Origin of the sequence: Streptomyces cavernicola (assembly GCF_029968035.1) — a bacterium.
Lineage (GTDB): Bacteria > Actinomycetota > Actinomycetes > Streptomycetales > Streptomycetaceae > Streptomyces > Streptomyces cavernicola.
The window spans coordinates 172,125-229,449 of the sequence record NZ_JASCIQ010000007.1; the positions used below are offsets into that span (position 1 = coordinate 172,125).

At 71.0% G+C, this 57,325-nt stretch carries 49 protein-coding genes, 3 pseudogenes and 1 riboswitch (2 of these 53 only partly in view); of the genes and pseudogenes, 15 read left to right on the plus strand and 37 right to left on the minus strand.

All coding sequences use genetic code 11. The features are described from left to right. The 3 genes from QIS96_RS09215 to QIS96_RS09225 all read right to left on the minus strand — a co-directional run. A protein-coding gene (locus QIS96_RS09215) for an ABC transporter ATP-binding protein (protein ID WP_282541947.1) crosses the window boundary here: on the minus strand, positions 1-635 show its 5' portion. Its footprint begins 181 nt before the window's first position; the window shows 635 of its 816 coding nt (coding positions 1-635); the start codon lies at positions 633-635; the stop codon falls past the left edge of the window. A 20-nt stretch (positions 636-655) separates the two neighbouring features. Next, complete coding sequence (locus QIS96_RS09220; protein ID WP_282541948.1) at positions 656-1,693, minus strand: ABC transporter substrate-binding protein; 1,038 nt, start codon at positions 1,691-1,693, stop codon at positions 656-658. 86 nt (positions 1,694-1,779) lie between these two features. Then, positions 1,780-2,643, minus strand: a complete 864-nt coding sequence (locus tag QIS96_RS09225; protein WP_282541949.1) for an ABC transporter permease — start codon at positions 2,641-2,643, stop codon at positions 1,780-1,782. A 339-nt stretch (positions 2,644-2,982) separates the two neighbouring features. Between QIS96_RS09225 and QIS96_RS09230 the strand changes: the two genes are divergently transcribed. Both QIS96_RS09230 and QIS96_RS09235 read left to right on the plus strand, forming a co-directional pair. Continuing rightward, the gene (locus QIS96_RS09230; protein WP_282542004.1) at positions 2,983-3,999 is read left to right on the plus strand and encodes a LacI family DNA-binding transcriptional regulator; all 1,017 of its coding nucleotides are present in this window, start codon (positions 2,983-2,985) and stop codon (positions 3,997-3,999) included. A 557-nt stretch (positions 4,000-4,556) separates the two neighbouring features. Next, entirely contained in the window at positions 4,557-5,801 is a 1,245-nt protein-coding gene (locus QIS96_RS09235) for an acyl-CoA dehydrogenase family protein (protein WP_282541950.1), read from the plus strand. A 43-nt stretch (positions 5,802-5,844) separates the two neighbouring features. Here the strand turns inward: QIS96_RS09235 and QIS96_RS09240 are convergent, their stop codons facing one another. The 6 genes and pseudogenes from QIS96_RS09240 to QIS96_RS09265 form a co-directional block, all read right to left on the minus strand. Next, positions 5,845-6,414: a GAF domain-containing protein gene (locus QIS96_RS09240; protein ID WP_282541951.1), complete on the minus strand. Its 570-nt coding sequence runs from the start codon at positions 6,412-6,414 to the stop codon at positions 5,845-5,847. Further along, positions 6,411-7,052 (minus strand): GTP-binding protein, encoded by a 642-nt coding sequence (locus QIS96_RS09245; RefSeq protein ID WP_282541952.1) that lies wholly within the window; start codon positions 7,050-7,052, stop codon positions 6,411-6,413. Before QIS96_RS09245 ends, QIS96_RS09240 begins: the two co-directional genes overlap by 4 nt. After that, positions 7,030-7,404 carry a DUF742 domain-containing protein gene (locus tag QIS96_RS09250; RefSeq protein ID WP_282541953.1) on the minus strand — a complete coding sequence of 125 codons (375 nt, stop codon included), beginning with the start codon at positions 7,402-7,404 and terminating at the stop codon, positions 7,030-7,032. The genes QIS96_RS09245 and QIS96_RS09250 overlap by 23 nt, the downstream gene beginning before the upstream one ends. Before the next feature lie 2 nt (positions 7,405-7,406). Further along, positions 7,407-7,838, minus strand: a complete 432-nt coding sequence (locus QIS96_RS09255; protein ID WP_282541954.1) for a roadblock/LC7 domain-containing protein — start codon at positions 7,836-7,838, stop codon at positions 7,407-7,409. 74 nt (positions 7,839-7,912) lie between these two features. Further along, on the minus strand, positions 7,913-9,880 hold the full coding sequence (locus QIS96_RS09260) for an ATP-binding protein (RefSeq protein WP_282541955.1): 1,968 nt from the start codon (positions 9,878-9,880) through the stop codon (positions 7,913-7,915). Between the two features lie 497 nt (positions 9,881-10,377). Continuing rightward, a pseudogene (locus QIS96_RS09265) lies at positions 10,378-10,725 on the minus strand (MBL fold metallo-hydrolase); the annotation flags it as partial. Between the two features lie 56 nt (positions 10,726-10,781). Between QIS96_RS09265 and QIS96_RS37820 the strand changes: the two are divergent. From QIS96_RS37820 to QIS96_RS09280, 4 genes and pseudogenes are all read left to right on the plus strand, one after another. After that, positions 10,782-10,973 (plus strand): annotated as a pseudogene (locus QIS96_RS37820) (BTAD domain-containing putative transcriptional regulator); the annotation flags it as partial. A 389-nt stretch (positions 10,974-11,362) separates the two neighbouring features. Continuing rightward, complete coding sequence (locus tag QIS96_RS09270; RefSeq protein ID WP_282541956.1) at positions 11,363-15,934, plus strand: AAA domain-containing protein; 4,572 nt, start codon at positions 11,363-11,365, stop codon at positions 15,932-15,934. Beyond that, on the plus strand, positions 15,931-16,794 hold the full coding sequence (locus tag QIS96_RS09275) for a hypothetical protein (protein WP_282541957.1): 864 nt from the start codon (positions 15,931-15,933) through the stop codon (positions 16,792-16,794). Before QIS96_RS09270 ends, QIS96_RS09275 begins: the two co-directional genes overlap by 4 nt. After that, complete coding sequence (locus tag QIS96_RS09280) at positions 16,791-18,131, plus strand: hypothetical protein (protein ID WP_282541958.1); 1,341 nt, start codon at positions 16,791-16,793, stop codon at positions 18,129-18,131. The genes QIS96_RS09275 and QIS96_RS09280 overlap by 4 nt, the downstream gene beginning before the upstream one ends. Before the next feature lie 447 nt (positions 18,132-18,578). Here QIS96_RS09280 and QIS96_RS09285 read toward each other — a convergent pair whose 3' ends face one another. Further along, a complete protein-coding gene (locus QIS96_RS09285; RefSeq protein WP_282541959.1) occupies positions 18,579-19,814 on the minus strand; it encodes an MBL fold metallo-hydrolase in 1,236 nt (411 codons plus the stop codon). Between the two features lie 176 nt (positions 19,815-19,990). Continuing rightward, the gene (locus QIS96_RS09290; RefSeq protein ID WP_282541960.1) at positions 19,991-20,431 is read right to left on the minus strand and encodes a PPOX class F420-dependent oxidoreductase; all 441 of its coding nucleotides are present in this window, start codon (positions 20,429-20,431) and stop codon (positions 19,991-19,993) included. Between the two features lie 185 nt (positions 20,432-20,616). On the opposite strand from QIS96_RS09290, the gene QIS96_RS09295 reads away from it, so the two are divergent. Then, positions 20,617-21,180, plus strand: a complete 564-nt coding sequence (locus QIS96_RS09295) for a carboxymuconolactone decarboxylase family protein (protein WP_282541961.1) — start codon at positions 20,617-20,619, stop codon at positions 21,178-21,180. Between the two features lie 48 nt (positions 21,181-21,228). Here QIS96_RS09295 and QIS96_RS09300 read toward each other — a convergent pair whose 3' ends face one another. The 3 genes from QIS96_RS09300 to QIS96_RS09310 all read right to left on the minus strand — a co-directional run bounded on the left by QIS96_RS09300 (position 21,229) and on the right by QIS96_RS09310 (position 23,637). After that, positions 21,229-22,050 carry an SGNH/GDSL hydrolase family protein gene (locus QIS96_RS09300; RefSeq protein WP_282541962.1) on the minus strand — a complete coding sequence of 274 codons (822 nt, stop codon included), beginning with the start codon at positions 22,048-22,050 and terminating at the stop codon, positions 21,229-21,231. A gap of 192 nt (positions 22,051-22,242) precedes the next feature. Continuing rightward, positions 22,243-22,905: an isochorismatase family protein gene (locus QIS96_RS09305; RefSeq protein ID WP_282541963.1), complete on the minus strand. Its 663-nt coding sequence runs from the start codon at positions 22,903-22,905 to the stop codon at positions 22,243-22,245. Positions 22,906-22,983: 78 nt separating this feature from the next. Then, a complete protein-coding gene (locus tag QIS96_RS09310) occupies positions 22,984-23,637 on the minus strand; it encodes a TetR/AcrR family transcriptional regulator (protein ID WP_282541964.1) in 654 nt (217 codons plus the stop codon). 215 nt (positions 23,638-23,852) lie between these two features. Between QIS96_RS09310 and QIS96_RS09315 the strand changes: the two genes are divergently transcribed. After that, a complete protein-coding gene (locus tag QIS96_RS09315; RefSeq protein ID WP_282542005.1) occupies positions 23,853-24,596 on the plus strand; it encodes a class II aldolase/adducin family protein in 744 nt (247 codons plus the stop codon). Positions 24,597-24,686: 90 nt separating this feature from the next. Here QIS96_RS09315 and QIS96_RS09320 read toward each other — a convergent pair whose 3' ends face one another. Next, positions 24,687-25,580, minus strand: coding sequence for a LysM peptidoglycan-binding domain-containing M23 family metallopeptidase (locus QIS96_RS09320; protein WP_282541965.1), 894 nt, complete (start codon positions 25,578-25,580; stop codon positions 24,687-24,689). Positions 25,581-25,584: 4 nt separating this feature from the next. Then, positions 25,585-25,743: riboswitch (cyclic di-AMP (ydaO/yuaA leader) on the minus strand. Between the two features lie 510 nt (positions 25,744-26,253). Between QIS96_RS09320 and QIS96_RS09325 the strand changes: the two genes are divergently transcribed. Further along, positions 26,254-27,051, plus strand: coding sequence for a tyrosine-protein phosphatase (locus QIS96_RS09325; RefSeq protein WP_282541966.1), 798 nt, complete (start codon positions 26,254-26,256; stop codon positions 27,049-27,051). 39 nt (positions 27,052-27,090) lie between these two features. Here QIS96_RS09325 and QIS96_RS09330 read toward each other — a convergent pair whose 3' ends face one another. The 18 genes and pseudogenes from QIS96_RS09330 to QIS96_RS09415 form a co-directional block, all read right to left on the minus strand. Continuing rightward, positions 27,091-27,207, minus strand: coding sequence for a DUF6126 family protein (locus QIS96_RS09330; RefSeq protein WP_282542006.1), 117 nt, complete (start codon positions 27,205-27,207; stop codon positions 27,091-27,093). A gap of 68 nt (positions 27,208-27,275) precedes the next feature. Further along, on the minus strand, positions 27,276-27,893 hold the full coding sequence (locus QIS96_RS09335) for a helix-turn-helix domain-containing protein (RefSeq protein ID WP_282541967.1): 618 nt from the start codon (positions 27,891-27,893) through the stop codon (positions 27,276-27,278). A gap of 90 nt (positions 27,894-27,983) precedes the next feature. Continuing rightward, positions 27,984-29,396 carry an aspartate aminotransferase family protein gene (locus QIS96_RS09340; RefSeq protein WP_282541968.1) on the minus strand — a complete coding sequence of 471 codons (1,413 nt, stop codon included), beginning with the start codon at positions 29,394-29,396 and terminating at the stop codon, positions 27,984-27,986. 131 nt (positions 29,397-29,527) lie between these two features. Further along, positions 29,528-29,809 (minus strand): annotated as a pseudogene (locus QIS96_RS09345) (1-deoxy-D-xylulose-5-phosphate synthase N-terminal domain-containing protein); the annotation flags it as partial. Positions 29,810-29,882: 73 nt separating this feature from the next. Beyond that, complete coding sequence (gene hpnH, locus QIS96_RS09350; protein WP_282541969.1) at positions 29,883-30,905, minus strand: adenosyl-hopene transferase HpnH; 1,023 nt, start codon at positions 30,903-30,905, stop codon at positions 29,883-29,885. A gap of 29 nt (positions 30,906-30,934) precedes the next feature. Next, a complete protein-coding gene (locus tag QIS96_RS09355; protein ID WP_282541970.1) occupies positions 30,935-31,582 on the minus strand; it encodes a phosphorylase family protein in 648 nt (215 codons plus the stop codon). Beyond that, a complete protein-coding gene (gene shc / locus QIS96_RS09360) occupies positions 31,582-33,573 on the minus strand; it encodes a squalene--hopene cyclase (protein WP_282541971.1) in 1,992 nt (663 codons plus the stop codon). Before shc ends, QIS96_RS09355 begins: the two co-directional genes overlap by 1 nt. Positions 33,574-33,734: 161 nt before the next feature. Then, positions 33,735-34,865, minus strand: a complete 1,131-nt coding sequence (locus QIS96_RS09365; protein WP_282541972.1) for a polyprenyl synthetase family protein — start codon at positions 34,863-34,865, stop codon at positions 33,735-33,737. After that, positions 34,862-36,232, minus strand: a complete 1,371-nt coding sequence (hpnE, locus tag QIS96_RS09370; protein WP_282541973.1) for a hydroxysqualene dehydroxylase HpnE — start codon at positions 36,230-36,232, stop codon at positions 34,862-34,864. The genes QIS96_RS09365 and hpnE overlap by 4 nt, the downstream gene beginning before the upstream one ends. Next, complete coding sequence (gene hpnD, locus QIS96_RS09375; RefSeq protein ID WP_282541974.1) at positions 36,229-37,185, minus strand: presqualene diphosphate synthase HpnD; 957 nt, start codon at positions 37,183-37,185, stop codon at positions 36,229-36,231. The genes hpnE and hpnD overlap by 4 nt, the downstream gene beginning before the upstream one ends. An 8-nt stretch (positions 37,186-37,193) precedes the next feature. After that, positions 37,194-38,096 (minus strand): squalene synthase HpnC, encoded by a 903-nt coding sequence (gene hpnC / locus QIS96_RS09380; protein ID WP_282541975.1) that lies wholly within the window; start codon positions 38,094-38,096, stop codon positions 37,194-37,196. Between the two features lie 281 nt (positions 38,097-38,377). Continuing rightward, positions 38,378-39,172, minus strand: coding sequence for an ABC transporter ATP-binding protein (locus tag QIS96_RS09385; RefSeq protein ID WP_282541976.1), 795 nt, complete (start codon positions 39,170-39,172; stop codon positions 38,378-38,380). Further along, complete coding sequence (locus QIS96_RS09390; protein ID WP_282541977.1) at positions 39,165-40,109, minus strand: ABC transporter permease; 945 nt, start codon at positions 40,107-40,109, stop codon at positions 39,165-39,167. Before QIS96_RS09390 ends, QIS96_RS09385 begins: the two co-directional genes overlap by 8 nt. 94 nt (positions 40,110-40,203) lie before the next feature. Continuing rightward, positions 40,204-41,049 (minus strand): glycosyltransferase family 2 protein, encoded by an 846-nt coding sequence (locus QIS96_RS09395; RefSeq protein WP_282542007.1) that lies wholly within the window; start codon positions 41,047-41,049, stop codon positions 40,204-40,206. A 44-nt stretch (positions 41,050-41,093) separates the two neighbouring features. Next, positions 41,094-41,873 carry a CDP-alcohol phosphatidyltransferase family protein gene (locus tag QIS96_RS09400; RefSeq protein WP_282541978.1) on the minus strand — a complete coding sequence of 260 codons (780 nt, stop codon included), beginning with the start codon at positions 41,871-41,873 and terminating at the stop codon, positions 41,094-41,096. Further along, entirely contained in the window at positions 41,851-42,918 is a 1,068-nt protein-coding gene (locus tag QIS96_RS09405) for an iron-containing alcohol dehydrogenase family protein (RefSeq protein WP_282541979.1), read from the minus strand. The genes QIS96_RS09400 and QIS96_RS09405 overlap by 23 nt, the downstream gene beginning before the upstream one ends. Continuing rightward, positions 42,906-43,658, minus strand: a complete 753-nt coding sequence (locus QIS96_RS09410) for a phosphocholine cytidylyltransferase family protein (RefSeq protein WP_282541980.1) — start codon at positions 43,656-43,658, stop codon at positions 42,906-42,908. Before QIS96_RS09410 ends, QIS96_RS09405 begins: the two co-directional genes overlap by 13 nt. Continuing rightward, positions 43,655-45,472 (minus strand): DUF5941 domain-containing protein, encoded by a 1,818-nt coding sequence (locus QIS96_RS09415; RefSeq protein WP_282542008.1) that lies wholly within the window; start codon positions 45,470-45,472, stop codon positions 43,655-43,657. The genes QIS96_RS09410 and QIS96_RS09415 overlap by 4 nt, the downstream gene beginning before the upstream one ends. 492 nt (positions 45,473-45,964) lie before the next feature. On the opposite strand from QIS96_RS09415, the gene QIS96_RS09420 reads away from it, so the two are divergent. The 3 genes from QIS96_RS09420 (at position 45,965) to idi (ending at position 49,206) form a co-directional block, all read left to right on the plus strand. After that, positions 45,965-46,906, plus strand: a complete 942-nt coding sequence (locus QIS96_RS09420) for a cation diffusion facilitator family transporter (RefSeq protein WP_282541981.1) — start codon at positions 45,965-45,967, stop codon at positions 46,904-46,906. Between the two features lie 277 nt (positions 46,907-47,183). After that, positions 47,184-48,446 carry a bifunctional class I SAM-dependent methyltransferase/N-acetyltransferase gene (locus QIS96_RS09425; RefSeq protein WP_282542009.1) on the plus strand — a complete coding sequence of 421 codons (1,263 nt, stop codon included), beginning with the start codon at positions 47,184-47,186 and terminating at the stop codon, positions 48,444-48,446. Positions 48,447-48,615: 169 nt separating this feature from the next. After that, positions 48,616-49,206: an isopentenyl-diphosphate Delta-isomerase gene (gene idi, locus QIS96_RS09430; protein WP_282541982.1), complete on the plus strand. Its 591-nt coding sequence runs from the start codon at positions 48,616-48,618 to the stop codon at positions 49,204-49,206. Between the two features lie 206 nt (positions 49,207-49,412). Here idi and QIS96_RS09435 read toward each other — a convergent pair whose 3' ends face one another. Continuing rightward, positions 49,413-49,934 (minus strand): ATP-binding protein, encoded by a 522-nt coding sequence (locus QIS96_RS09435; RefSeq protein ID WP_408907146.1) that lies wholly within the window; start codon positions 49,932-49,934, stop codon positions 49,413-49,415. A gap of 92 nt (positions 49,935-50,026) precedes the next feature. Then, a complete protein-coding gene (locus QIS96_RS09440) occupies positions 50,027-50,716 on the minus strand; it encodes an HdeD family acid-resistance protein (RefSeq protein ID WP_282542011.1) in 690 nt (229 codons plus the stop codon). Positions 50,717-50,881: 165 nt separating this feature from the next. Between QIS96_RS09440 and QIS96_RS09445 the strand changes: the two genes are divergently transcribed. After that, a complete protein-coding gene (locus tag QIS96_RS09445) occupies positions 50,882-51,661 on the plus strand; it encodes an enoyl-CoA hydratase/isomerase family protein (protein ID WP_282541983.1) in 780 nt (259 codons plus the stop codon). Here the strand turns inward: QIS96_RS09445 and QIS96_RS09450 are convergent. Both QIS96_RS09450 and QIS96_RS09455 read right to left on the minus strand, forming a co-directional pair. Further along, positions 51,652-52,305, minus strand: a complete 654-nt coding sequence (locus QIS96_RS09450; RefSeq protein WP_282541984.1) for a DJ-1/PfpI family protein — start codon at positions 52,303-52,305, stop codon at positions 51,652-51,654. The genes QIS96_RS09445 and QIS96_RS09450 overlap by 10 nt on opposite strands. 1,015 nt (positions 52,306-53,320) lie before the next feature. Further along, positions 53,321-54,331 (minus strand): GlxA family transcriptional regulator, encoded by a 1,011-nt coding sequence (locus tag QIS96_RS09455; RefSeq protein ID WP_282542012.1) that lies wholly within the window; start codon positions 54,329-54,331, stop codon positions 53,321-53,323. 153 nt (positions 54,332-54,484) lie between these two features. Between QIS96_RS09455 and QIS96_RS09460 the strand changes: the two genes are divergently transcribed. Together QIS96_RS09460 and QIS96_RS09465 are read left to right on the plus strand one after the other, a co-directional pair. Continuing rightward, complete coding sequence (locus QIS96_RS09460) at positions 54,485-55,348, plus strand: SCO6745 family protein (protein ID WP_282541985.1); 864 nt, start codon at positions 54,485-54,487, stop codon at positions 55,346-55,348. 124 nt (positions 55,349-55,472) lie between these two features. After that, positions 55,473-57,325: the 5' portion of a Tex family protein gene (locus QIS96_RS09465; protein ID WP_282541986.1), read on the plus strand. The gene runs 646 nt beyond the window's last position; only the first 1,853 of its 2,499 coding nucleotides appear in the window; it begins with the start codon at positions 55,473-55,475; its stop codon lies off the right edge, out of view.

Consider the following 57,325-nt stretch of genomic DNA (forward strand, 5'->3'; position numbering starts at 1 on the left):
TCGGCGATGGAGTGCGTGACCAGGAGCACCGTCGTGCCGGTCTCGCGCCAGATCCGGTGCAGCTCGACGTTCATCTGCTCGCGGGTCAGCGCGTCGAGAGCGCCGAACGGCTCGTCCATGAGCAGCACCGGCGGCTCGTGCAGCAGCGCACGGCACAGTGCGACGCGCTGCTGCATGCCGCCGGACAGCTCGTGCGGGTAGGCGTCCTCGAAGCCCTGCAGGCCGGTCATGGCGATGAGTTCGTCCGCTCGGGCCCGCGCCGCCTCCGCCGGCATCCTGCGCATCTCGGCCTGCAGCAGAATGTTGCGGCGGGCCGAGCGCCACTCCAGGAGGGCGGCGCGCTGGAACACGTACCCGATGTCGTGGCGCGGCCCGCGCACCCGCTCGCCCTGCAGCCGCACCTCGCCCGCGGACGGGGCGAGCAACCCGGCGACCAGCTTGAGCAGCGTCGACTTGCCGCAGCCCGAAGGCCCGACGAGCGCGACGAACTCGCCCATCCGCACATCGAGGGAGACCTCGCTGAGGGCGGTGACGTCGCGCTTCTTCGTACGGAAGCGGACGTCGACGGCGTCGATCGCGACAGCGGGAACTCCCTTGGTCGGCACAGGAGTTGAAGACGTCTTTCGCAGCGTCATGTCGTTCGACGGCATGGCAGTCAGCCCTTCACGGCCGTGTCCGAGGCCCAGTAGTCGGTGACGGGCCCCGCGTCCTTCACCATGCCCGCCTCCTTGAACACGTCGATGGTCTGCTGCCAGTCGGCCTCGTCGTTCACGCCGGGCGCCCGGCCCTCCGTGGCCTCGGTGTGCAGCAGGGTCAGCGTGGTCTTGAACTGCTCCGCCAGGACCTTCTCGGGCGGGAGCTGGTCGGACGCGCCCTCCATCGCGGCGACCGCGGGCCCCGGCGACTTCTCGGCTGCGGTCCAGGACTCACTGACCGCCTTGGCCATACGCGCGGCCAGGTCCTTGTCGGACTTCAGGGTGCGCTCGCCGACGATCAGGCCGTTGGAGTAGAAGTTGAGGCCGTGCTCGGAGAAGCGCAGATACGAGACGTCCTTCTTGGCCTTGTCCTGCATGATCGGGCCCTGGTCGCTCGCGTACCCGAGAAGCGCGTCCGTCTTGCCGGAGATCACCGCGGCGATCTTGCCGGCCGGGTCGGTGTTCTGGACCTTGACGTCGGACTCGCCGAGCCCGTTCGCCTTGAGGAACGCGGGGAACGTACGGGACAGCGCGTCGCCCGTGGTGCCCGCGACCGTTCTGCCCTTGAGGTCGGCGGGGTCGTCGATGCCCTGGTCGGCGAAGAACTGCACGGACGCGGGCGTGGTCTGCAGGAACACCCCGAGGCTTTTGACCTGCACACCCGAGTCGACGCCCGCGAGCACCGCCGGGGTGTCGGCCCAGCCGAAGTCGGTCTGCCCCGCGCCGGTCGCCTGCACGGTCTTCTGCGAGCCCTGGCCGGCCTGGATCTGCAGGTCGATGCCGTGCTTCTCGAAGATCTTCCGCTGCTTGCCGTAGTAGAACGGCGCGTGTTCGCCGTACGGGTACCAGTTGAGCGTCAGCGTCACCTTGTCGAGCGTCTTGCCGTCGGCGCTGGTGCTCGTGGCCGGGCCGTCCGCGCCGCACGCGGTGGCGGCGACGAGCAGCAGCGGGACGAGTCCGGCCAGGCTGCGGCCGGTCGGGGTTCTGCGCGGGGTCATCGGGGCGGCCCTTTCGCGAGGAGGCGGGCGGTGCGTGCGTAGGACGAAGGCGTGGCTCAACTGCTCGTAGGGGCCGGTGAGTCGGGTCAGTACGACGTGGTGACCGAGGCGTCCCGGCGGCTCGCGTGCCACGGGAGCAGCAGCTTCTCGGCGATCTCCACGAGGACGAAGAGGACGACGCCGATCAGCGACATCACGAGCAGCCCGGCGAACAGCATCGGGGTGTCGAGGTTGCCGTTGGCCTGCAGGATCACATAGCCGAGGCCCTCGTTGGCGCCGACGAACTCACCGACCACAGCGCCGGTCACGGCGAGCGTGACGGCGACCTTCAGGCCGGAGAAGAGGTGCGGGAGCGAGGCGGGGAGGCGGATCTTCACGAAGGTCTGCCAGGGGCGCGCGCCCATCGTCGAGGAGAGCTGCAGCATCTCCGGGTCCACCGCCTTGAGGCCGGTGACCATGGAGATGACGACCGGGAAGAACGCGATCAGAACGGCGATCAGGATCTTCGGCGCGATCCCGAAACCGAGCCAGACGACGAACAGCGGGGCGATCGCGATCTTCGGCACGACCTGCGCGAACAGCAGGATCGGATAGAGGGTCTTCTCGACGGTGGTCGAGTAGACCATCACCACCGCGGCGAGCACGCCGACGACCACGGCGATGACGAAGCCGAGCAGCGTCTCGTACGTGGTGATCCAGCTGTGCTGCCACAGGTAGTCGGACTTCTCGACGAGTACGTCGAGCGTGGCGCCCGGCGACGGCACCAGATACGGCTCGACCAGCTCGGCGGCGGCGATCGCCCACCAGAGGGCGAAACAGGCCAGGAGCAGGGCGACCGGACGCCAGCTGTGCTCGGCGGCCTCGGCCACCCGGCGGCCGAGGCCCGGTTGCTCTCGCACGGCGACTCCCGCGGGCTGCGCGGGCGGTGCGGACAGTGCGCTCTGGCTCACGGATAACTCCCCGGTGTAGGGCGGCGGTTGGTGAGTCGGCGGGAGCTGGGAGGGACGTCTCGAAACCGCTTTCAGAAAGCGCTTTCTGCTAGCATGTCGGCCACGCTAATGACCCCTCGACAACACGGTCAATAGGTCGTCCCGAAGTTTCCTTCGGGCCCTGGGTCTTGCCGTCGGACTCCCGTCGAACTCCCGCCCTCCGGGCGGACGACGGGAGTTCGACGGGAGTCCGACGGCAGGACCCCAACCACGACGCCCGAAGGGGGCGCAGTGAGTGAACGGGAACGCACACGTCAGGAACGCCGGCACACCCCTCACACCGCACCGCACCCGGTCACGCTGCACTCCGTGGCCCACGCGGCGGGCGTCTCCCCCGCCACCGCATCGCGCGCCCTGAACGGCACCGCACGGGTCCGCGAGGAGCTGCGCGACCGGGTGCTCGCGGCGGCGGCGGAGCTCGGCTACATCCCCAACGCCCATGCGCAGGCGCTCGCTTCGGCCTCCAACAACACGGTCGGCGTGATCTGCCACGACGTCAGCGACCCGTACTTCGCGGCCATCGCGAGCGGCGTGATGCGCGCGGCCGCCGACCGGGACCTGCTCGTGATGCTGGCCTCGACCTTCCGGGACCAGGCGCGGGAGATCGCCTACGTGTCGATGCTGCGGGCGCAGCGCGCGCGGGCGATCCTGCTGATCGGCTCGGGGATAGAGGACCGCGGGTGGGAACGCGCCCTGGACGCCGAACTCGCCCCCTACACCAGGGCGGGCGGCCGGGTCGCCGTGGTCAGCCGGCACCGCAGCCTGCGCGTCGACACGGTCCTTCCGGAGAACCGGGAGGGCGCGGCGGCCCTCGCCCGCTCTCTACTCGCCCTGGGGCACCGGGAGTTCGCGGTCCTGGCCGGGCCGCCGGAGCTGACCACCGTCGCCGACCGGCTCGCCGGATTCCGTGAGGCGCTCGCCGCGGCGGGGGTCGCGCTGCCCGCGGACCGGGTGGTGCGGGGCGCGTTCACGCGCGACGGAGGGCATGCGGCGGCCCTCGCGCTGCTCGCCCGCGGCGTGCGCCCCACCTGCGTGTTCGCGGTGACGGACGTGATGGCGGTCGGCGCGCTCGCCGCACTCCGCGAGCGGGGCCTGCGGGTCCCGGAGGACGTGTCGCTCGCGGGCTTCGACGACATCCCTCTCGTACGGGAGTTGACGCCGCCGCTCACGACGGTGGCGCTCCCCCTGGCCCGCATGGGTCAGGCCGCCATCAGGCTCGCCCTGCTGGACCCCCTCGGCACCCGTTCGCGCGTGGAGCACATTCCGGGGAAGGTCGTGCTGCGAGCGAGCACCGGAACCCTGACGCCCGTCGAGTGAGCGAGCCCGGAGAGCAGCACGCCGCCCGCCCGTAACGCGCCCGGAGCGGGACAGGACGCGGCGACGACGACGCAGGGCCCTCGCACGGCGGCCCCCCGTTGCGCTGTACGCGTAACCGGGGGAAGGCCGCGACATTCGCCCAATTCCCGTCATTCCGCCTGTAGTTGAGGATCCCCCGGGGGCACGCGGGAGGGCTTTTGTCCGCTTCGTGACGTGACCCTGTCCGAAACTTTTCCCTTCGTGAGGGCGCTCCGGGCCTTTGACGTCGCCCGCTACGCCTCTCACGCCATATGCCCACGAAATTTTCGTCGTTGGCATGTGACAAGCGGGCGCGCCAGGGGAATGCCACCGTGGTGGTGAACGGGGGGTTCCGCAAATGACACAGCGTCTGCTTGAGGTCAACGGACAGTGTTTGAGCCAAAGTTCAGAGGTGATCTTGCTCCGTGGCCGATCTTCAACAAGCGTGTCGCCGTGGCCTGCTCGAGACGGGACCACTGCTGATGCTCGAGCTGCTCGACGCCCCCGCGAGCAGGCGATTCGCACAGGAGGGACCTGCGATGGGCAACTACTTCACCACCCGATTCCACCATCGGCTGCGCGACGATGTACGTGGTTTCGCCGAACGGCACATCAAGCCACGGATACCCGCTATGGAGGCCGCGCGCAGCGTCCAGCACGAGCTCTCACGCCTGATCGCGCGGCAGGGCTGGATCGGCGCGACCATCGCCAGGGAGCACGGCGGGATGGGCGCCGGCCACCTGGCCAAAACCATCATCATCGAGGAACTCTCCCGGGTGAGCGGAGCCATGGGCGCCATGGCGCAGGCCTCGCAGCTGGGCGTGGCCAAAATCGTCCACTTCGGCAGCGACGCGCAGAAGAAGACCTGGCTCCCCGCCATCTCGTCCGGTGACTGCCTGCCCACCATCGCCGTCACAGAGCCCGAGTCCGGCGGCCATGTCCTCGGCATGACGGCCTCCGCCGTACGCGACGGCGACGACTACATCCTCAACGGCCGAAAGGTGTACGTCGGAAACAGCCACGTCGGCGACCTCCACGGCGTGGTCGTCCGCACCGGCCCCGGCAGCAAGGGCCTCACCGCCTTCCTGGTGGAGTCCGACCGCCCCGGCTTCTCCCTCGGCAAGCAGCGCGAGACCATGGGCCTGCACGGCTTCAGCTTCGGCGAGCTGAGGTTCGACAACTGCCGTGTCCCGGCGGCCAATCGGCTCGGCGAGGAGGGAGACGGCCTCTCGGTCGCCTACTCGTCCAGCGTCCTCTACGGCCGCGCCAACCTCACCGCGGTCTCCCTCGGCATCCACCAGGCGATCCTGGAGGAGACCGCCCGCTTCTGCGCCGAACGCGAGCGCTACGGCAAGCCGCTGTCCGAACTGCCCAATATCAAGCTGAAGTTGGGACAGATTCAGTCCCGCCTGATGACGGCCCGCCTTGCCGCCTACCACGCGGTGCACCTGCTCGACCAAGGCGAGTCCTGCGACGCCGAGTTGATGAACGCCAAGCTGGTGAACGTGGAGTCGGCCCTGGACTCCGCGCGCAACGCCATGGAGATCCACGCGGCGGCCGGCCTGTTCACGGACCGCCCCATCGAGCGCTACCTGCGCGACGCCCACCACATCTTCGCCCCCGCGGGCACCTCGGACGTCCAGCTCCTCCGCCTCGCCGAAGTCGCCCTCGGCTCGGCGAAGGGCAGCTGGTCCGAACGGCTCTCCTCATTGGTCCGCACCGAGGAGGAGCCGCAGCTGGCGGACCACCTGACACAGAAGCACCGCACGGCCGTGTACCACTGAACGGCCGTGCGGTGCCCGGGAGTTCACCCGGTCGGAGCGTGCGTCAGATGCGCCCGTCCTCGTTGCGGTGAATCTTCTCGATCAGCTCGGCAGCCATCGACTTGATCGTTTCGAGCCCCGCCCGCCCCCAAGGGCGAGGCTCGGTGTCGACCACGCAGATCGTGCCGAGGGTGACGCCCGTACGGTCGATGAGCGGCGCTCCCAGGTAGGAGCGGATGCCGATCTCGTCCACCACCGGGTTGCCCGCGAAGCGCGGGTAGTCGCAGACGTCCTCCAGGACGAGTGCCTTGCGGCGCACCACCACATGCGGGCAGTAGCCGTGGTCGCGGGGCATGAACCGGTTGACGGCGCCGGCCGCGGCCGCACCGCCCGGCTCCGTACCGGCGTGGGACCCCTGCGGGGTGTGCAGACCGGCGAAGAACTGGCGGTTCTCGTCGATGAAGTTGACCATCGAGAACGGCGCCCCGGTGATCTCCGCGAGCCGGTCCGCGAACGCGTCGAAGGCCGGGTCGGGCTGATCGCCCAGGCCCAGCTCGCGCAGGCGCTGGACTCGGCTCGGCGCCTCCTTGTCCACGGGGGTCAGCAGCAGGTGCCCTGTCGGGTCGTATGTCATGTGTGTGCTCCGTAGCTCGGTGCCGGGGTGGTGGTGAGCAGGTACTGGACGAGGGTCACCAGGGTCTGGATGCCGGAGCTGGAGATCCGGGCGTCGCACAGCAGCACAGGAACCTCCGGCTTGAGGCCTATCGCCGCGCGCACCTCCTCCGGCTCGTACCGGAAAGAACCGTCGAACTCGTTGACGGCGACGACGAATCCGATGCCGCGCCGCTCGAAGAAGTCCACGGCGGAGAAGCAGTCCTCGAGCCGTCGGGTGTCGGCGAGCACCACGGCGCCGAGAGCGCCGTCGGACAGCTCGTCCCACATGAACCAGAAGCGTTCCTGACCCGGCGTGCCGAAGAGATACAGCACATGACGCTCGTCCAGGCTGATACGGCCGAAGTCCATCGCAACGGTCGTGGTGGTCTTGCTCTCGACGCCTTCGAGGCTGTCGGTGGCGGAGCTGACCGTGGTGAGCAGCTCTTCCGTGCTCAGCGGCTCGATCTCGCTGACCGAGCCCACGAAGGTGGTCTTGCCCACGCCGAAGCCGCCCGCCACGAGGATCTTCAGCGCGTCCGGGAAGGCGTCCTCGGACAGTACGGCTTGATCGGCGGCGGGTTGCGTCGCATGCGTCTCAGAGCCGTCGTCGTAGACCATCGAGCACTGCCTCCAGTAGGGACCGGTCTGTCGGGTTGTGTCGGAAAGAAGGTTCTCTGGCGGTGATCGCGCCGCAGTCGACCAGGTCGGACAGAAGCACCTTGGTCACCACCGCGGGTAAGCGGAGCTGCGCCGCGATCTCGGCCACGGACGTGGGTCCCGCGCCGCACAGGCCGAGGGCCTGTGAGTGCTCGGGACCCATGTGGCCCACGGGGCTGGTCCCCGTGGGCATCACCATCGACAGCAGGTCGAGCGCGGTGGTCGGCCGTGTCCTGCCGTTGCTCACGGTGTAGGGGCGGACGAGCCGGCCTGCGGCGTCGTCCAGCCACGGCCCGTCCTGCGGGGCCGCCATGCTCAATGCCTCATCGCCGACGGCACCGCTGTCTGGCGTGCTGGTGTGACGAGGTACGGCCGGACGCTCTTCACCAGCATCGCCATCTCGTAACCGAGCACGGCCGCGTCGGCCTCGCGTCCGGCGAGCACGGCGAGGCAGGTGCCGGAACCGGCCGTCGACACGAACAGCAGGGTCTGCGCCAACTCCACGACGACCTGGCGCACTTCACCCCCGTCGCCGAAGCGCGCACCCGCGCTGCGGCCCAGGGAGTAGAGGCCGGAGGCGAGCGCCGCCATGTGGTCGGCGCTGTCCGGGTCGAGTCCGTGGACCGATTTGACCAGTCCGTCGGAGGAGAGCAGGACCGCGCTTCGGGTGTGCGGCACCCTCTGCACCAGGCCGCTCAGCAGCCAGTCGAGGTCGGAGACCTGGCCGGTCGGCACATCGCTCGCCATTAGGGATCGACTCCTTGGGGGTACGGGCGTCAACTTGCTGGTGGTGTCGGGGAGTTCGGTGACCGGGCCGGCAATCACTCGGTCAGCTCCGCTCCCCCGCGCCGGGCGCCATCCTGACGCACGAGCGGCTCTTCGGAATGCGGGGGCAGGGGGGCGGCGGCGTGCGGTACGGGAGCGGATTGCGGCGCGGGGGCCGTCGGCGACTCGTCGTGCGCCTCGGCGAGGCCGATGCCGCGCTGGAAGGCGGCCATCAGGCCGGGGTCGTGGCCCACCGTCGCGTCGTCCTCCTGCGGCGCGGGCGGCGGCACCGGCTCGTTGCGCAGCTGCGGTACGAGGTGCTCCTGCGCACGGCGCTTGGGCAGCTGGGGTCGGCCCGTGGTGCCGCGGCCGTTACCGGCCGCGGGCGGCGGCGCGCTCTCCGCCGAGTGCCGCTCGCCGGTCGTCTCGGCGGGCGCCGGTGCGGCCGCGTGCCGGGCCTCGGGGCGCAGGCCCTGAGCGGCATCGGCCGGGTTGAGGCGGGGTTCGTGGGCACCGCGCACCGGGAGCGGTCCGTTCTGGGCGGCTGCTGCGGTGACGGGGCTCTCCGCCCGCTGCTGCTGGGGCAGTTGGGCCGCCTGGACATGGGGGGCCATGTGCAGTTGCAGGGCGGGCGTCTCGACCGCGCGCGAGTCACGGGCGGACGCCGGCGCCGACGCCACCGGCACCGGCAGCTGCTCGCGCTCGGGTACGGCAGCGGGCTGGGGGGCGTCCTGGATCAGCTGCGCCTCGTGCGCCTGTCGGGCCTTCGCCGCCTGGGCCTGCTGGGTCTGCTGCGCCTGGCCGTTGGCGGCCTGCGAGTCGGCGCCGAGGAGGGCCTGCGGCAGCAGGATGACGGCCTGGACGCCGCCGTAGATGTTGCTCTGCAGGCGCACCGCGATGCCGTGGCGGCGGGCGAGCGCGGAGACCACGAAGAGGCCGATGCGCCCGTCGGACAGCAGGCTCGCGACGTTCACCTGATCGGGGTCGGAGAGCAGGGCGTTCATCTTGTTCTGCTCGGTGACGGGCATGCCGAGTCCGCGGTCCTCGACCTCCACGGCCAGACCCGCCGTCACATGGCTGGCACGGAGCAGGACTTGGGTGTTGGGCGAGGAGAACACCGAGGCGTTCTCGACGAGTTCGGCGAGCAGGTGGATCACGTCGGCGACGGCGTGGCCGCGCAGGGTGCCGTCGATCGGGGGCACCAGCTTGACGCGGGAGTACTGCTCGACCTCGGCGATGGCGGAGCGCAGCACCTCGGTCATGGTGACCGGGTTGGACCACTGGCGACGGGAGATGGCGCCGCCGAGCACGGCGAGGTTCTCGGCGTGCCGCCGGATGCGCGTGGCCAGGTGGTCGACGTGGAACAGGCCCTTGAGGAGCTCGGGGTCCTCGACCTCGTTCTCCAGCTCGTCGAGCAGCTGGATCTCTCGGTGGACGAGGGACTGGAGCCTGCGGGCGAGGTTGACGAACACCTCGACCTTCTGCTCGCTGCTCGCGTGGCTGGACATCTGCGCGGCCTGCACGATGGAGGCGACGGCGGTTTCGTGTGTGCGGTTCAACTCGTGGGCGAGCTGGTCGAGTTCGTCGCCGCCGCCGACCTGCGACGGGGGCACCGGGCGCTGCGGGGCGCCCTCTCCGCTGCGGAGGCGCTCGACGAGGCCGCTCAGTTCGGCCTGGCTCCGCGCGGTGGTGCGGCGCAGCGCGATGAGGCGGTCGCGGATGGCGCGCGCGCTCCGGTTGGCGGCGACGACGGCCGCGGCGATCCCGGCGGCGGCGCCCACGGCCGCGGTGATCAGGACGGCCCAGAGCCAGCCGGAGGGTTCGGCCCCGGTGGACCGGAGGGTGAACAGCACGGCGGCCGCTCCGCACAGGGCGACCGCCACTGCGGGCAGGACCGAGGCACGCAGGAATTGACGGCGTATCTGGAGCTCGGGGAGCTGCTGGCCAGACCGGGGTCCCGGCCTGCCGTGGCGTCCGCCCTCACGGCGTTCTGCACGTGCGGCCGGTTCGCGAAGGTGAGACATCGGCGTCCTCGGTGGACTCGTGGTGTGCGGGCATCAGGGGCTCGTGGCGTGCGGGCATGTGGGATCACTGCGCCGATCACCGTCGAGCAAGGATGTGCCGCGCGTTGGTCGACGGGCACACACCGTAGTCGCCGGACCGACATGTGCGATGGGCTGTTGACAAACTTCGCCGAACCGGGTGCCGGTCTGGCACCATGCCCCGCGCGCAAGGTCAACTCGCACTGGTAGGACGCTTGTTCCCGCCCGTCACTCTAGGGGGGGACGCGGCCGTCGGGGGACACGGAAGCACGGCTTCAGCCCCCTGGTGAAGAGCCGGGACGGGCCACCCGCGAGGCGCGCGCGAGCACGGAGCGCACGCGGAATCGGCGATTCAGCGGCAAACCCACCGGCGGGAGAGCCCCGATGCGGAAGAAAACCGATGCGGGGAACCGTCAAAGCGGCACGCCAGAATTGGCCGGGAACATATGCCAGGTGGCGTGAATGCTTCGCAGCGGCGACTACCCCCTGCCGACCTCCGCCGCCCGGGGCTCGACCGTCAACTGCCCCTCCACAGCGCTGGGTTCGGACGCACCCGTCGGTACGAAGCCGTGGGCCACCGCACGCCACCACGCCTGTGCGGGCAGCTCCCCCGTCGGCTCGAAAGGCTCGCCCGGGTGCGGGGAGGCCACCGCCTGGCCGGCCTGCTCGGCCGCGCGCCTGGTCCACTCGCCGGGCTCGGCCCACGGGTGCGGGGCGAGGTTGAACGTGCCCCAGTGAATGGGCAGGAGCACGCCGTGCGGCCGGCCTCCCTGCAGGTCGAGGTGGGCCTGGACGCCCTCGTCGGGGGTCATGTGGATGTCCGGAAACATGACGTTCTGGCAGGCTTCAGCACCTCGGCCTCTCGCCGAGCGATCACTTCTACCAGCAGCTAATGCTCGCACTGCACGACGGCGGCAGGGCCGGCGAGGTCCTGCACATCCATCGCTCGGCGCGGGAATCTCTGCGAAACGAACTGGGACTGAAGTCCGGACGGGTGCTCCAGGACCTCCAACAGCGCATCTTGCGTGTCGACGAGAGTCTCCGGCCAAGGTTGGCCGCGTCGCACAGCAACTGAGATTCCGTACAGCCGGGCACAGCGCAGTTCGCCAAAACTTCGGATACCGAACACTTTGCGCCACGATGCATCACTGAACATCGCGGACCGTAACCGTCGTTCAGTGTGCCCGTGGCAGGAACAGCACACGATTCATGACTCGGGAATCCCCGTGGTGGGCCTTCGCCAGACGGACTGACCGCGTCGCATCTCACCTGCGAAGAGTGGGCAGAGGCCCGCTGGCGCCGATGATTCACGAAGCCTCTTGGAACCGGAAGTGCCCCGCCGATCCGATGGAGTGCGCGGAGGCGGGGCTGTGGAGCGGATCTGGTCATCCCGCCCGGAGTGCGTTGCTACGGCCTCATACCGCCCTCATCCTGGAGCGTTCGCCAGCGGCAGAGAGGGGAACGGTGAACGTTCAGCAAGTCCATGCGAATGATCCCGACGTCATCGGACAGACGGTGGGGCTGGTCAACTTCCTGCGTGACATGGTCCACAGCAGCCACCAACGACAGCGCGACGACCGGGGCCGCGACCGGGTGTGGCTGGCCCGGCTGCCGGAGTCGGTCCGCCGGCCCGCGCCGGGCGAGGGCGGCGTGCTACTGATGCTCGATCACGTCCCGCACAGCGCACCGCCCGACCTGCCGGCCGTGCTTGAGGGTTGGGTGGATCCGGCGCGCTGCGTGGACCCTGACGGCGGTGATCCACCGCTCCCGGAGGCGGGGCCGGGTCGTGAACTCATACGCGTTGAGGACAGCGAGGAGCAGCGGGAAGAGGACGGCCCCCTGCGTCGCGAAGAGGCCGGCGACGTGCTGCGGGCTTACGGCACGTGGCTGGATCGCTGGCGCAGGTGGGCGGAGAGGGAGCGGGCAGAGCGCCCTCTGCGCGAGCTCTACGACCGGATCTACGCGTGGCACCAGAAGCTGGCACAGGAGGATGACCAGACGGAACTCGTCCTGGGCGTCGGGCTGTTGACCTGGACCAGTCCGAACGAGGACACGGTGCATCGCCACTTGCTCACGCATCGGGTGGAGACGTCGGTGGACCGCCGCACCGCGAGGCTGACCGTGCGGCTCTCGTCGGAGAGTGCCCTGCGCCTTGAGGATCAGGACTTCCTGGACAGTGATGACGGGTGGGTACGCGAGCGGGGAGCTGCCCTCTCCGAGGAGATGGCGGCTCGGGCGCTCGATCCGCTTGGACCCGAGGCTCTGGAACAGCTGGCGCAGTGGCAGGAACGCGCGACGACGCGTCCCATGGGTTTCAGCGCGGAATGGGAGCCGCCCCGCGCACCCGAGCCGGGCGCGCGGCTCACCTACGCCCCGGCCCTGGTGATGCGCCCCCGCAACCTGAACTCGTTGCTCCGCTGCTACGACCAGATCGCGGAGACGATGGTCTCGGAGGGGCGGGCGCCGCTCGGCCTGGCCCAGATGGTCCTGCCGCTCGAAGCCAAGGACCGGTCTGCCTGGGACGGAGTCCAGCGGGCACCGCTGTTCGGTGACGACCCTCTCTTCCCCGGCAAGACAAACGCACAACAGCGCAGCGTGCTCAGCCGCTTGGAGGACGACACCGGTGTAGTGGTCCAGGGACCGCCGGGCACGGGCAAGACGCACACGATCGCCAATCTGATCTCCGCGTTGCTCGCGCAAGGGCAGCGGGTGCTCGTCACCAGCGCCCGTGACCAGGCGCTGACCGTACTGCGGGAGAAACTTCCGCCTGAGGTACGGGACTTGTGCGTGCTGCTGCTCAGCTCCACGCGGCATGACGGCGCGGGCGAGCTGGAGCGCACCATCAACGCGCTCACCGATCAGGTGGCCGCCAGCGACCCGGACGAACTGCGCGCCGACATCCGCCGCCTCGCCGGCGAACGGGACGACGTGCGGGGCAGGATCGAGACGCTTACGGAGCGGGTCATCTCGCTCCGCGAGGCCGAGTACCGGCATCGGAGCGTGGCGCCGGGATACTCCGGCACACTCGCCGAAATCGTGGAGCACGTGCACGCCGGTACCGAAGCGTGCGGCTGGGTCGGCCGGCTTCCTGACGGCGCCGAGGACGTTCCGCCGCTGTCCTCCGAGCAAGCTCAGGAACTCCTCCGCTTGCTGCGCGACGGCGCGGGCGAGTCACGCGCAGGCGACGCGCTTCCTCTTCCTGAAGAGTTGCCGTCGCCTCAGCATGTCGCGGGCGTCTTCGAGGCCAGCCGCCTCGGTGACGGAGGTCTGTCCGCCGAAACGGTCGAGGTCCGAAACCTGCTCGCGAGTCTCGACCCGTCCGTGACCGGTGAACTGACCTCTCTGCTCGACGCCTCCACGACAGCCCTCCACAACCTTGGCACGCCCGCTGATGCCACGCGCTGGGACCCTGATTCCTGGATCACCCTGGCGCTGGCGAGCCAGCTGTCCCGGTCCGACATCAGGCTGTGGCAGCGGGTGGCAGCCATGACCGATGACATCCGCGAAGTCGCGCAGGACGTGGACTCGTTGGGCCTGCGCATAGTGTCCGTGCCCGAAGACCTGAGCGCTCAGACGGCGGGACAGTGGAGGGCGGTCGGCACCGCGCTCCGCGCGCACCTGGCCGCGGGGAAGGGGCTGCGGTCCCGGTTTGCGAGCAAGGCGCAGAAGGATGCCCGGGAACTCCTGGACTCCTGCCCCGTCGACGGCCGGGCCCCACAGAGGGTCGAGGACCTGGATGCCGTATTGATTCACCTGCGGGCGCACGCCACGCTCGTCGGCGCGGCCACGCGCTGGCAGCAGGTGCGTGCGGCGCTCGCCCCGGGGGCCGTGGAGGTACGGCTGGCCGAACTGACCGCGCGCGCAGGGCGACTTGAGCACATCGAGGCATTCGGTGCGGCTCGCGAACGCATCGACGAAATCCTGATCCGACACGGCGTACACCTGGCCCTCACCTCTCGCCGAGCATGGCAGGACTTCACCACGGCCGTCACTGCGCTGAAGGGCCGACGCGCCGCCGACGAGGCTCTCGCGCAGCTGGCCTCGTGGGACGAGCTTCTTCGTACGCCCGTCCAGGGCACGCAGCTGTCCGAGGAGTCCGCCGCTCTCGCGCAAGCCCTGAGAGACCAGGACGTGGACGCCTACGCCGAGGCCATGGACGCACTGGCCGCCGCGCACCGACGGAATCACCGCGCGCGGCAGTGCACCGAGTTGCTGGACACCCTGCGCGCCGCGCACCCGGTGCTCGCGGGACGTCTGTTCGACAGCATCGCCGATCCCAAGTGGGAGGAACGGCTGGAGTCCCTGGATCGGGCCTGGGCGTGGGGCAGGGCCTCGCAGTTCATCGACGAACAGCGCACTCCCGGCCTGGAGCGCAAGCTGCAGGGCGACCTGAGCGAGCACGAAGCGCGGCTGGAGCAGGTGACGGGGGAACTCGCCGCAGCCTGGGGCCGGTTGCGCTGCCTGGAACGCATGACGCAGGAGCAACGCTCAGCCCTGCAGGCGTACCGGACGCACATGGCTTCGTACGGCAAGGGGAAGGGGCGGCACGCGGGACGTTTCCGGGCCGCGGCCCGCGACGCGATGTCCGTGGCGCAGGGCGCGGTCCCTGCGTGGGTCATGCCCATCCCCCAGGTCGCGGAGATGGTGCAGACGCAGCGCGACGCCTTCGACGTCGTCATCGTCGATGAGGCCAGCCAGGCCGGCATGGACGCACTGTTCCTGATGTGGCTGGCACCACGCGTGATCGTCGTCGGTGACGACAAGCAGTGCGCCCCCGCCGTCACCGGCAAGGGCCGTCTGCAGGCCATTCAGGACAAGCTTGCCGCCCACCTGCCGGACATGCCCTCCAGACTCCGCGAGCTCTACACGCCGCACACCAACCTGTACCAGCTGCTGTCCACCTTCTTCCCGAAGGTGATCCGCCTCGAAGAGCACTTCCGCTGCGTGCCCGAGATCATCAACTGGTCCTCCAGCACGTTCTACGACAACAAGCTTCTACCCCTGCGCCAGTACGGCGCCGAACGGCTCGACCCGTTGCGTACTCACTTCGTCGAAGGCGCCGTGGCCACGGGGCGCGACAGCCGCATCCACAACGCCAAGGAGGCCGAGGCGATCGTCGAGTGCCTGGCCCGCATGGTCGAGGACCCGGCCTACCAGGACAAGACGATGGGCGTGATCGTCCTGCAGGGCTTCGGTCAGACCAGGCTTCTGGAGACACTCATCGAACAGCGGCTGCCCGCCACCGTACGAGAGCAGCACCAGATACGCGTCGGCAACGCGGCCTCGTTCCAGGGCGACGAACGCCACGTCATCCTGCTGTCCATGGTCGTGACGAACCCGTCGCGCGCCGCGGGCGGGGCCAAGAGCGAGCAACAGGCTTACAACGTGGCCGCCAGCCGGGCCCAGGACCAGATCTGGCTCTTCTACTCGGTCCCGCCGGACCGCCTCAAGCCGCACGACCTGCGCCTCAACCTCCTGACGTACATGGAGAACCCGCCGGCCGCGCTGGAAGCCGCCGACGACATCGGACCGGTGCTCCCTGATGTCCGAAGGGCTCCCTTCGACTCACTCTTCGAGCAGCAGGTGTACTTGAGGATCAAGGGACGTGGCTACCACGTGGTCCCGCAGTTCCCTGTCGGCAGCAAGCGCATCGACCTGGTCGTCGTCGGTGCCCGTGGCCGCCTCGCCGTCGAGTGCGACGGCGACCCCTTCCATCACGCCACACGCGAGCAGATCGAGAAGGACGAACGACGGGACCGTGAACTGCAGCGCGTGGGCTGGCAGTTCTGGCGCGTCCGGGACAGCGACTTCCGCTTCGATCCCGAGGCGGCGCTCACCGGACTGTGGGATGAGCTCGACCGCCAGGGGATCAAGCCGGCGAACCACACGCGGTCCGCAACGACAGCAGAGGCTGGGCCGCCCGCCGGCACGAACGCCGAGTGGAAGCCTCTCGACCTCTCCTCGGACGACGAGTTCACCGACGACACGAACACCCAGGACGAGCAGGCCGACGACACCACGAAGGACGCCGCATGACACAGGAATCCGTTGTCGGCACGCTCGACGGCAACACCCTCAAGGAGCTGGCCCGCGTCATCTGCGGTGACGACCACCTCTACTACCGCAGGGGCTTCGAGATCGCGCAGTTCCTGGAGAACTCCGGGTGGCGCAACGTGCCCGCGTACGACGGCGAGTACCGCGGCGAGTGGGCGCTCCAACTGCTCCTGGAACGTCGCGACGAGCCCACCGAGTTGGAGAAGGTACTCCTCAGGCTCGCAGACGCACGGGAGTACCTCGAAGAACCTGACATTCTCCCGACCATCGTCAACGCGGTGAACACCTTCCTCGTTCACGAAGGTATCCGTCTGGAAAACCCTGGCGGCCGCCCCAGGATCGTCGCCTGCGACCCGGCTATGGCTCACCCCGGCCAGCAGGCACCAGTCGAGCTCAGGGCCACCCTCACCGAAATCATCCGTGACCCGAAGATGGCTGCGCTGCTCCAGCGCCGTCTCGACGAAGCGCGCACCTGCTACGCCAACGGAGCTCACGTCGCAGCCATCATCATGCTTGGCAGCCTCCTCGAAGGCGTCCTGCTCACGGTGGTCGAGGAGCACGACTCCTCCCTCATGGGCAAAGAGAGCCCTGGTTCCATCAGCCTCTACAAACTCATCGGCATCTGCCACAGGGCGGGCTGGATCGACGCCGACGTAGAGCGCTTCAGCCAAACCCTCCGCGAATACCGCAACTTCGTTCACCCGCGCCGTGAGTTCGTTGAGGCCCACACTCCCGACCGCGACACGCTCACCGTGTCCTGGTACGTCGTCAACGGCGCCCTCAACGACCTCGCGGCCAGCCAGAAGACCAGGAACAACGAAGCACGAGGGGAAGCAGGTTGAAGCCCACGGCAGTAATACTCAAGGACCTCGCCGAGCCGTCGAACATCGCAGTCCACTCGAACTCGGAGCTGGCCGGGAACGTGAGCGCCGCCGCGGCGGACGACGACAAACAGAGAAAGGGCAAGGACGTCGATCCGCTCCGCCGCAAGCCGGAACTGCAGCCCATACCGGCGAAGGACCTCGCTCGCAGCGCAGAACTCACACCTTGGGACGTGCTGCACACACTGGGACGGGCAATCACCTTGGCCCGACGCGGAGCGGGACGCGGCCTCGCCGAGCACTGGGGCTGCCTGAAGTACAACCAGGCCCTGACCGGGGACGCAGCCTCCTTCATGGCGCTCTCGGCCGAGGGCCGGGAAACCGCTGACTACTACAAGGCACTCCAGTCGGGAGAACTAGGCACCGGTTTCGCACTGGCGCTCGCCACACGGCTCCTGAACATGCGCTACCCGGATCGCTTCGTCTCGATCGTGCCGGCCGACACGGCCCTGCGCGCAGGATGGGCCCTGACCAGCAGAGACTCGGGCCCGAGGTCGGGGTATCGGTATCGCCCGCAGTTCTTCGCCGAAGTGTGGAAACCCGGCGAGCCGTCGCGCGTCATCCCCATCGCCTGCAAAGGCAACCACAGCGGTCTGTCCAGCTCCTACACTCAGCTCGCGTCAGCTTCCGCCCACGTCGAGGCGGTGCACATCGGAGCATGGGACGAGACACCGTGCCTGGTGTTCAGCACCGAGCTGCCGCTCGACGGACCGCTCACGGTGCACACCCTGGAGGCCGAAGGAAGCGGAGGCTGGCTCGATGCCCCGGCCCGCGTGCTCGATCACCCGTTGGAAGACGACAACGTCTTTCCGGGCATCCAGCCACCCACACAGAGCAAGACGCCTCCGGAGCCGGTACCGGGCTACCACGTGAAGCCGGACCTCTACGCCTGGTTCCAACATGCCCTCGCCCGAACCACCGCGGCCGGGCTCACCGCCTTCGCCGGAGACGGAAAGGCTACCGCCCCATACCTGACGAAACGGCAAGGACAGCGGCACTTCACCGGCCTGAGCCACGCGGCCACCAACAGCGTCCAGGACGCACGCCACCGGTTCCTCGACATCGACTTCGTCGGCACCGACCATGTCTTCCGCCTCAACCGGAAGCGGGTCGAGGTGTTCTCCGGCGTCGCGAAGAACGTCTTCCGCCACCTCGAGAAGGGACAAGTGGACCAGTACCGCCGTGAGATCTACGCGCGCCGGTCCACATGGCCTCGCGACACCTGGGACCCACGATGGAACGGGCCCATCTCCGTGCACTCCGACGGCTCCGTACTGGCCATGCGTCTACTGCGTTGACCCACGGGCATGCTCGGGTGCGGGTCGCCGCGCGCTCGCAGGCCATGGTCCTGCTCCACCATCGGATCAGTGCCATGGCCTGCGGGGGGGGGATCTCCCTGCGCTCCACATGCCCCGGTTTGGTGCTGGCTCAGCCTTCGGTGGACAGGCCGACCACCACAGCGACACCGCTCAGATGTTTCCGTCACCAAGCGCCGACGTTGCGTGGTCCAGGCGCAGCCAAGACGATCGACAGCTCCGCGCCCGGTGCCTCAGCTGCCCACAATGCGTGTTCGGACGACAACTGGGAGGGCCCCGCCAGCATCGGCAACGGCCTGAACTGCTGGCCACCAGGCGAACGCTCCCGGCGAGCCGCGCCGTCCAGCGCACACAGCAAGCGGTCGCGCTCCTCGCCCGGAAGACGAGCCAGCAGGCGCATCACCCCACCGAGGTCATCCTCGCTCGCCGTCACCGATCCCCCGCAGGGTCAAGATCACGCCTGGAGACCTCGGCAGGAGCTTCGACCGACTGGGGCCTGCGCCACGGGTGAGCCATCGGATGGGACACCGGCCGCCACCACGGCTCCTCCGGCAGCAGCTTCCCCACCGGCTCGAACGGCTCGCCCGGACGGGGGAACGCCACAGTCTGGCCGGCCTCCTCGGCCTCGTACTTCGTCCACTCCCCCGGCTCCGCCCAGGCATGCGGAGCCAGATTGAACGTGCCCCAGTGGATCGGCAACATCACCCCACCCGGACCACCCCCCTGCAGGTCAAAGTGCGCCTGAACCCCCTCCGCAGGCGTCATGTGAATGTCCGGCCACCCACCAGGCAGCGGCATATAATCCGTGTGGTTCTTGGGCCAGTACTCGCTGTAGGCGCCGATCTGGATCATCGTCGCGTCGAACGGGCCGTGCTCGGCGCCGATGTCGCGGAAGCCCGGGAAGTAGCCGGTGTCCCCGGAGTGGAAGATGCGGTGCTCCTCGCCCGCCACGGCCCAGGACGCCCAGAGCGTGTGCTGCTCGTTGCGCAGTCCGCGCCCGCAGAAGTGCCGGGCCGGGGTGGCGGTGAAGCCGAGGCCGGCGATCTCCGTCCGCTCGTGCCAGTCCAGCTCGCGCAGCCGGTCCGGGGACACGCCCCAGTGCTCCAGGTGCGCGCCCACGCCGAGCGGCACCGCGAAGACCGTGTCCGTGTCGGCCAGCGCCTTGATGGTGGGCAGGTCCAGGTGGTCGTAGTGGTCGTGCGAGATGACGATCGCGTCCACAGGGCCGAGCGCGGTGAGCGGCACCGGCACCGGGTGCAGCCGCTTCGGACCGGCGAATGCGAAGGGCGAGCAGCGCTCTCCCCAGACCGGGTCGAAGAGCACCCGCCTGCCGTCGATCTCCGCGAGGACGCTGGAGTGCCCCATCCACGTCAGGCGCAGGCCGCTCGCGGGCGGGCGGGCCAGGTCGGCCAGGGTCGTCGGGTGCACGGGCACGGTCCCGGAGGGGGCCCGGCGCAGCCGCTCCTCCTTGCGGAAGTACGTCTTCGCGAACTCGACCTTGGAGCCGAGCGGGCCGACGCGCGCGCCCACGGGGTTGACGAACCGGCCGTCCGCGAAGTTCGGCGATCTCCGGATCCGCGCCAGGCGCTCACCGGTCGCGTCGGCGCCGAAGGAGGCGGGCCGAAGCAGGCGGAGCTGGGAGCGTAGGGAGCGGATGCCGGTCACGGGTCCTCCAGCGGAGCGATTCGGTCAGGTTTTCATTATGGGCGGCCGGTATGACAACGCCTCGTGGACGCCTCCCGTGCCCGGCGGCCCCGGCGGGCCTGGGCCGGTCCGTACGCCTCTCGTCGCGCGGCCCTAGGCCGGTCCCCGTACGCCTCTCGTCGCGCGGCCCGCCCCCGTCACCCGGCGGGCTGCCCGTAGGCGCGCTCGACCGGGATGCTGAGCACGAGCCGCCGCTCGCGCACCATCGCGGCGCGGTAGTCGTCCCAGTCCGGATGCTCGCCGCGGACGTCGCGGTAGAGCCGGATCAGCTCCTCCACGGTCTGGTCGTACGGGTCCTCGGCCACTGGGGTGAGTTCGGCGGTCCCCTCGACGACGGTCCAGGCCCAGCGGTCGGCGCTCGTGACGTGGTACGAGGCCCGGGGGTCGCGGCGAAGGTTGCGGGTCTTGGCCCGGTCGTCGGTGACGGAGATCCGCAGCACGCGCGCCTGCGGGTCGTAGTGGTGGTTGACGTTGGACAGTTGAGGGCGGCCGTCGCGCCGCAGCGTGACCAGCACCCCTCCGGCGTACTCCGTGAGCAGCTTCAGCAGGGCGTCCTGGTGCTCGTCTCCTGTCGTCATGCCTCGTCAACGCGCCGGAGCCGCGAAGGATTCCGCCCACGGGACGGCTCCGCGACGCCCGCCGCGGCGGGCGATGTCACGTTCCGCCCACCGTGATCCGTCACAGAGGCGAAAGCCGCACGGGCCCGTACGACCGACCCGTACGGCAGCTCCGTACGACCCGTTCCGCATCTGGAGGCGACCCCATGGCCCGCATTTCCCTGACCCCGCCCGAGACCGTCCTCAACCGTTTCGTGCAGTGGTACTGCACGCGCGCGTACGGCAGGGTCATGGACCCGGTGAAGGCGTCCGGGCACCACCCGAGGCTGCTGTGGGCGCAGTTGCGGTTCGAGCAGGCCGTGGCCCGGTGGGACAAGCTCGACGCGGATCTGAAGGCGCTTGCGGTGATGGCCTCGGCGGCGTCGATCGGCTGCTCGTGGTGCATGGACTTCGGGTACTGGAAGGAGCACGGGCGCGGCATGGACGAGCGCAAGCTCAGGGACGTGCCGACCTGGCGCGACAGCGAGGTCTACTCGGACGTTGAGCGGGACGTCATGGAGTACGCGGAGGCCATGACCGCCAACCCGCCCGAGGTCTCGGACGAGCTGGCCGCGCGGCTCACGGGCCGCCTGGGCGAGCCGGCGTTCGTCGAGCTGACGATGCTGGTCGCGGTGGAGAACCTGCGCTCCCGCTACAACTCGGCGCTCGGTCTGACCAGCCAGGGCTTCAAGGACTCCTGCGACCTGCGGGACGCCCGCTCCGGGGCGTGACCGCCGCGCCCCTCCGACCCGCGCGATCGGCGGGATCCGTACGACCTTTCAACTGGCCGATTCCAACTGGGACTTGAGGATGTACGGGTCCACGACGCCCTTGGCCGAGACGTGGTCGCCGGAGGACTCGCCGCGCAGCCTGCGCCCGATCCAGGGCACCAGGTACTCGCGGGCCCACTGGATGTCGTCGCGCCGCTCCTCCAGGGTGCCGCGCGGCGGCAGCGGCGGCCACGGCTGGTCGGGGTCGACCGGGACGTCGAGGCCGAGCACCTGGGCGGCGCGCAGCGCGACGCGGGTGTGGCCCTCGGGCGAGAGGTGCAGCCGGTCGCCGTCCCAGGCGCGGCGGTCCTGCACGGAGCGCAGCGACCAGAGGTCGAGGACGGGGCACCGGTAGCGGTCGGCGACCGCGCGCACATGGGCGTTGTACGTGGCGATCTTGCCGCGCAGGTGCCGCAGGACGGGCACGCCGCGGGTGTCGAAGCCGGTGGTCACCATGACCGTGCCGACGGACTCCTTGAGGTCGATCACGGCGCGCTCGAAGCGCTCGGCGACGTCGTCCGGGTCGGTGCCGGGCCGGATGATGTCGTTGCCGCCGGCGCAGAAGCTCACCAGCTCGGGGGCGAGCTCCTTGGCCCGCGGCACCTGGTCGGCGACTATCTGGTCGAGCAGCTTCCCGCGCACGGCGAGGTTGGTGTACTCGAAGGTGTGCTCGGGGTGCCGGTCGGAGAGGAGCACGGCGAACCGGTCGGCCCAGCCGACGAAACCGCCGTCCGGGCCGGGGTCCCCGACGCCTTCGCTGAAACTGTCGCCTATGGCCGCGTACGAGCTGGGGACCGCGGTGCTGATGAGGGGTGCCGAATCGTCTGCCACGTCGGCATATCTTTCACCTCGCTAAGTGACCTACGCCACCGTAGGTAGGGGTTGACTCCTGGTGATATACGCCATGCGTAAAGAGTCGATCAAGCCGGAATAGGGCCTGACGTCCCAAGTGGACGGATTCATTCCGAGGGCCGTCGCCCCGGCGGCACCCCACCGCGACCCCTCCACGACCAGGCCGTCCCGTCAGCGGTGCGGCCCCGGTGAGGGGCGGGTGCCGAGACCCAGGCGGTCCCGCTCGGGGAAGTACCAGCGCATGACCTCGCGGAGCTTGTCCGAGTCATCGCGGGCCCAGTTGCGCATGAGCTCGGAGCCGAAGGAGATCGCGGTGACCGGGCGGGCCCCCGCGGCGATCATCCGGTCGAAGGCGCGGTCGTGGGCCACGGGCGTGATGCCGCCGACGGCGTCCGCGACCGGGAACACCTCGTACCCCTCGGCGAGCATGTCCAGGGTCGGGAACGTCAGGCAGACCTCGGTCCACAGGCCGCCGATGACGACCTTCCGCCGGCCGGTCGCCACGATCGCCGCGCGGAACTCCGGGTCCTCCCAGGCGTTCACGCCGGTCCGGTCGATCTCGGCGACGCCGGGCAGCTCGTCGAGGATCGCGCGTGCGGTGCCCTCGTTGACGCCCATGTCCACGCCCACGGTGCTCAGGACCACCGGCACCTCGTACGCGGTGGCCAGCTTGGCGACGGCGCGGACGTTGAGGTCGATCTCCTCCGGGCTCGAGGAGGTGACGGTCCCGTACTGGCCCGGCTGGTAGTCGATCAGCGCGAGCACGCAGTTGTCCGGCGTGAGCAGCCGGTCAGCCCTGGGGTCGCGCTGGGGTTCCGGTGCGAGCTTCGGCACGGCTCTTCCTTTCCGGCTTTCCGGTGGGGGCCCTGCCCATGGTGTCCGCTGCGGTGCGGGGGCGCGAGCGCGGGAGGGTCAGGTCTCCCCGCGCGACCCCCGGGCCCGCCGCGTCCGCCGCTTCTCGGACACCGCGTCGAACAGCGGCGGCAGGAACGTGACCGCCAGCTCCTCCGGGGCAAGGCGGTCGGGCTCGACCAGGCTCTGGGCGAGGGAGCCCTCGTGGACGGCCGTGGTGAGGCGGGCCAAGGTGTCCAGGTCCACGGTCGGGCGCCGGCCGAGGCGGTCGAAGAGGCGACCGAGGAGCCCCGCGACCTCCGCGCGCAGCCGCCCGTCGTGCTCGGCGAGCGCGCGCGCCGCCTCCGGGCGTCGGATGGCGTGCAGGGTGAACTCGGTGGAGAGCAGGTACCAGCGGCGCTCCGCCTCGTCGACGGTGCTCACCCGCGTGAGCACCGCGCGTACCGGATCGGCATCCTCGGGCAGCTCCGCGAGCGCGTCGACGGCCTGCGTCAGCCGGTCCACGACGCTCTGTGCGTGCAGGTCGAACAGGGCGAGGAACAGGGCTTCCTTGGTGCGGAAGTTGGAGTAGAACGCGCCGCGCGTGTACCCGGCCCGCTCGCAGATCTCCTCGATCGACGCCCCGTGGAACCCGCGCTCGGCGAAGGTGTCGAGCGCCGCTTCGAGAAGGCGTGCGGTGGTCTGCGGCCGCCGCTTCGTGGGCCCCTTCGGCAACGTGACCCTCCCGGGCATTGACATGCCTACGCGACCGCGCCGACGATACAGCACCGTATCGGATACGGATCTGTATCCGATACGAGTACGCATCCGGCTGCGCCGCGCACCCTTGCGCCCCAGGAGGTCCGCCCATGGACACGTCCACCACCAGCACGCCCGACGCCCCCGCACCCCACCTCGGACTCGGCCCCGTACCGCCGGGGTTCCGGGCCATGGTGCCGCCCGATTTCGACTCGCCGGCCGAGGAGCGGCTGCACCGCAAGCAGGAACTGGCCGCCGCCTTCCGGCTGTTCGGGAAGTTCGGGTTCTCCGAGGGCGTCGCCGGGCACATCACGGCGCGGGACCCGGAGCATCCCGATCGGTTCTGGGTCAACCCGTTCGGCATGAGCTTCAGCCAGATCCGGGTCTCCGACCTCGTCCTCGTCGACCACGACGGCACCGTCGTCGAGGGCGAACACCCGGTCAACCGGGCCGCGTTCTGCATCCACTCCGAGGTGCACAAGGCCCGCCCGGACGCCGTCGCCGCCGCGCACGCCCACTCGCTGCACGGCAAGGCCTTCGCCACGCTGCGCCGGCCGCTCGACCCGCTCACCCAGGACGCCTGCGCCTTCTTCGAGGACCAGGGGCTCTACGAGGACTTCCGCGGCGTGGTCAACGACACCGAGGAAGGCCGCCGGATCGGCGCCGCGCTCGGCCCGCACAAGGCCGTGATCCTCGCCAACCACGGGATTCTGACGGTGGGTCAGAGCGTGGCGGAGGCCGCCTGGTGGTTCATCACCATGGAGCGCTCCTGCCAGGCCCAGCTGCTGGCCATGGCGGCGGGCGACCCGCAGCACATCGACCGCGAGACCGCGCTGCAGGTGCGCGAGCAGATCGGCACCCCACTGGCCGGCTGGTTCCAACTGCGGCCGCTGTGGGACCAGATCACCGCCGAGCAGCCCGACCTCTTCGACTGACGCCGCCCCCGCTCCGGACGCCGCGCCCCGTCCCGTACGCGAACGGGCTCGCCCCCGGAACACCGAGGACGAGCCCGTACCGCCGTGATGTCACACGGAGACGCCGTGCGAGCGCAGGTAGGCAAGCGGGTCGACGTCCGAGCCGTAGTCGGGGCCGGTGCGGACCTCGAAGTGCAGGTGCGGGCCGGTGGAGTTGCCGGTCGAGCCGGACAGGCCGATCTGCTGGCCGCCGCTGACGGTCTGGCCGGCGGACACGTCGAGGGACGTCATGTGGGCGTACTGCGAGTAGTGCCCGTCGGCGTGCTGGATGACGACCTCGTTGCCGTACGAGCCGCTCCAGCCGGCGGAGACGACGGTGCCCTCGCCGATGGCCTTGATGGGCGTGCCGGTCGGGACGACGAAGTCGGTGCCGGTGTGGTAGCCGCTGGACCACATGCCGCCCGCGGTGCGGTACGCGGTGGAGATGCTCGCCTGCACCGGGGCGGTGAAGCCGTCGGACGTGGCGGCGGTCTTCGCCTCGGCCGCGGCGTCGGCGGCGCTCGTGTCGGCCTTGGCGGGCTTCGCGGGCTCGGCCTTCTTCTCGGCCTTGGTCTGGGGCGCGGCCTCGGCCTTCGCGCCGTCGACCGACAGCTTCATGCCGGGCAGGATGAACGCCGGGTCGCCGCCGACGACCTTGCGGTTGTCCTTGTAGAGCTGCTTCCAGCCGCCGTCCACGTCGAGCTGCGCGGCGATCCCGGAGAGCGTGTCACCCGAGACGACGGAGTACGACTTGGCGCCGGCCTTGGCCGCGGCCTGCGGGGCGGCGGACTGGACGCTCTCGGGGGCCAGGTTCTGGGCGGCGGGAGCGGCCTCGGGGGTGGCGGCGTTCGCGCCGGCGGCGCCGAGCAGCGGCAGCGCGAGCGCGGCCGAGCCGGTACCGGCGACGGCGAAACCACGGGTGAGGCGCAGGGACTTGGGACGGCGGTGCTTACCCTTCGCGGGCATGGCGAATTCCTCTCCGGCGCCTGCGAGGTGAGCTGTCGGGTTCGGGCTGGAGATGCCCGGCCGCGGTGAGGCGACTTCACCCCAAGCCGCTCCGGTGGACCGGATACGGCGATTTACCGTGGGTCCCCCGCTCCTGCCGTGCACGGGTGGGTGTGCGGAAATCCGGACGGCGGCAGGATTGGGCGTCCGCCCGGACGTCGGCGACCGTAATCGAGCGAAGAGCGGGGCCACAAGGAATCAATTCCCGGGCCATTGCGGAACGGTGATCCTTTTTCGAAAAGCCGGTCACACTCCGTGGACGGGAGTCCTTCAACGGCGTTCAGCCATAAGGAATTAACCCGGCGGAGATCGCCACGCACCGTCACGAATATGATCCCGCTCACCACGGAATGCGCCACCTCCCTTTACTCCAGGGCCAGTTACCGCGAACCCCCTGAAACGGACATTGAGCGCGAACTATCGAATGTGCCGTTATGAAGGAATTGCAGCCGCCGCGACCGACGTCCCGGCCGACCGCGAGAAGGACCGCGAACCGGACGAGGGTGACGCCGGGCAGGAGACGCCGCCAGGATCACCCCAGGTCGAACAATTGATTGCCCCGGGAACCCGTGTCGTATCGTCGAAGTGCGCCCCGTCGGCGAGCAGCGTCGGCGGCCGAATGGGAGGAGCCCCCGTGACGCAGCAGGTCCCGTCGACAGAGCCCGAACTCGCCGGAGTACGCAACTTCCGTGACCTGGGCGGCCTGCCGACCGTGGACGGGCGGCGGGTCCGGGCCGGACGCCTCTTCCGCAGCGGCCACCTCGCGCACGCCACGGAGGCCGACGCCGGCTTCCTCTCCTCGCTCGGACTGCACACGATCTTCGACTTCCGCAATGCCGCGGACCAGAAGCTGGAGGGCCAGGACGTCGCCCTCCCCGGCGTGCGCAATGTGAACCTGCCGCTGACCGACCCGGCCGACGGCGCCGAGTTCTGGAAGCTGGTCCGCGAGGGCGACATATCCCAGCTGCGCACCCTGCTCTCCGACGGCAAGGCCGCGAACCGGATGATCGCCTCGTACCGCACGATCATCAAGGAGCGCACCGCCGAGCACAGCCGCATCCTGCACGCGATGGCCGAGGACAGCGTGCCGGCCCTGATGCACTGCGCCGCGGGCAAGGACCGCGCGGGCCTGTCCATCGCCGTCACCCTGCTCGCGGTCGGCGTGGAGCGCCCGGCCATCGAGGAGGACTACCTCCAGTCGAACGCCGCCCACCGCCGCTACAAGGTGCACCGCAGCAGCACCTCCGCCGACGCCATGTCGCCCGAGGTGATGGAGCTGCTCAGCCCGCTCTTCGACGCCCGCGCCGAGTACCTGTCGGCGGCGTTCACCACGATCGAGGAGACCTGGGGCACGGTGGACCGGTACCTCGAAGAGGGCCTCAAGATCACGCCCGCGGTACGCGAGCGCCTGCGCGCCAACCTGCTCGACTAGGCGGCCCACCGGAGGGGCGGACGGCCGCCCCTCCGCCCCTCACTGGCTCTGCCCGCCCAGCGTGAACAGCAGATACACGAAGGCCGCGAAGAGGTGGCCCACGGCGACGTAGATGATCAGCCGGACCCACAGTCCCCGGGGGAACTTCTCCTCCATGGAGCTGGGAGCCGGTGAGCTGGGGGCCGGTGAACCGAGGTCGGTCTTCCGGGGTTCGGGTTCAGTGGTCATCGCGCGTCTCCGTGGGTCGGGCCGCCCAGGCACAGCGCGGCGGCCGGGCTCTGCAGCAGGGTGTGGACGAACAGGAGATCGGCGCCGCCCTCGTCGGCGGCCCCGATCCGGTGCGGGGTGAGCGAGTCGAAGTGCGCGCTGTCGCCGGGCTCCAGGGTGTGCACGGTGTCCCCGAGATGCAGCCGCAGCCGGCCCTGCAGGACGTAGAGCCACTCCTCGCCGGGGTGCACCCGGACGATGTCGCCCTGCGCGCCGTGCGGGACGTGCACGCGCAGCGCCTGCATCCCCCGGCCCGCGGCGCCCGCCTGCCAGTACGTCCAGCCGCCCGCGACGGTCGGCTCCATGTCGCCGGAGCGCACCACCGCGTCCCGGTCGGCGACCGTCTCGCCGAGCAGCTCGGACACCGTCGTACCGTAGATACGCGCGAGCGCGAGCAGCACCGGCAGCGAAGGCTGGCGCTGTCCGGTCTCCAGGCGGGACAGATAGGCGGGCGAGAGTCCGGCGTTGCGGGCCGCGGCCTCAAGGGTCAGCGCGGAGCGGCGGCGCAGTTCACGCAGCTGCGGGGCGACGACGGCGGGCAGCGAGGGTTCCGCTTCCGGATCGGCGGGGCTCATGAGTTGATTGAGCCAGGGTCGTGCCTGTGAGGCAAACTTTTTGCCTCACAGGCAAAAAGCTACTGTCCCCGCGGCGCGCGACTGGGCCGATCACCGGTTGGCGACCGCCTGCTTCACCAGTGTCCTCCCGAAGTCCCACATCAGCCCGCCCCCGCTGTGCGCCTCGTCCATCACGTCCGTGAACGCCGCCACGAACCGCTCGACCTCCGGCTCCCCCACGATCAGCGGCGGAATCAGCTTGATCACCTCCAGGCGGTCCCCGGAGACCTGCGTGAGGATGCGGTGCTTCTGCAGCAGCGGCACGACCACCATCTGCGCGAAAAGCCCCTTCCGCGCGACCTGCAGAGCGGCCCAACGGCTGCGCAGCTTCAGCGAGTCGGGCCGCCCGAACTCGATGCCGATCATCAGGCCACGGCCGCGTACGTCGTGCAGCAGCTCGTAGTGGTCGACGAGCGCCGCAAGGCGGGACTTCAACTGCTCACCCGTGGCCCGTGCGTTCGCGACCAGCTGCTCGTCCTCGAGCACCGAGAGGACGGCGAGCCCCGCGGCCATGGCCTGGGCGTTGGAGCCGAAGCTCGCGGAGTGCACCAGAACGCGGTCCATGGACGAGTAGACCTTCTTGAAGATCCAATCCCGGCCGAGCGTCGCACCGACCGGCACATACCCACCCGAGAGCGCCTTCGCCACGCACACCAGGTCCGGCTCGACCCCGTCCTCGTGCTGGTACGCGTAGAAGTCGCCGGTCCTGCCGAGCCCGGTCTGCACCTCGTCCGCGATGAGCAGCGCCTTGTGCCGGTGCAGCAACTCCTGGGCGGCGCGCAGGAATCCGGGCGGCGGCTCGTGCACGCCCTTGCCCTGGATCGGCTCGACGACGAGCCCCGCCACGTCGCCCCGCTTCAACTCCCGTGCCAGCGCGTCGAGATCACCGAGCGGGATCGCGGTGTCGGGGAGCAGCGGCGCGAACCCGTCGCGGAATCCGGACTCGCCGTTGACCGAGAGCGCCCCCGCGGTCAGCCCGTGGAAGGCGTGCGCGCAGTACAGGATCCGCGGCCTCCCCGTGGCGTACCGGGCGAACTTCAGGGCCGTCTCCACCGCCTCCGTACCGCTGTTGCCGAAGAACACCCGGTCCAGGTGCGGGCTGTGCGCGAGCAGCTTCTCGGCGAGCAGTCCGGGCAGCGGCTGGCAGTCGAAGCGGGTGAGGTCGGCGAGCTGGGCGTCGAGCACGTCGTGCAGCGCCTTGCGTACGACGGGGTGGTGGCGGCCGACGCCCATCACGCCGAAGCCGGCCAGCATGTCGAGGTAGTCTTCCCCGTCGGCGTCCCAGAAGTACGCGCCCTCGGCCCGCTCGTAGACCTTGTCGAAGCCGATGGTGTGCAGCATGCGCGGCAGTTGGTGGTTCAGGTGCCGGGCGTGCAGCTCGTAGCGTTCGCCGCCGCGCTCGGCGAGCAGCGCGGCCAGGTCGAACCTCTGCGGAGGCCTGTCAACCGTCGACTCGTCCGTCATGACCGCTTCTCCTTCGCGTTCTCCATACGGGCGAGGCTCGCCCCGATCCGCCCCGCGACGTCGACCGGGGTGAGCCCGAGGTCGGCCAGGACCTCCCCGCGTTTGGCGTGCGCGAGGAACTGCTCGGGGATGCCGAAGGTGCGCAGTTTGGAGAAGTCCTGCCGCCCGGTGAGGAGCTTGTGCTCATAGGCCTGGTGGCCGGTGTCCCAGACCAGGCGGTCCACGGGCGAGTCGAAGACCCGGTGCAGCGCGACGGTCAGCTCGACAACGCCCAGGTTGGGCCCGAGGTGCCCGCCGGTGCGGGTCACCGCGTGCACGAGGAACTGCCGGATCTCTTCGGCGAGTCGGTCGAGTTCCGCTGCGTCGAGTGCCTTCAGGTCCTGCGGTCCCCGGATGCTCTCCAGGATCGTCATACGGTCCCCCTCTCGAATGGCAGTCCGCTCCCGGCGGTCGCGGCCGACCCGTTCGCCGGCCGCGTTCGCGGGGTCAGCCGCGGTTCCCGGAGACGGTCTCCCGCATCGCCCGCAGGGACTCCTTCAGCGAGCCCATCGTGGCGAGCACCGCCGTCGGCTCGTATCCGCAGTGGGCCATGCAGTTGGCGCAGCGCGGGTCCTTTCCGCGGCCGTACGCGTCCCAGTCGGTGTCCTCGATGAGCTCCCGGTACGTCGGCACGTAGCCGTCGCTCATCAGATAGCAGGGCCGCTGCCAGCCGAACAGCGAATAGTTCGGAATGGCCCAGGCCGTGCACGGGAAGTCGACCTTGCCCTCAAGGAAGTCCAGGAAGAGCGGCGAGTGGTTGAGCCGCCAGCGCCGCCGGTTGCCGCCCGCGAAGGTCTTCTTGAAGAGTTCCCTGGTCTGCTCGACGCCGAGGAAATGCTCCTGGTCGGGCGCCTTCTCGTAGGCGTAGGCGGGCGAGAGCATCATCTCGTCGACCTGCAGGTCGTCGTTGAGGAAATTGAGCACCTCGATGATGGTCTGCGGGGTGTCCGTGTTGAAGAACGTCGAGTTGGTGGTGACCCGGAAGCCGCGCTGCTTGGCCTCCTTGATGGCCTCGACCGCCTCGTCGAACACGCCTTCCTTGGCCACGGACTCGTCGTGCCGCTCCCGCATCCCGTCGATGTGCACGGCGAACGCGAAATACGGCGACGGCGTGAACTTCGCCATCTTCTTGCGGAGCAGCATCGCGTTGGTGCACAGGAAGACGTATTTCCTCTTGGCCACCAACTGCCGCACGATCTCGTCGATCTGAGGGTGCATCAGCGGTTCTCCGCCGGCGATGGAGACCATCGGCGCACCCGATTCGAGTACCGCCCCGACGGCCTGCGCGACCGGCATCCGCTGCTTCAGGACGCCCGCCGGGTGCTGGATCTTGCCGCAGCCCTCGCATTTCAGATTGCACGCGAAAAGCGGTTCGAGCTCGACGATCAGCGGAAATTTATCGCGCTTGCGGAGCTTCTGTTCGAAGAGATACGTAGCCACCTTGATGGACTGCCTCAGCGGCATGGCCATGACGCGCTCACCTCCTGGGGAGCAGCCGCTCACCTCCTGGGGAGCGGCAAAGAACGGTGCCATTCATAGAAAGCCGGAAGGATTCCGCGCAGAACACGGAAAGCCGATATTCCACCGCGCACCGTGCCGATCCGGACGAGCTCATGCTCTGGAGCGTCCACGACCACCCGTACGGCCGCAACCGGGCGGGCCCCCGACCGGACCGCCGCCCGCAGCGTCGCCGACGACTCCATGTCGACCGCGATGGCCCCGCGGGCCAGCAGCTCGGCCCGCTCGTGGCCGCGCACCACATGGTCGGATCCGGTCAGGCCCCCGGTGTGCACGGTCCGTCCGGGCAAGGCCTTGACCAGCTCTTTCACCAGGATCTCGGTGCCTACGCAGGCCGTGGCGCCGTGCGCGTCCCCGGCCCGGTCGGCGACCACCAGATCGCCGGGGTGCATGCCGGGGGCGAGCCCGGCGCAGAAGCCGGTGGCGACGACGGCGGCCCCGTCCCGATCCGGCCGATCGAGGGCACGCGTCACCGCGCGCTCGGCGGCCTTCGGCCCCATCCCCGTACGTACGACGGTGACCGGGAGGCCAGCACCGCCGCGCTCCCCGGTCCGCAGCGCGAGGCTCTCGATGCGCAGCGCACAGGCGATGAGCAGCGGCGGCACGTGCTCCGCCGCACCGTCGGCCATCAATCCGCCCCGCCTCCCGGCGCGTGCCCCGGCACGTGCCCCGTGCCGTGGACGTACCGGCCAAGCGCCGTCAGCGGGAAGACCTGCCGGTACAGGTGGTAGTTGATCGAGAAGTCCCAGGGGAACCCGGTGCCCGTGAAGTACGGCTCGTCCCAGGACCCGTCGGCGTTCTGCGTCCCGGCGAGCCAGGCGACGCCGCGCTCGACCGCCTTGGAGCCCCGCTCGTCCGCGGCGAGCAGCGCGAGCAGCGCCCAGGCGGTCTGCGAGGCGGTGGACTCGCCACTCGCCACCCACTCCGGGTCGACGTACGACCGCAGGTCCTCGCCCCAGCCGCCGTCCTCGTTCTGCACCGACTCCAGCCAGCCCACCGCCCGCCGGATCGCCGGGTGGGACGCGGGCAGGCCTGCCGCGGTCAGGGCGGGGACCACCGAGCCCGTGCCGTACAGGTAGTTGACGCCCCAGCGCCCGAACCAGGCGCCGTTCGCCTCCTGTTCGGCGAGCAGCCAGGCGATGCCGCGCCGGGTCCGCGGGTCGTCGGCCTTCCCCTCGTACGCGAGCATCTCGACGACGTGCGCGGTGACGTCGGCGGAGGGCGGGTCGATGACCTCGCCGAAGTCGCAGAACGGCAGCCGGTTGGGGAACTTGCTGGTGTTGTCGACGTCGAAGGCGGCCCAGGCCCCGTTCCTCGACTGCATGCCGAGGGTCCAGTCCATGCCCCTGCGGATGGCCTCGTCGAGGCGGGCGGGGTCGGGGTGGCGCACCCGGCGCAGCGCCAGGGCGACCTCGGCGGTGTCGTCGATGTCCGGGTAGTTGTCGTTGTGGAACTCGAACGCCCAGCCGCCCGGGGCGAGTCGGGGCCTGCGCACCGACCAGTCGCCGGGCCGGGTGATCTGTTCGGCGAGCATCCAGTCGGCGGCCTTGACCAGGCGCGGGTCGTCGTCGGGCAGGCCCGCGTCGGCGAGCGCGATGGCAGCCAGGCAGGTGTCCCAGACGGGCGACTGGCAGGCCTCGATCATCCGCGCCCCGTCCTCGCGCCACACCGCGAACCGGTCGAGCGAGGCTAGGCCCTCGCGGAGCACCGGGTGGTCGAGGTCGTAGCCGAGCAGGTGCAGGGCGATGACCGAGTACACGGCCGGGGGCTGGATGCCGCCCCAGCAGCCGTCGTTCTCCTGCCGCTCGACGATCCACTGTCCGGCGGCGCGCATCGCCATCCGCCGCACGCCGGGCACGGCCACCTTCTGGTACGCGTGCAGCGCCTTGTCGAGCCGCTGGAACACGCCGTCCCAACTCGCCACCGGGGCAAGGGACTTGGGCGGATTCGGTACGCGCGCATCGGCGTGCAGCTCGTCGAGCGGGAACGGCGCGGGCCGCACCGGCCGCTTCGCGGAGACGATCGTGAGCGGCACGATGGTCTGCCGGGCCCAGCAGCCGAAGTCATAGATGTTGAGCGGGAACCACTTCGGGAACCAGATGAGTTCCGGCGGCAGTTCGGGCAGGTCGTCCCACTTCCACCAGCCGAACAGGGCCAGCCAGATGCGGGTGAAGACCCGGGCCGCGGCGATGCCACCCTGGGCGCGGATCCAGGCGGAGGCCCGCGCCATGTGCTCGGCCTCGGGCGCGTCCCCGGCCAGGCGCAGGGCGACGTACGCCTCGACGGTGGTGGAGAGTTCGCCGGGCCCGCCGTGGAAGGTGGCCCAGGTGCCGTCCGCGCGCTGCTCGCCGCGGATGAACAGGGCGGCGGCCTGTGTGGTGCGTTCGTCCCCGATGCCGAGGAACTGGCGCAGGAGGAGGTCCTCCGCGTCCATCGTCACGTTCGTCTCGAGGTCGCCCTTCCACCAGCCGTCCGCGTGCTGCCGGGACAGCAGGTGCTCGATGGCGCGTTCGGCAGCCCGCAGGGCCGCCTCGAACGTGTCGGGGCTCTCGTCGGTCTCCCTGGCCGCGGCCGCCCGGGGCGGAATCGCCCCGGTGCTTCCGTCGGTCGTCGCTGTCATGGCTTCCCCTCCGTGCAGATTCGTGGATTGCGAAATGCTGCTGTGCTGGGGTCCGCCGTCGGCCGGTGGCTGCCGTGGTGCTGTGGCGCTTGTGGCGCCGTGGTCAGCGCACCGGCCGGCGACTGCGATTCATATGAGGGTGCGGGTGACGAAGATGGCGATCATCTCTTCCGTACGACGACGAAGTCGGCCAGGGCGACCAGCTGGCGCCTGACCCGGTCCGGCATCTCCACGCTGTCGAGGGCCTCGACGGCGATCGTGTGCTGGCGGCGCGCCTCCTGCGCGGTCCACTCGCGGCCGCCCGCCTCCTCGATGAGGGCGGCGCGGGCGGCGAACTCCTCCTCGGAGAAGTTCTCGAAGTCGGTCTCCTTGGCGTCCGCGGCGAGCAGTTCGCCGAGCCGCTCGGCGGCCTCGCCCTCTGCGCTCAGGGCGGCGACCACGGGCAGCGACTTCTTGCGCTGGCGCAGGTCGCTCCAGGTCTGCTTGCCGGTGGCCTCCGGGTCGCCCCAGATGCCGAGCAGGTCGTCCACCGCCTGGAAGGCGAGGCCCAGGTGGTAGCCGTAGCGCTCCAGGGCGTCCGCGGTGCGCTCGTCGGCGCCGCCGAGGACCGCGCCGATGGAGACGGCGCAGGCGAGCAGGGCGCCGGTCTTGTTTCCCTCCATCTCCAGGCACTCCTCGACGGTGACCCGCTCGCGGTGCTCGTAGGAGATGTCCTGGGCCTGACCGTCGATCAACTTCCGCGAGGCGACGGTCAGTCGGCGGGTGGCGCGGCCGGCCTCGACGGTGTCGAGTTCGAGCAGGATCTCGTTGGCGAGGGCGAAGAGGGCGTCGCCGACGAGGATGGCCTGCGCCGGTCCGTGCACCTTCCACACCGTGTCGCGGTGCCGGCGCTGCTCGTCGCCGTCCATCAGGTCGTCGTGCAGCAGCGAGAAGTTGTGCACGAGCTCCACGGCGACGGCGCCGGGGATGCCCACCTCGGGCGCGGCTCCCGCGGCCTCCGCGGAGAGCAGCGCGAGCGCGGGGCGCACCGCTTTCCCGCCGTCGGCGTCGGAGGGCCGCCCCTCGGCGTCGATCCAGCCGAAGTGGTACGCGGCCACGGTGTCCATGGGCGACGCGAGGCGGTCCACGGCGGCGCGCAGCACCGGCGTGGCCATCGTCCGTCCACGGTCGAGCATCCCGCTGACGTCGACGTCGTCGGCGCCGTCGAGGCTCTCCACGTTCTCCGCGACGCCGGCAGCCGAAGGCACAGTCGGCACAGTCTCTCCTCTTGATCCGGTACTGCTACTGCTCATGCCGCCTCCTGAAAGAGATGGTCGTGGGGGCGGCTCAGGGCGGAGAGCGCTGCCCGTGCCGCGGTCGTCCCGCTGCGCACGGCGCCCTCCATGGTCGCGGGCCAGCCGGTGGCGGTCCACGCGCCGGCCAGGTACAGGCCGGGTGCCTCGGTAAGGGCGCCGGGCCGCAGGCGGCAGACGCCGGGGGTGGGAGCGAAGGTCGCGGTGCGCTCCCGGGTGACGAAGAAGTCCCGGACCTGGGCGCCGCGTGCCGCGGGCAGCAGCCGCTCCAGTTCGGGCAGATAGCGTGCGCGCAGCTGCGCGACGGGTGCGTCGATCTCGTCCTGCGCGGCCGACTGGGACACGGCGAGGTACTGCCCGCCCGCGTACCCGGAGGAGTCGGTGCGGTCGAAGACCCACTGCACAGGCGAGCCGACCGCGGCGAAGAAGGGCTGCTTGAGCACCTTGCGGTCGTACAGGACATGGACGTTGAGGATCGGCGCGGTGCCGATGGAGAGCAGGGTCTCCGGGTCGTCGAGCGCGCCCTCGGGCAGCAGTTGGTGCGCCTCGCGCTGCGGTACGGCGAGCACGACGGCGTCGGCGTCGATCCGCTCGCCCTCCGCCGTGACGTGCCAACCGCCGCTCGTAGTACGGGAGATGCCTCCGACCTTGGCCCGGGTCTCGACGCGCACTCCGGCCGTGTCGAGGGCCTTGCGGGCGAGGGTGTCGTGGAGTTCGCCGAGCGGGACGTGGGCCCAGCCGATGTCGGCGGCGCCCGGGTCGGAGAGCAGGCCGGTCTTGAAGACCATCGCGGCGAGGGCGAGCGAGGCGTTCCCCGCGGTGGCGTTCAGGGTGGCCACGCCGACCAGGTCCCACAGCGCCTCGACGGCCCGCGCCGACTGCCCGCGCGCGGCGAGCCAGGAGCCGAAGTCCTGTGCGTCCAGGGCGGGGTCGTCGAGGTCGAGCCCCTTCAGGGCGAGCGCGGCGCGGCCCACCTGGGCGCGCTCGGTGAGGGAGAGGTGCGGGTACGTGGACAGGCTGGCGGCGAGGTGCAGCGGCACCGGAAGCGCGGTGCGGCGCAGCCGGCCGAGCCGCATCCGCTCGGCGTCGAGCACGGGGACGTCGAGCCGGTCCTGCAGCGGGGCGAGCGCGGCGCCGCCGATCCGGTCGAGGAACCAGCGGTACGCGGTGCAGCAACGCAGGTACACGTGCTGGCCGTTGTCCACGGTGAGCTCGCCGCGCCGGAACGAGAACGCGAGCCCGCCGAGGCGCGGCCGGCCTTCGAGGAGGGTGACGTTCAGGCCGCCGTCGGCGAGTGCGAGGGCGGCGGTGACCCCGGCGAGGCCGCCGCCGACGACCACGGCGCTCTTCGGCTCGTACCCGCTCATGCGCGCCTCCTCGCGGACTCGCGGGCGATGTGCCGGGCGTCGAGTCCGGAGAGGCCGCGCACCGCCACGTACGCCTTCTCGCGTCCGGGCAGCGAGACGCGGCCGCGCAGGACGGCCTCGGGGTCGCGCTCGATGCGGTCGAGGAGGCGGCGGTAGATGCCGGCCATGGCGGCGACGCAGGCGCCGCTGCGCCGGTCGAGCATCGGTAGCAGTCGGTACCCCTCCACGAACAGGGCGCGGGCGCGGCGCACTTCGAAGTGCACGAGCCCGGCGAAGTCGGCGCCGCGCGGCGGCTCCGGTCCGAGGAAGGCGTCCGCGCAGCCGAACTTGGCGAGGTCGTCCGCGGGCAGGTAGACGCGGCCGCCTTCTGCGTCTTCCCGAACGTCCCTGAGGATATTGGTGAGTTGGAGGGCGAGCCCCAGCGTGTCGGCGTACTCCGGGGCGCGCTCGGCCTGTTGCGCGCCCGGCTCGGTGCCGAAGACGCCGAGCGAGAGCCGCCCGATGGCCCCGGCGACACAGCGGCAGTACGTCTTCAGCTGGTCCCAGGTCTCGTAGGTCTCGCCGCGTACGTCCATGAGGACGCCGTCGATGAGTTCGTCGAGGCCGCCGAGCGGGATCGGGAAGGTGCGCGCGGCGTGGCTGAGGGCGACGGCGACCGGGTCGGTGTCGTCCTCGTCGACGGCGCCCTCGCGCACCCGGTCGAGGAGCCGGCGGGTCTCCTCCAGGCGGCTGTGCTTGACCTCGGGGGCGAGCGTGCCGTCACCGATGTCGTCGACCCGCCGCGAGAAGGCGTAGAGGGCGGACATGGCGCGCCGCTTCGGCGTCGGCAGCAGCCTGATGCCGTACGCGAAGTTGCGGGCCTGTCCGCCGGTGACGGCCTCGCAGTAGCTGTAGGCGGCGAGCACCGGCGCCGATGGCTGTGCGCCCTTGTCCGAGTCGACTGCGGCTTCCATGGTTTCGCTCACCCCTCACCTCGCAGGGTCGCCCCGACCTCGCGCAGCAGCCCGGCCTTGGTGGGCTTGGGGGGTCCGGGAAGGACGTCATGGCGGGCCGCCTCGACGGCGCGCAGTGCGGCGCGGCCGCCGCCGACGAAGCCGGCGAGCAGCAGCCTGAGCCGGCCGCGCACGCTGTGCACCAGGGGCGTGCCCTCGGCGAGCAGGGCGCGGGCGCGCTCCGCCTCGAACGCGACGAGGGCCCGCACGGAGGCGGAGGCGGCGGGTGCGGCGAGGTCGGACTCCTGCACGTCGAAGCGGGTCATGTCCTCGGCGGGCAGATAGATCCGGTCGCGCGCGAGATCCTCGGCCACGTCCTGGAGGTGCTCGACGATCTGCAGCGCAGTGCACACGGCATCGGAGCGGCGGACCCGTTCGGGGCTCGTGGTGCCGGTGACGGCCAGGACGAGGCGGCCGACGGGGTTGGCGGAGAGCTCGCAGTAGGCGAGCAGGTCGCCGTAGCTCGCGTACCGGCTGACCAGCTGGTCCTGGCGGTTGGCCTCGATCAGGCCGAGGAACGGCTCGGGCGTGAGGCGGTGCGCGCGGACGGTGGGCTGGAGTCGGCGGAGCAGCGGGTGGCCGGGGGCGCCGCCGAAGACCTTGCGCAGGTCGGCCTCGAAGGCGTCGAGGAGGGTGAGCCGGTCCTCGGCGGCCGCCGGGTCCAGGCCGAGGAAGCGGGCGTCGGCGCCGCCGGGGGCCAGGTCGCCGTCGCCGATGTCGTCGACGAGGCGGGCGAAGCCGTAGATCGCGAGGAGGTCGGTGCGCCAGGCGCGAGGCAGAAAGAAAGGAGCCACCGGGAAGTTCTCGTCGGCAGCCTTGTCCAGAGTCGCGCGCTCCGGGACGGCGGGGCGCGCCGTCCGGCCTCCCGTCACCGTGTGCTGCCCAGGACGGGACCGGCGGAAGCCTTGGGGAGGGGAGAGCTTTCCGTAACCATGGCCGTCACATCTCCCGTTCTACACTGCCAACCCAATACATCCTATTTCGGACACGCCGCCGACCAATCCAGCTTACGTTCTACGGCGTCAGGCGGTAATCGGGGGTACTCCGAGCGCCACTGCAGCGCATCGTTACGCCCGAACATGCCCGTTTCATACGGGAGTTGAGACCCTGACCCCGGCCGGAAGGCGTCCGGCGGGGCCGTGGCCTGAACCTGCTACTTACCGGTGAACTTCTCGTACTCCTTGAGCACCTCGTCGGTGGGGCCGTCCATGCGGAGCTCGCCGCGCTCCAGCCACAGGACCCGGTCGCAGGTGTCGCGGATCGACTTGTTGTTGTGGCTGACCAGGAAGACCGTGCCGGCCTCCTTGCGCAGCTCGCGGATGCGGGCCTCGGAGCGCTTCTGGAACTTGCGGTCGCCGGTCGCCAGGGCCTCGTCGATCATCAGGACGTCGTGGTCCTTGGCGGCCGCGATGGAGAAGCGCAGGCGGGCCGCCATGCCGGAGGAGTAGGTGCGCATCGGCAGGGTGATGAAGTCGCCCTTCTCGTTGATGCCCGAGAAGTCGACGATGTCCTGGTAGCGCGCCTTGATCTGCTCGCGGGACATGCCCATCGCGAGCCCGCCGAGTATGACGTTCCGCTCGCCCGTCAGGTCGTTCATCAGGGCCGCGTTCACGCCGAGCAAGGACGGCTGGCCGTCGGTGTAGACCTTGCCCTTCTCCGCCGGGAGCAGGCCCGCGATGGCGCGCAGGAGCGTGGACTTGCCGGAGCCGTTGGAGCCGATCAGGCCGACGGCCTCGCCGCGGTACGCGGTGAAGGAGACGCCCTTGACCGCGTGCACCTTGCGCACGCCGCGCTCTTCGCCGCCGCGCTTGACGATCCGGCTCAGGGCGGCGGTGGCGCTGCCCTTGCCCTTGGCGCCGGCGTTGACGCGGTAGACGATGTGCAGCCCGTCGGCGATGACCGTCGGGACGCGGGGCTGCTGTGCTTCTTCGGAGGTCTGCTCAGCCACGGCCGTACTTCTCCTCGGACTTCCAGAAGTAGATGAACCCGCCGACGCCGAGCAGCAGGGCCCAGCCGAGGCCGAGCGCCCAGACGTGCTCGGGCAGCGCGGGCAGCGTCTCGGCGCCGTTGCCGGTGATCAGCGCGTCGCGCATCAGGTCCATGTAGACCGCCGCCGGGTTGGCGAGCAGCGCCTCGGCGATCCAGCCCGGGGCGGTGACCTTGGTCAGCATGTAGTCGAGCGGGAACATCACGCCGGACGCGTACATCCACGTACGCATCACGAACGGCATCAGCTGGGCCAGGTCCGGGGTCTTGCTGCCGGCCCTCGCCATGATCAGCGCGAGGCCGGTGTTGAAGACGAACTGCAGCGCGAGCGCGGGCAGGATCAGGAACCAGGACCAGGACGGGTAGTGCCCGAAGCCGATCAGGATGAGCAGCAGCACGATCATCGAGAAGAGCAGCTGCTGGAGCTGCTGCAGCGAGAACGAGATCGGCAGCGAGGCGCGCGGGAAGTGCAGCGCGCGCACCAGGCCCAGGTTCCCGGAGATCGAGCGGACGCCGGACATCACCGAGCTCTGCGTGAAGGTGAAGACGAAGACGCCGGTCACCAGGAACGGGACGTAGACGTTGTTCTGCATCTCGCCCCGGCCGCCGAGCAGCAGGCCGAAGATCAAGAAGTAGACCAGCGCGTTGAGCAGCGGCGTCGCCACCTGCCACAGCTGGCCCAGCTTGGCCTGGCTGTACTGCGCGGTCAGCTTGGCCTGCGAGAAGGCGAGGATGAAGTGACGGCGGTCCCACAGCTGTCCGACGTACGCGAACAGGCCGGGGCGGGCCCCGGACTGCGCGAGCCCGTACTTGGCCGCGAGTTCGGCCGGGGAGAGGCCGTCGTCGGGCGACGGTGGTGCGCTCACCGCGACTGGACCGTCATGCGTTGTCTCACTCACAAGGGGAAACTTTCGTCTTCAAGATGCGCTGCCGGGATGGATGCAGCGGAAACCGCGGGCCTGGGTCGGCCCGATGCTCTCAGACCAGAGCTTGTCAGATGACAGGAGGTCGGCCCAGTCGGGTCAGCCGCCAGACCGTGCGCCACTTCATGGGGCGGCGCGGGCCGCACGGGCTCGTCCAGCCCTCCTTGAAGCCGCCGAACCACGCCTTGAGCGCGGGCTTCGAGGGCCGCCGCGCGAGCGTGAGCAGCAGCCACACCCCGAGGTACACGGGGACGAGCAGCGCGGGCAGGTTGCGGCGGGCGAGCCAGACCCGGTTGCGGGCGACCATGCGGTGGTAGACCGCGTGCCGGGACGGGGCCGTGGTCGGGTGGTGCAGGACCATGTCGGCCCGGTAGTCGATCATCCAGCCCGCGTCGAGGGCACGCCAGGCGAGGTCGGTCTCCTCGTGCGCGTAGAAGAAGTCGTCCGGCAGGCCGCCGACCTGTCCGAAGACCTTCGTACGTACGGCGTTGGCGCCGCCGAGGAACGTGGTGACGCGGGAGCTGCGCATCGGGTCGGCGGCGCGCAGCCGCGGGACGTGCCGGCGCTGGGTCTCGCCGGTGTCCGGGTCGGCGATGCGGAAGCTGATGATGCCGAGCTCGGGGTCGGCGTCGAACGCCTCCCGGCAGAGCTGGGCGGTGTCGGTGCGCGGCAGCAGGCCGTCGTCGTCCAGGAAGAGGAGCACGTCCACGTCGCGGCCGCCGGGGCCGAAGGCCTCGATGCCGACGTTGCGGCCACCGGGGATGCCGAGGTTCTCCGGGAGTTCGATGGTGCGTACGCCCGCGGGGACGTCCGGGACCGGGGAGCCGTTGCCGACCACGACCGCCTCGACCCGGTCGCCGTCCTGCTTGGCGACGGAGTCGAGGAGGGCGCGCAGCTCCTCGGGGCGGTTGCCCATCGTGATGATGACGGCGCCGACCTTCAGGGGCTTGGTGGACGTACTCACTTGAGCCTGCTCGAGACGAGGATGGACACGAGGTGCAGCAGGGTCTGCAGCAGCGCGATGCCGGCGAGGACCGCGACGCCGAGCCGCGAGAAGAACAGATCGCCCCGGATGTTGTCCACGACCGCGATGGCCAGGATCAGCAGGGAGGCTTCCACACCCAGGATCAGGCGGTGGAACTTCAGCGCGGCGGCGGCCTTGCGGGCCAGGGCCATGCCGGAGGAGCGCGGCTCGGCGGCCGACTCCTGGACGGGGGGCTTGCCGGTCTGGTGGCGGGCCACGCCGACCAGGTCCGTCTCCGCCTTGATCAGGATCGCGCCGAGCGCGGCGAGCGTGCCGAGGAACGCCCAGAGCCAGTCGATGCGCCCGGAGCCCCACAGGTCGGCGGCGCGCAGGCCGAAGCCGACCAGGACCGCGGCGTCGCAGAGGTACGCGGCGACGCGGTCCAGGTAGACGCCCGCCATCGAGTACTGCTTCTTCCAGCGGGCGATCTCGCCGTCGACGCAGTCGAGCAGCAGGTAGAGCTGGACCGCGAGCACGCCGAGCACGGCGCCCGTGATCCCCGGCACCAGCAGCGCCGGGGCCGCGAGCGCGCCCGCGAGGGTCATCACGTAGGTCAGCTGGTTGGGCGTGACCTTGGTGTTCACCAGGTGGCGGTCGATGCGCAGGGAGACCTCACGCATGTAGAGCCGGCCGGCCCAGTGCTCGCCGCTCCGCCGATCCTTCACCCCCGGGGGGTGAACGACCGGCCGGAGCTCAGCTACCGATGGCTTTTGCATAGTCGGCGTATGCGTCCCTGATCTGTGCGGCGTTGAGGTCGAGGTGCTCGAGGATGGTGTAGCGGCCCGGCCGGGTCTGCGGAGCGAACTCCACGACCTGTACGAACTCGTCCACGGTGAAGCCGATCTCCTCGGGCGTGACGGGCAGGCCGTGGCGGCGCAGCACGTCGGCCATGTAGCCGGACTCGTCGCGGGCGCCGCGCAGGTGCATCGCGAAGGCCGCGCCCAGGCCGCACTGCTCGCCGTGGCTGGCGGCGCGCTTGGGGAAGAGGAGGTCGAAGGCGTGGTTGATCTCGTGGCAGGCGCCGGAGGCGGGCCGGGAGTCGCCGGACACCGACATGGCGATGCCGGTGAGGACCAAGCCCTCGGCCAGGACCTGCAGGAAGCCGTCGTCGCCGACGCCGCCGGGGTGGCGGAGCACGGCCTCGCCGGCCTGCCGGGCCATGGCGGCCGCGAGTCCGTCGATGTCCTCGCCGCGCTCGCGGGCGGCGAGCTCCCAGTCCGCGACCGCGGAGATGTTGGACAGCGCGTCGCCGATGCCGGAGCGCACGAAGCGGACCGGCGCCTCCCGGATGATGTCGAGGTCGATGACGACCGCGATCGGGTTCGGCACGCCGTACGAGCCGCGGCCCGCGTCGTTGTCGAGGGTCGCGACCGGCGAGCACAGTCCGTCGTGCGACAGGTTCGTCGCGACGGCGACCAGCGGCACGCCCACCCGGGCGGCCGCGAACTTGGCGCAGTCGATGATCTTGCCGCCGCCGAGCCCGACGACCGCGTCGAAGCGGCCGGCCTTCTTTATGTCGTCGGCGAGCTTGATCGCGTCGTCCAGCGTGCCGCCGCCGACCTCGAACCACTCGGCGCGGGGCAGCGAGGGTTCGAGGCGGGCGCGCAGGACGGCGCCCGAGCCACCGCTGATCGCGATGGCCAGGCGCCCCGTGGACGAGGAGATCCGCTGGTCGGCCAGGACCCCGGCGAGGTCGTTCAGGGCCCCGGCGCGGATGTCGACGACGACCGGCGAGGGGATGAGCCTCGTCAGTACTGGCACGCGATCTCCCTGGCCTTGGCGAGGTCGTCGTGGTTGTCGATCTCGACCCACGGCACGTCGCCGATCGGGGCGACATCGATCTTGAAGCCGCGGTTCACGAGCTCCTGGTAGCCGTCCTCGTAGTAGAGCTGCGGGTCGCGCTCGTACGTGGCCTTCAGGGCGTCGGCGAGCTCGTCGGCGGCCTCGCCCTCGATGAGGGTGACGCCGATGTACTCACCGGTGGCCTCGGACGGGTCCATCAGCTTGGTGATGCGCTGCATGCCCTTGTCGGGGTCGACGACGACCTTCATCTCCTCGTCGCCCAGGTTCTTGACCGTGTCCAGGGCGAGGATGATCTTCTTGCCGTCGCCGCGGGCGGCGAGCAGGGTCTTCTCGACGGAGACCGGGTGCACGGTGTCGCCGTTGGCGAGGATCACCGAGTGCTTGATGGCGTCGCGGCCGCACCACAGGGAGTAGGCGTTGTTCCACTTCTCGGCGACGTCGTTCTCGATGAGCGTCAGCTTCAGGCCGTACTTCGCCTCGAGCGCGGCCTTGCGCTCGTAGACGACCTCCTTGCGGTAGCCGACGATGATGCCGACCTCCTCGAGGCCGATCTCGGCGAAGTTCTTCAGCGTGAGGTCGAGGACGGAGAGCTCGTTCTCGGTTCCCTCGCCCACCACGGGCACGAGCGCCTTGGGGAGCGTCTCGGTGTAGGGGCGAAGCCGACTGCCGGCGCCGGCGGCCAGGACGAGGCCGATCATGCGGGTTCTCCTTCATCGTGTACGGCGGGTGCGCCTTCGTTGTGGGCGGTCACCCAGAAGCGGATGCTCTCGACGAGCACCACGAGCGCCACGACCACGGCGAACACCGTGAGCGCGACAGTGAAACCTTGTGCGGGCAGCAGTGCGGCGGCGAGTACGACCGCAAGGGTTCTGCCTTCCTGCCCCCCGATCGCGCACACCAGCCAGTGCGGCGGCGCGCCGGCGTCACCGCGGATGCGGTACACCGTGTCGTAGTGATGGTAGGCGACCGCGGACACCAGTCCGAAAGCCGCGGGCAAGGCCCCGTTCACGTCCGCCGCGGCCGCGAGCGCGAGCACCGTGAGGTACTCCGCGGCCCGGAAGAACGGCGGGACCAGCCAGTCGAGCGCGCCCTTGAGGGGCCGGGCGAGCGCGAGGCCGGAGGCGATCACGTACACCACCGCGGCGACGATGACCCAAGTGCTGCCGTACGACGTGAGGGCGGCCACAGCCACGACGGCCGCGGCGCCGACGAAGGCGACGACCGGGGCGGGCAGTACGGCGGCCGGCTTGAGCGCGGCGAAGGCGTCGGCGAGCGGGCCGTTGTCGGCGAGGTCGGCGAGGGCCTTGGCGGCGCGGTCGGTGCGGTGCGCCTTGCGGGTCACCGAGCGCAGGACACGGCCCGCGGTGGTGTAGCAGGCGGCGAAGGCGCAGCCGATCAGCAGGAACCAGAAGGTGATGCGCGGGGTGGTCACGGCGGTGAGCAGGGCGATCATCGCCCAGCGCTCGCCGATGGGCAGCACGATCATGCGGCGCACCCAGACCGTCCAGCCGACGCTGTCGAGCTTGCCCGAAAGGGCCGCTGTGGGGCTGGTGTTGGCGGTCGCGGCGATGCTGTCGGCGTTCGCCTCGTTGAACGAGAAGTCGACGACGTGCCGGCAGGTCTGCAGCACCATCGCGCCGAGCGCCAGGGCCCATACGTCGTCGCCGCTGGCGTTGGCGGCGCCGAGGGCGAGGCCCGCGTAGTAGGCGTACTCCTTGGCGCGGTCGAAGGTGGCGTCGAGCCAGGCGCCCATCGTCGAGTACTGCAGCGAGTAGCGGGCCAGCTGGCCGTCGGTGCAGTCGAGGACGAAGGAGAGGATCAGCAGGACGCCTGCGGCGACGAAGCCGAGCCGGGTGCCGGTCGCAGCGCAGCCGGCCGCGATCAGGGCGGTGGCGAGCGAGGCGGTGGTGACCTGGTTCGGGGTGAGACCGCGCCGGGCGCACCAGCGGGCGAGGTACTTGGAGTACGGGCTGATGCAGTGCGTGGTGAAGAAGCCGTCGCGGGACTTCACGGCCGTACGGAGACGGATCTCCTCGTCGTCCACGGCGGCGACGGCCTGGCGGGCCTCGTTGCGGGCCTGCGGGTCGGCGGGGACGGTCGCGACGAGCGCGCCGAGCTCGGGGCGGTGCAGGGGCACGTCGCCGGCGTCGAGCTCTCCGGCTATCCGGTCGGCCAGGACGTCGGTGCGCAGGGCCGTGTCACCGGCGGGGTCCTGCACCGCGGCGCGGGCGGCGCGGGTCAGGGCGGCGCGGGCGGCCGGCTGCACCGTGACGGCACCGGGGACCGCGCTCGCCGGGAAGCGCGGGTCGGTCAGGCCGAGGCGCAGGGCGTGCACATGGCCCACGAAGCCCGCGTCGACGAGCGCGACCCGCTCGTTCGCCGGGGCCTCGGCGAGCAGGGCTTCCGCGTCCGCCGCTCGTGAGGCGACCCGCACGTCGAAGCCGAGGCCCCGGAGGTCGCCCTCGAGCGACGAGCCAGGGACCGGCTGACCGGTGAGGATGGCGGTCGACAGACGAACTCACTCCTTGGGGTCGGCGCGCACGAGCGCCGGGCAGCGTGCAGGGCGCCTCCGGCCGAAGGCGGCCGGGCGGCACGTCGGCAGAGGCTATCGGATGATGGGAAGCGGTAATTCACCGCCCGTTTACGGCCCGATAAGCGCGGTCTGCAAGGGGCTGACCGCATCGGTCATCATCCTCGAACGGGATGCCGACCGACAAACCCGCGACGGATCACGTCCTCGGGCGACCGGACTCGCAGACGATCTTGCCAGCTCTCTGACCTGGAGTCATTTCCGCAGGTCAGAGCAGATGACAACGGTGTTCAGTGCCGTGTTGCCCCATACCCCTCCCCCGTAGTTCACTGGCTGTCGCGGCCAGGGAGCCGGCACTGAGAGAAGGACCACGAGCAGGACCACCGGACGACTTGCGCGACGACTTTCGGGACGGCTCACGAGGTGACTCGCGAGACGACTCACGAGCACATCCGCCGAGACGAGGGGGACCCCATGGGGGCCGGGCACGACCACGGACACGGACACGACCACGGGGCGCCGCTGACCGGCACGGCCGCGGCCGCGTACAAGGGGCGGCTGCGCATCGCCCTCGGCATCACGCTCTTCGTGATGGCGGTGCAGATCGTCGGCGGCATCGCGGCGAACTCGCTGGCCCTGGTCGCCGACGCCGCGCACATGGCGACAGACGCGCTCGGTCTCGCGATGGCGCTGCTCGCGATCCACTTCGCCAACCGCCCGGCGGCCGGCAACCGCACGTTCGGCTACGCCCGCGCGGAGATTCTGGCGGCGCTCGCCAACTGTCTGCTGCTGCTCGGGGTCGGCGGCTTCGTCCTGGTCGAGGCGGTGCAGCGGTTCATCGAGCCGTCGCCGACGCACGGCCCGCTCGCGATCGTCTACGGCGTGATCGGCCTGGTCGCCAACGTGATCTCGCTGAGTCTGCTGCTGCGCGGCCAGCGCGAGAGCCTCAACGTCCGCGGCGCCTTCCTCGAGGTCCTCGCGGACGCGCTCGGCTCGGCCACGGTGATCGTCGCGGCGACGCTGATCGTGCTGACCGACTGGCAGGCCTGGGACCCGATCGCCTCCATCGTGATCGGCCTGATGATCGTGCCTCGTACGGTGAAGCTGCTCCGCGAGACGGTGAACGTGCTCCTGGAGTCCGCGCCCAAGGGCGTCGACATGGCCGAGGTGCGGGCGCACATCCTGGAGCTGCCCGGGGTGCAGGACGTGCACGACCTGCACGCGTGGACGATCACCTCGGGGATGCCTGTGCTCTCCGCACATGTGGTGGTCGACCATGACGTGCTCGACTCGGTGGGGCACGAGAAACTCCTGCACGAGCTGCAGGGCTGCATCGGCGGCCACTTCGACGTGGAGCACTGCACCTTCCAACTGGAGCCGAGCGGGCACGAGGCGCACGAGAAGGTCTGCCACTGACCTGGCTCTGCCCCTGGTCCTGGCCCTGCCTCTGCCTCTGCCTCTGCCTCTACGCCTGACCCGGACCCTGCCCCTGCCCTCACTCGCGGTGATAGTGTGGCCATCGATCTTGGAGGTGGGTTGATGACTGTCGCGTTCCACGCTGCCGTGCGCAGCGACATGGTTGTCCCCACTCTCCGGGCTCGCGGCTGACCGGCGCACACGCCGCCCGCGGACCCACATCCTGTTAAGGGTTCTCACGTTGTCCGAGACCGCTGACAACAACGACGTCAACGACATCTCCACCGAGGCCGCTCTCCACGAGGCCTTCTTCGCCCTGCATCACGGGCTCCCCCGGCAGGGCCCCGGCTCCGACGCCACCACCCGGCGCCTGTTGTCCCTCGCGGGCCCGCTGCCCGAGCGGCCGCGCGTCCTGGACCTGGGCTGCGGGCCCGGCCGGGCCGCGCTGCTGCTCGCTGCGGAGGCGGGCGCCGAGGTGACCGCCGTCGACCTGCACCGCCCGTTCCTCGACGAGCTCGAAGCGGCCGCGGCCGCGCGCGGGCTCACCGACAGCATCACGACCGTCCACGCCGACATGGCCGAACTGCCGCTGCCCGACGGCACGTACGACCTGGTGTGGGCGGAGAGCTCCGCGTACAGCATCGGGTTCGACACCGCGCTGCGCTCCTGGCGCCGGCTGCTCACGCCCGGGGGCACGCTGGTGGTCACCGAGTGCGAGTGGACCGCCACCGAGCCGTCCCGCGAGGCCCGCGCCTTCTGGGACCGGCACTACCCCCTGCGTACGGGTCCGGCGAACCGGTGGGCCGCGGCGGCCGCCGGGTACTCGGTGCTCGGCGTCCACTGGCAGCCCGAGTCCGACTGGGACGAGTACTACGGGCCGCTCGCGGAGCGGGCCGACGCCGCACTCTCCGGCACCGATCCGCAGGCGCCAGGCATGACCGAGGCGCTCGCCGCCACCCGCGAGGAGATCCGGGTACGGGCGGAGCACGGCGCCGAGTACGGCTACACCGGCTATGTGCTGCGGCCGTCCGACTGGCGCGTGCGGCCCGAGACCGCCGCGGACGTCGAGGCCGTGCACGCGGTCAACGCGGCGGCCTTCCCCACGGAGGACGAGGCCCGGCTCGTCGACGCCCTGCGCGCCGACCCGGACGCCTGGATCGACGCGCTGTCGTACGTCGCCGAGGCCCCGGACGGGCGGATCGCCGCGTACGCCCTGCTGACCCGCTGCCGGGTCGGCGACGCGGCGGCGCTGTGTCTGGCGCCGGTCGCGACGGCGCCGGAGTTCCAGGGGCGGGGCGCGGGTGCGGCCGTCGTCGCGGCCGTGCTCGACGCGGCGCGGGCGCGCGCCGACGAGCGGCTCGTGGTGGTGCTCGGGCATCCCGGTTACTACCCGAGGTTCGGCTTCACGCGTGCTTCCGGTTTCGGGGTCCGGGTGGGCTTCGACGTACCGGACGAGGCGCTGATGGCGCTGGTCCTGGACGTCTCGGATGCGGCGCCGCCGAGCGGGACGGTCCGCTACCCGGCGGCGTTCGGCGTCTGATCGCATTCCGCTTCCGCACCGGGGCCGGGTCTCCCGGCAGGGGGCCCGGCCTCGGCTGTGTGGGCGGCGCACATGGGCGCGGGACATGCCACGCATCCGCGAGAAGTGTCGGATGCGTCGGTTGTGTACGGCAGACTTGGGGGGTCGAAGTCCGAAGCGAAGGATGGTTATGCCGATCACACAAGGCACCGCGGCGAACTCCACGAACGGCACCGCCGCAGAGATCCTGCTCGAGCTCGTCGACGAGGACGGCAACACGATCGGCACCGCGGAGAAGCTCTCCGCCCACCAGGCCCCCGGTCAACTGCACCGGGCGTTCTCGGTGTTCCTCTTCGACGAGCGCGGCCGGCTCCTGATCCAGCGCCGTGCCCTCGGCAAGTACCACTCCCCCGGCGTGTGGTCCAACACCTGCTGCGGGCACCCGTACCCCGGTGAGTCGCCGTTCGCCGCCGCCGCGCGGCGTACGTACGAGGAGCTGGGGGTGTCGCCCTCGCTGCTCGCGGAGGCGGGCACGGTGCGCTACAACCACCCGGACCCGGAATCGGGCCTGGTGGAGCAGGAGTTCAACCATCTGTTCGTCGGCATGGTGCAGGCTCCGCTGCGCCCCGATCCGGCCGAGATCGCCGAGACGGCCTTCGTGACGGCGGACGAGCTGGCCGTGCGCCACGACCAAGTGCCGTTCTCCGCCTGGTTCATGACGGTGCTTCAGGCGGCGCGGCCGGCGATCGAGGAGCTCACGGGCCCGGCGGCCAACTGGTAGCACGACGGCCGGACCCGCCGACGGGCCCCGCACCCCTCACTCAGGGTGCGGGGCCCGTCGCTTGAGGTGCGGGGCCTGTCGGTTGTGCGGGGGCCGCCGGTTGTGCGGGTGCGGCTGGGGGCCGGGCCGCGGGACGTATGTGGGGCCACCACATGTGGGCGGGGGCCACTGCATGGGCGCGGGGCCGCCCCTTGTGTGTGGGGCGGCTACATGTTGGCGGGGCCCGCCGGCTTGAGCGGCAGGGCGGCCCAGATGATCTTGCCGCCGGTCGCGGTGTGCTCGGCGTCGCAGGCGCCGCCGGCCTCCTTGGTGATCTCCCGGACGAGCAGGAGTCCGCGGCCGCCGGTCTGGGACTCCTCGGCGACCAGGGCGGTGGGCCGGTAGGGGTGGTTGTCCTCCACGGCCACGCGGACCCATTCGGCGCCGACCGCGACCTCGACCGCGATCATCGGGGAGAGCAGGGCCGCGTGCCGTACGGAGTTGGTGACCAATTCCGAGACGATCAGGAGGAGGCCCTGCACGACGTCGTCGGAGGCCGGCACCCCCTGGCGTGCGAGCAGGTCGCGCACCGCGCGGCGGGCCTGCGGTACCGAGGCGTCGACCGCGGGTGCGGTGAACCGCCAGACTCCTTCGTACGGCAACGGTCCGGCCGCCGATGTCGGGTCGGCTGCCGCGCTGCCGTGGTCGCCCATCGTCCGGTCCCTGCCCTCACGCTCGATTGTCGCCACACGTCGAGTTTGGTAAGGATCGTCCCCGGACCACCGAAGTGATCAGAACTGGTCGACTATCGATGGCTTCTGATCGCAGGCGCGCGCCGGAGTCATTTGGACGACTGATCTTGCTCGTCTTGTTCTGCCTTCAAGCTCCCCTTGCTCAGCGGGCCTCCGGACGCCCCGCCGACCTCGCCGTTACCGGGGGTCACCACCTCCTCCACGTACCCCACGAGCCGGCGTCCGCCGAGGCCGAGGGCGATCAGGCCGAGCCCGTCGAAGAGCAGCGCGAGCGAGAAGAACGTGCCGATGACGTACAGGCTGCTGCCGGGCCACTCGGTGAGGACCAGGATGCCGAGGAGCAGCCCGAACGCGCCCTGCACGAGGGTCACGCCGAACTGCGGGCCACGCACCACCACACTGCCCACCAGGCGGAACACTCCTCCAGTGAGGAAGAGCAGCGCGGCGAACATGGTGAGCGCCTCCGCGCTGCCCTCCGGGTGCCGCAGCACCACCACGCCCGCCGCGATGTTGAGCGCCGCGACCACCACGCCCAGCCAGAACACGCTGGTGCCGCGCAGCTGGACGGACTGCAACAGGCCGACGAGACCGCCGATGAGCAGCAGCCAGCCGAAGAGCAGCATGGAGGTGAGCGTGGCGACGCCCACGTACACGAGGCCGACCAGGCCGCCGATCACCAGGATCGCGCCGAGGAACGCGAGCACCCCGAAGCTGCGCCTGAGCTTTCTGCCCTCGCGCGCGGTGGCCGGGGGCTTGGTTCGCCGGCTGGAGCGGGGCATGCCGGGCGCGTGCCCGGGGCTTTCCTCGGCGGTTTCGTTGGCGGTGTCCTTGGCGGTTTCCTTGGCCATCAAGCGCCTCCTGGGAGCCGGGTCCCCCCGCCTGCGGTCACGCCGGTCACCCCCTTGTTGATCGTACGTTCGCACCGTACGGATAGCATCCGGCGCATGGCGCACTCCCAGCTCACCGGGCCGCGGCTGCGGCACTCGGTCGCCGACTCCGTCGCGACCGTCGTCATCGACCACCCCGCCAAGCGCAACGCGATGACCAACGACATGTGGCGTGCGCTGCCGCCGCTCCTCGACCGGCTCACCGCCGACCCCGAGGTGCGCGTCGTGGTGCTGACCGGCGCGGGGCCCACCTTCTGCGCCGGTGCGGACATCTCGGGGCTGCGGGCCTCCGCGGCCGAGGCGCAGGAGCTCGCCGTGGCCGCCGAGGAGGCGCTCGCGGCCTTCCCGAAGCCGACGCTCGCCGCGATACGGGGCTACTGCGTGGGCGGCGGCGGCCAGTTGGCGGCCGCCTGCGACCTGCGGTTCGCGGAGGAGGGCGCGGCGTTCGGGATCACCCCGGCCAAGCTGGGCATCGTGTACGCGGCCTCCTCGACCCAGCGCCTGGTGGACCTGGTGGGCCCGGCGACCGCCAAGTACCTGCTGTTCTCCGGGGAGTTGATCGACTCCGCGCGGGCGCTGCGCACCGGGCTCGTGGACGAGGTGCACGCGCCGGGCGAACTGGACAAGCGGGTGGGCGAGTTCGCGCGGGTGCTCGCCTCACGGTCGCTACTCACGCAGGCGGCGGCGAAGGAGTTCGCGGCGGGCCGCGCGGACCGGTCCGCGCACTGGACCGAGCAGGCGCGCGGCAGCGGCGACACCGCCGAGGGTGTCACCGCCTTCCTGGAGCGCAGGGCGCCGCGGTTCACGTGGAGCCCGGCCGAGGACCGTCAGGCCTGAGCGGCCTCCGCCTCCTCGCTCTCCTCGCTACGGAACTTCTCGACCAGCTCGGCCGGGGCCTTCTCCGGTGAGCCCGCGTCGTACGGGGGCTGCGGGTCGTACTCGATCATCAGCTGGATGCCCTGCGCGTACGGGTCCCCGGCGATCTTTCCGGCGAGGGTCAGACCCATGTCGATGCCGGAGGAGACGCCGGCCGCCGTGACGTACTTGCCGTCGAACACCACGCGCTCGCCCGTCGGTTCGGCGCCGAGGCCCTGCAGGGCGTCGAGGGCCAGCCAGTGCGAGGTGGCGCGGCGGCCCTTCAGGAAGCCGGCCGCGGCGAGCAGCAGGGAGCCCGTGCAGACCGAGGTCGTCCAGGTGGTGTGCGCGTCGGCCGCGCGCAGCCAGTCCAGGACCGCCGGGTTGGCCATCTGCGGCTGCACGTTCTCCGGGGGGCCGCCCGGTACGACGACGATGTCCGGGTCGGGTACCTCGGTGAGGGTCTTGCGCGGGGTGAGGGTCAAGGTGCCGTTGTCGTCGGTGACGGGTGCTGCGCGCTCGGCTACGAACAGGACTTCGGCGTCCGGGAGGGGGTTGAGGGTCTGGTACGGGCCGATGGCGTCGAGGGCGGTGAAGCCGGGGTAGAGCAGGATCGCTATCTGCATGGCGGGGCCTTTCTGTCGGTGGTTGGTGGTTGGTGGTTGGTTGAGGCCTGGTCTGATCCCCTCCCCGCCCCTTCCCGAAAGTCCTCAGCGGCCAGCTCCGAGGGCTGCGCCCCCGACCCCCTGCCCGGGGACTGCCGCCCCCGACCCCCTGCCCGAGGACTGCCGCCCCAGGACCCCACCACGGGGCTACGCCCCGGACCCCGATTTCGGGGGCCAGCCCCCGGAACCCCCGCTCCTCAAACGCCGGAGGGGCTGAATCCGACCACCGACCCTCTGCCCCTCAGATGCCGGGGGTTGGGGCTGGATTGTCGCGGGGTGGGGGGCGGGCTCTGCGGGCTGGGGCTGGATTTGGGCGGGGCGGGGCGGGGGCTGGCTCTAGCCCCGGCAGGGGTTGAGGCTGAGACGGGCCCGGCAGGGGCCGGCTTTTAGGGGCGCGGGGAACTGCGCGACCAGCCACGACGGCGCAGCAGCCGAAAAGACGGCCGAGGTACGGGGCGGAGCCCCAAGAGCGGGGACCGGGGGCGCAGCCCCGGGAGGCGGGTCGGGGGCGCAGCCCTGAGAGCAAGGTCTAAGGGGGCAGCCCGAGGACGGGGCCCAGGGGCACAGCCCCGGGAAACGGGGTCCGGGGAGCAGCCCCGGGAAGCAGGGCCAGGGGCGGCAGCCCCGAGAGCAAGGTCTAAGGGGGCAGCCCGAGGACGGGGGCACAGCCCCGAGAGCGAGGTCCAGGGGCGGCAGCCCCGGGAAGCAGGGCCAGGGGCACAGCCCCGGGAGCCCGTCCAGGGGCACAGCCCGAGGACGGCGCCCAGGGGCACAGCCCGAGGACGGGGCCCAGGGGCACAGCCCCGGGAAGCAGGGCCAGAGGCACAGCCCCGAGAGCGAGGTCCAGGGGCGGCAGCCCCGAGAGCCGGGCCCAGGGGCGCAGCCCCCAGAGGTGGGGGTTCGGGGCGGCAGCCCCCGGAAGCGGGGTTCGGGGTGTAGGCCCGTAGCCGTCCGTCAGGGCTTTCGGGGAGCGGAGTCAGCAGCGGGCGGGGGTCGTCGTGCGGAAGCGGTGGCGGTATTCGGCCGGGCTCGTGCCCAAATGCTTGAGGAACGCGCGCCGCATCGCCTCGGGCGTGCCGTAGCCGCAGGAGCGGGAGACCTCCTCGACCCCGCCGGCGGCGTCCTCCAACAGCCGCCGCGCGTGCTCGAGTCGGACCCGCTCCACGTACCGGCCCGGCGTCACGCCCGTCTCCGTCTGGAAGGCGCGCGCGAAGTGCCGGGGCGAGAGCCGGGCGCGCGCGGCGAGCGCCTCCACGGACAGGTCGGACGCCGGGTGCTCGGTGATCCACTGCTGGACCTCGCGGAGCGGTTCGCGCTGGGCGGTCTGGGCCGCCAACTGGGCGCTGAACTGCGCCTGGTTGCCGGGTCTGCGCAGGAACACCACCAGGTGCCGGGCGACCGTCAGGGCGATGTCGCGGCCGAGGTCCTCCTCGACGAGGGCGAGGGCCAGGTCGATGCCCGCGGTGACGCCCGCCGAGGTGGCGACATGCCCGTCGCGTACGAAGATCCGGTCGGCCTCGACCCGTACCTCGGGGTGGTCGCGGGCCAGCTTCTCGCAGAACATCCAGTGCGTGGTGGCGCGCCGGCCGTCGAGCAGCCCGGCCTCGGCGAGCAGCAACGCCCCGGAGCAGACGGACACCAACCGCCGTGCGCGCGGGGCGAGTTCGCGTACGGCGTCGACCAGACCGGCGTCCGTGGAGCGGGGGCCGTGGCCGCCCGGGACGAGGAGGGTGTGCGGGGTCGGCCCGCCCGCCAGGGATCTGTCCGGTACGACGGTGAGGCCGCTGGACGTACGGACCGGGGCGCCGTCGAGGGAGGCCGTGCGGACGCGGTAGCCGGGGCTGCCGGACGCACCGCCCGAGGCCGCGGCGGCGTACGTCGCACCGGTGAAGACCTCGACCGGGCCCGTCACGTCGAGGCTCTGGACGTCGTCGAAGAGGACCACGAGCACGTCCTTCACACCTTTCACGCCCTGCACGCCCTTCATGTCCTTCTCCTGGTGGCCGGGGCCGGCCCGCTGGGGCTTCATGCGGTCGATTCTTCAGCCGTACGCGGATGGCCGCAATGACGAGAACCCCACCTTTCCTGCCATCGCCGCCCCGCCCTTCACGCCGTACCAACCAGTCGGTAGCGTGCCGCCATGACCTCTCTGCCCGCGCGCGCCGGACGCCGCTGTCACAACGTCGTGAACCCGCTGCACTCCACCGTCTACTTCTCCCCCGACTTCGCCGCCGAGCTCACCGTGCTCGGCGTGCAGGACTCCAGCGCCGCCTACTTCGCCGGGCGGGCCGCCGCCTTCGGCCGGGTCGGACCGGGCGTGGTCGCGGCGTCGTTCTACAACTTCAAGTACGACGTGGTCGCCAAGGCACTGCCGGCCGTCTGGGACATCGCCTCGCCCGAGGACGTCCTGGCCGCGCGCCTCCGCGCCGTCGACACCACGCTGCGGCGGCTGCTCGGCGACGAGGCGGTGGCCTCCGACGCGATGGGCGAGGCCGCCGAGCTGGCCCTGCGCGCCACCGAGGCCTGCACCCGGCACGCACGGCCGCTGTACGCGGCGCACGCCGACCTGCCCGTGCCGCAGGAGCCGCATCTCGCCTACTGGCACGCGGCGACGCTGCTGCGCGAGCACCGCGGCGACGGCCATCTCGCCGTGCTCCTGGAGGCCGGCCTCGACCCGGTGGAGGCGCTGGTCAGCCACACCGCCACCGGCAAGGGCATGGCACCGAAGTGGATCCTCGGCACCCGCGGCTGGACGCAGGACGACTGGGACGCGGCGGCCGGGCGGCTGCGGGAGCGCGGACTGCTCGGCGCGGACGGCGAGTTGACCGCGGCGGGCGTCGCGCTGCGCGAGGACGTCGAGGACGCCACCGACCGCCTTGACGCCGCCCCGTACGAGCACCTGGGCGCGGCGGGCGTGGAGCGCCTGACCGAGCTCGCGACCGGGTTCGTCGGCACGGCCCTCGCCGCGGGCGCGTTCCCCGCGGACCTGCTCGGCAAGGGCTGAGCGGACCACCGACGGGGCTCCCCGTGCGACGCGCCGGGCGCACCGGGTCTGACCGGCGGCGGGAGCCCCGCTCGGGGTGCGGGCGGCCCCACCCGATCCCGGACGGTCACCGCCACCTGCCACAATGCCACTTCAAGCTCAGCGAGAAGGCGGTAGGGGAATCGTGACCACAGGGGCGACACCGACACCCGTCGTAGGGTCCGTGGAGAGCAGGATCGCCGAGGAGCTCGGCGTACGGGAACGGCAGGTGAAGGCCGCCGTCGAGCTGCTCGACGGCGGTTCGACGGTGCCGTTCATCGCCCGGTACCGCAAGGAAGCCACCGAGATGCTCGACGATGCGCAGCTGCGCACGTTGGAGGAGCGGCTGCGCTACCTGCGGGAGCTGGAGGAGCGGCGGACGGCGATCCTCGACTCGGTGCGGGAACAGGGCAAGTTGACCGAGGAGCTCGAGGCGCAGATCCGGGGCGCGGAGACCAAGGCGCGCCTGGAGGACATCTATCTGCCCTTCAAGCCCAAGCGGCGTACGAAGGCGCAGATCGCGCGCGAGGCGGGCCTCGAACCGCTGGCCGACGGGCTGCTCGGCGACCCGTCCGTGGAGCCGCTCGCAGCGGCCGCCGCGTTCGTGGACGCCGAGAAGGGCGTCGCCGAGCCGCAGGCCGCGCTGGACGGCGCGCGGGCCATCCTCACCGAGCGCTTCGGCGAGGACGCCGACCTGATCGGCGAGCTGCGCGAGCGGATGTGGACGCGCGGCCGGCTCGCGGCGAAGGTCCGCGAGGGCAAGGAGACCGAGGGCGCCAAGTTCGCCGACTACTTCGACTTCGCCGAGCCCTTCACCGAGCTGCCCTCGCACCGCGTCCTCGCGATGCTGCGCGGCGAGAAGGAGGAAATCCTCGACCTCGTCCTGGAGCCGGAGGAGCCGTCCTCGGACGCCCCCGTTCCGGGAGCCACGTCCTCGTACGAGCCGATCGTCGCGAGCCGCTTCGGGATCGCCGATCGTGGCCGGCCGGGCGACAAGTGGCTGCTCGACACGGTGCGTTGGGCCTGGCGGACCCGGATTCTCGTGCACCTCGGCATCGATCTGCGGCTGCGCCTTCGCACGGCCGCCGAGGACGAGGCCGTCAAGGTGTTCGCGGCGAACCTGCGGGACCTGCTGCTCGCCGCGCCCGCGGGCACGCGCGCGACGCTGGGCCTCGACCCCGGTTTCCGTACGGGTGTGAAGGTCGCCGTCGTCGACGCCACCGGCAAGGTCGTCGCGACGGACACGATCTACCCGCACGTCCCGGCCAACAAGTGGGACCAGGCGCTCGCGAAGCTGGCCGAGCTGGCCGCGAGGCACTCCGTCGACCTGATCGCGATCGGCAACGGCACGGCGTCCCGCGAGACCGACAAGCTCGCCGGTGAACTCATCGCCAAGCACCCGGAGTTGAAGCTCACCAAGGTGATGGTGTCGGAGGCCGGCGCCTCCGTGTACTCGGCCTCGGCGTTCGCCTCGCAGGAGCTGCCGGACCTGGACGTGTCGATCCGCGGTGCGGTGTCCATCGCGCGGCGGCTGCAGGACCCGCTGGCCGAGCTGGTGAAGATCGACCCGAAGTCCATCGGCGTCGGGCAGTACCAGCACGACCTGTCCGAGGTGAAGCTGTCCCGCTCGCTCGACGCGGTCGTCGAGGACTGTGTGAACGGCGTCGGTGTGGACGTGAACACCGCGTCCGCGCCGCTGCTCGCCCGGGTCTCCGGCATCGGCTCGGGCCTCGCGGAGAACATCGTGGCGCACCGCGACGCCAACGGCCCGTTCCAGAACCGCAAGGGCCTGAAGGACGTGGCGCGGCTCGGCCCGAAGGCGTACGAGCAGTGCGCGGGCTTCCTGCGCATCCGCGGCGGCGACGACCCGCTCGACGCGTCCGCCGTGCACCCCGAGGCGTACCCGGTGGTGCGGCGGATGGTGAAGTCGACGGGCGGCGAGGTGGCCTCCCTCGTGGG

Bases quoted from the DNA above. Each gene is read 5' to 3' on its own strand.
- QIS96_RS09220 (WP_282541948.1), bottom strand. From the start codon at position 1,693: ATGACCCCGCGCAGAACCCCGACCGGCCGCAGCCTGGCCGGACTCGTC.
- QIS96_RS09235 (WP_282541950.1), top strand. From the start codon at position 4,557: ATGGGCAACTACTTCACCACCCGATTCCACCATCGGCTGCGCGACGAT.
- QIS96_RS09240 (WP_282541951.1), bottom strand. From the start codon at position 6,414: ATGACATACGACCCGACAGGGCACCTGCTGCTGACCCCCGTGGACAAG.
- QIS96_RS09245 (WP_282541952.1), bottom strand. From the start codon at position 7,052: ATGGTCTACGACGACGGCTCTGAGACGCATGCGACGCAACCCGCCGCC.
- QIS96_RS09250 (WP_282541953.1), bottom strand. From the start codon at position 7,404: ATGGCGGCCCCGCAGGACGGGCCGTGGCTGGACGACGCCGCAGGCCGG.
- QIS96_RS09255 (WP_282541954.1), bottom strand. From the start codon at position 7,838: ATGGCGAGCGATGTGCCGACCGGCCAGGTCTCCGACCTCGACTGGCTG.
- QIS96_RS09260 (WP_282541955.1), bottom strand. From the start codon at position 9,880: ATGTCTCACCTTCGCGAACCGGCCGCACGTGCAGAACGCCGTGAGGGC.
- QIS96_RS09275 (WP_282541957.1), top strand. From the start codon at position 15,931: ATGACACAGGAATCCGTTGTCGGCACGCTCGACGGCAACACCCTCAAG.
- QIS96_RS09290 (WP_282541960.1), bottom strand. From the start codon at position 20,431: ATGACGACAGGAGACGAGCACCAGGACGCCCTGCTGAAGCTGCTCACG.
- QIS96_RS09295 (WP_282541961.1), top strand. From the start codon at position 20,617: ATGGCCCGCATTTCCCTGACCCCGCCCGAGACCGTCCTCAACCGTTTC.
- QIS96_RS09315 (WP_282542005.1), top strand. From the start codon at position 23,853: ATGGTGCCGCCCGATTTCGACTCGCCGGCCGAGGAGCGGCTGCACCGC.
- QIS96_RS09320 (WP_282541965.1), bottom strand. From the start codon at position 25,580: ATGCCCGCGAAGGGTAAGCACCGCCGTCCCAAGTCCCTGCGCCTCACC.
- QIS96_RS09330 (WP_282542006.1), bottom strand. From the start codon at position 27,207: ATGGAGGAGAAGTTCCCCCGGGGACTGTGGGTCCGGCTGATCATCTAC.
- QIS96_RS09335 (WP_282541967.1), bottom strand. From the start codon at position 27,893: ATGAGCCCCGCCGATCCGGAAGCGGAACCCTCGCTGCCCGCCGTCGTC.
- QIS96_RS09340 (WP_282541968.1), bottom strand. From the start codon at position 29,396: ATGACGGACGAGTCGACGGTTGACAGGCCTCCGCAGAGGTTCGACCTG.
- hpnH (WP_282541969.1), bottom strand. From the start codon at position 30,905: ATGGCCATGCCGCTGAGGCAGTCCATCAAGGTGGCTACGTATCTCTTC.
- QIS96_RS09355 (WP_282541970.1), bottom strand. From the start codon at position 31,582: ATGGCCGACGGTGCGGCGGAGCACGTGCCGCCGCTGCTCATCGCCTGT.
- shc (WP_282541971.1), bottom strand. From the start codon at position 33,573: ATGACAGCGACGACCGACGGAAGCACCGGGGCGATTCCGCCCCGGGCG.
- QIS96_RS09365 (WP_282541972.1), bottom strand. From the start codon at position 34,865: ATGAGCAGTAGCAGTACCGGATCAAGAGGAGAGACTGTGCCGACTGTG.
- hpnE (WP_282541973.1), bottom strand. From the start codon at position 36,232: ATGAGCGGGTACGAGCCGAAGAGCGCCGTGGTCGTCGGCGGCGGCCTC.
- hpnD (WP_282541974.1), bottom strand. From the start codon at position 37,185: ATGGAAGCCGCAGTCGACTCGGACAAGGGCGCACAGCCATCGGCGCCG.
- QIS96_RS09395 (WP_282542007.1), bottom strand. From the start codon at position 41,049: ATGGGCAACCGCCCCGAGGAGCTGCGCGCCCTCCTCGACTCCGTCGCC.
- QIS96_RS09400 (WP_282541978.1), bottom strand. From the start codon at position 41,873: ATGCAAAAGCCATCGGTAGCTGAGCTCCGGCCGGTCGTTCACCCCCCG.
- QIS96_RS09410 (WP_282541980.1), bottom strand. From the start codon at position 43,658: ATGATCGGCCTCGTCCTGGCCGCCGGCGCCGGCAGTCGGCTTCGCCCC.
- QIS96_RS09420 (WP_282541981.1), top strand. From the start codon at position 45,965: ATGGGGGCCGGGCACGACCACGGACACGGACACGACCACGGGGCGCCG.
- idi (WP_282541982.1), top strand. From the start codon at position 48,616: ATGCCGATCACACAAGGCACCGCGGCGAACTCCACGAACGGCACCGCC.
- QIS96_RS09440 (WP_282542011.1), bottom strand. From the start codon at position 50,716: ATGCCCCGCTCCAGCCGGCGAACCAAGCCCCCGGCCACCGCGCGCGAG.
- QIS96_RS09445 (WP_282541983.1), top strand. From the start codon at position 50,882: ATGGCGCACTCCCAGCTCACCGGGCCGCGGCTGCGGCACTCGGTCGCC.
- QIS96_RS09450 (WP_282541984.1), bottom strand. From the start codon at position 52,305: ATGCAGATAGCGATCCTGCTCTACCCCGGCTTCACCGCCCTCGACGCC.
- QIS96_RS09455 (WP_282542012.1), bottom strand. From the start codon at position 54,331: ATGAAGGGCGTGCAGGGCGTGAAAGGTGTGAAGGACGTGCTCGTGGTC.
- QIS96_RS09460 (WP_282541985.1), top strand. From the start codon at position 54,485: ATGACCTCTCTGCCCGCGCGCGCCGGACGCCGCTGTCACAACGTCGTG.